The organism is Mesorhizobium sp. 128a (genome assembly GCF_053848025.1).
In genome coordinates this window covers 55,055-101,464 of the sequence record NZ_JBSPKY010000022.1, presented here as the reverse complement: position 1 = coordinate 101,464, position 46,410 = coordinate 55,055, and the positions used below count along the sequence as shown (strand labels likewise).

Below are 46,410 nucleotides of genomic sequence, written 5' to 3'. Positions count from 1 at the left end.
CATCGCGATTCCCTCCGAGCTTCCCACTCACAGAATCACAACCAGCCAATTACGCAACAGGCCCACAAGGGGAGAAAGGAAGTCCGGCTCCTCAAAACCGCTCCAGCTTCGCCCGCACCTTCTCCAGAAATGCTGCCCGGCTCTTCGGCGTCGAGGCGTCCATCAGGTAATGCGCCAGGAAGAAGGTCCGGCAACGCGTCGCGCAGAGCGCCCGCATGCCGCGCAAAAGCGTCTTGCGGCCGGGCTGGCCGACGACGACGCTCCACCAGGTCGGCGCGCCGCAGGTGGTGATGACGCCGACCTTGGTGACATGCCTCATCAGCGACTGGATCCGCCCCTTGCCCGCAGGCAGCTTGAAAGCGACGTCGGTTGCCCACACCCGGTCGAGCCAGCCCTTCAGCATCGCCGGCAGTCCGTACCACCAAGTCGGGTAGATGAAGAGGATCGCCTCAGCCCAGGCGAGATGATCGAAATGCGGTTTCAGCGCCGGATCGTCCGGCGCGCGGTCGTTGTAGGCGCGCCGCTCTGCAGTACCCATCACCGGGTCGAATTTTTCGGCGTAGAGGTCGAGCAGCCGCACCTCCCAGCCCCTTCGCGTCAGCACGTCGACGGCGGTATTTCTGATCGCGGCGCAAAAACTTTCGGGCACCGGATGGCAATAGACCACCAGCACGCGCATCAGAATTCATCCATCCCGGCCGCAACCTTGGCAATGAAAGCCCGGCGCGTTTCGTCAGTCGACAGGTTCATCGAATAATGCGCGAGGTAGGATACCGAGGCGCCCGGCTTGATCGTCGCGCGCAGCATGCGCTTGACCAGCCGGCGCGGTGGATCGCCCATCAGCATGGCGCGGAACCGGCTGCCGCCATAGGTGGTGATCGCTGCAAGCTTGCCAATGTTGTGCAAGGACGGCTGCGCCTTGCCGGCGACCAGCTTGAACGACACGCCGGGCAGGAAGACGCGGTCGAAAAAGCCTTTCAGGATGGCCGGAAAGCCATAATTCCAGACGGGATAGGACAGCACCAGCGCCTCGGCCCGCAGCAGCCGCTCGACATAGGGTGCGGCCGGATCCGCGGGGCTGCGTTGATTGTGATAATCCAGCCTCTCCCCGCGCGTCAGCCTGGGATCGAAATCCTCGGCATAGAGATCGCAGTTATCGACCGCATGGCCCGCCGCCGTCAGCCGCTCGACGATCGTCCGATGCAGGCCGGCATTGAAGCTGGTCTCCACCGGATGCGCATAGAGGACGAGGACTTTCATTACCCTGCCCTTTGCAGTCCCTTGAACAGGAACGTGCGGCCCGAGCGATAGTCATAGTCGGGATTTTCCCAGGCGATCATCTTGCCGGGGTTGAGCAGGCCCTGCGGATCGGTCTCGCGCTTGAAGGCCAGCTGGATTTCGTCGGTCTGCTTCATGCCGCCCTCTTCCAGCGTGTAGCGGTGCGGGTTGAAGATCCAGCAGCCATTGTCCTCATGGATGCGGATGATCTCGTCGAGCCGCTCTTCCGTAGTGTAGCGCACCAACGGCAGGCCGGCGGCGCCAATCGCGCCGTCGAAGCGGATGAATTCGAGATGCGCGGGCACCTCGTCGCCGAAGCGGTCGACCATCGCCTTGACGTGCGCGAGATGGTCCGGTGACGGATAGCGTGCCTGCAGATAGGTGATCGTCGGATCGACCCTGATGGCGCGCAGCGTCGTGTGGTTCCACGTCAGTTCATAGGCCGGCGGTAACCCCTTGAGGTCGGCCTCCTGGTCGGCGCGGAAGACGATCTCGCCCTTGCCGCTGCCGACGAAGGCCACAAAAGCGTCCATGGCGTGCGGCGCGATCATGCACACCACGATGCTCTGCTCGCGCCGGAAGAATTTCTGGTGCCGCTTGAAATAGTCGTAAGGGACGGGTGCGGCGATCGGCGTGATCAGCTTCGCCAGTATGCCGTCCTGAACGGCAAGGTCGTTGCCGAAGCCGGCCGCGTCCATGAAATCGTCGAAACCGACGATGACATCGATCCAGTCGTAAGAGGCCGTCAGCGGCATCTCGACCTCGGTGATGATGCCGTTGGTGCCATAAGCGTGCATGACCTTGAGCACCTCCTCGCCGGTAAGATCCATCACGCGCGGCTCGGCCTCCATCGTGACCGTGCGCAGCCTGATGACGTTGCCAAGATCGCGCAACCCGCCCCAGCGGATCGAGCCGACACCGCCGGAGCCGCCGGCGACGAAGCCGCCGATAGAGGCCGTGTTGTAGGTGGACGGCGACATGCGTAGTTCCTGTCTGGAATGCGCGCGCGTAGCGCGATCGATGTCGGCCAGAACCGCGCCCGGTCCGGTCACAACGCGCCCCGGCGCGATCGCCTTCACTTCGTTCATTTCTGCAAGGTTGAGCACCACGCCGCCCGATAGCGGCATCGCCTGGCCGTAATTTCCGGTACCGCTGCCGCGCGGCGTCACCGGAATGCCATGGCGGTGGCAGGCGGCAAGCACGCGGATCAGTTCGGCCTCGTTCTTAGGCGTCACGATCAGGTCGCCGGTAACATGGTCGAGCTGCTGTTTCAGCACCGGGCTGTACCAGTAGAAGTCGCGGCTCTTCTGCTGGACGATGGCCGGGTTGTCGTCGAGCTTTATCCCGTCGAGATCGCGTTTGAGCGCCGAAACATCCATTAGTCCACCATCAGTTCGTCGAGCTCGGCATAGTCGGGCAATTGCCGGTCGATCGCGCGGCCCGCGCGCACGACGATGCGATCCGATTCGGGCCGCGACAGCAATTCCGTCCAGCTCCGGCCCTTGAAGATGATGAAGTCTGCGCTGCCGCCAGCGGCCAGCGTGCCGACACCGTCGAGCCGCATCACCTTGGCTGGCGTCGCCGCCACCGCTTGCGGCCAGTCGCCGACCGGATGGTCGAAATGCAGAATGCGCGTCGCCATGCGGTAGACCTCCAGCATGTCGAGATCGCCATAGGCATAGAACGGGTCGCGGGTGTTGTCGGAAGCAATTGCAACCGGAATGCCCCTCGCCTTCATCTCGTGCAGCAGCGTCACGCCGCGCCAGCGTGGCGTGGTCTGGTCGGCACGCCGGTCCTGCAGATAGAGATTGCACATTGGCAGCGACACCACCGCCAGCCCGGCCTTGGCCACCTTGTCGAGTGTGTCCAGCACGTCGAGATCCGGCTGACGCGCCAGCGAGCAGCAATGTCCGACCAGGATATTGCCCTCAAAGCCGTTCCAGAGGGCAGCCTCGGCGATCTTCTTCAGCGAGATAGCCGCGACATCGTCGGTCTCGTCGGCATGGAAATCGAGATCGAGCCCGTGCTTGATCGCCTCGGCGAACACCTTGTCGAGAAGCTCCTCGAGGTCAGGCACCATATAGGTGACGACGCCGAGCACGCCCTTTGCCGCGGCCACGCGCTTGGCCAGCCTCTCGAACCATTTTGTGTCGCGCACGCCTTCAATGCCGAGCAGGCAGGCCGCCTGCAACTCGATGCGGCCGCGCCATTTGTCTCGCATCGTCTCGAACACCGGCCAGGAGATCTCCTCCTGCGGTGGCACGCTGTCGAGATGCGTGCGCAAGGCCCTGGTGCCGTGCGCATAGGCCGAGCGTAGCGAGAAATCCATGCGCCGCGCCACATCTTCGGCGTTCCAGCGCGCGGCGCGGTCGGCGCCGGTTGCATTGAGCGCGCCCATGAAGCTGCCGTCTGGATTGGGTTTTCTGGGCCAGATATGGCCCTTGTCGATATGGGTGTGGCAATCGACGAAACACGGCAGCACGATGCGACCGGCAAGGTCGATGGCGTCGGCAGCCGGCTTGGCTTTGCCGTGCGCGCCGATGCTGGAGAACTTGCCATCGGCGACAGAGATGTCGGCCAGCGTGAAACCATCGCTGTCGAAGGTGGCGGCAAGACCTGATGTCAGCGACCGGTGAAGGCGACCGTTGGCCAGGACGTACGAACCGTCCTGCGGAATGCTGATGGCTGACGTCACCCTACTGCTCCTGCTTCAGCGCGCTCTCGTGCCAGCGGCGCAGAATGAGATGCGACACCAGCGACAACACCAGGAAGATCAAGATGCCGGTGAGCGAGATCAGGATCAGCGCCGCAAACAGCCGCGGCGCGTTGAGGCGGTAGCCGGCCTCGATGATGCGTGACGCCAACCCCGACGATTGCCCCTGCGCGCCGGCGACAAACTCGGCCACGACAGCGCCGATCAGCGACAGGCCGCCGGCGATTTTCAGCCCGCCGAGGAAATACGGCATCGCCGCCGGCAGCCTGAGATAGCGCAATTGCTGCCAGCGCGTCGCGCCGTTGAGTTTGAACATGTCGCGCAGATTGCGGTCGACGGAATTGAGGCCGAGCGTGGTGTTGGACAGGATCGGGAAGAAGGCGACGATCCAGGCGCACAGCAGCAGCTTCACCGTCTGGTTGTTCACATAGATGTTGATCAGCGGGAAGATCGCGACGATCGGCGTCACTTGCAGCACGATGGCGAAGGGAAAGAACGACATCTCCACCCATTTCGATTGCGCAAACAGCACCGCCAGCCCGACACCGCCGATGACGGCAAGTACCAGGCTAAGGAAGGTGATCCTGAGCGTCACCAGCAGCGAGGAGAACAAGAGCCCGGCATCGTCATAAAGCGTCTGCAGCACCACGCCCGGGCGCGGCAGGATGTATTTTGGAATCTCGTTCCAGACGCACACCCGGTCCCATAGCCAGATCGCCAGGATCATGATCGCCAGCGGCAAGACCCATCGGCCGATCCGCTCCAGCCGCTCCTGGCGTACGCGACCGGCTTCCTCGGGGTCGAGCGTCAGCACGGGTTGCTCAATGGCCGTCATGATGCGGTCCGGCTGATGTGTTGATGGCGTTGACCAGAATGTCGGAGGCCTGGCGGCAGAGCGCGGCATAATCGGGCGAGGTGCGGAACACCTCGTCGCGTGGATAGGCAGCATCTATCGCCAACTCGGCATGGACGCGGCCCGGCCGTGCCGCCATGACGACGACACGGTTGGACAAGAACACGCTCTCGAAGACGCTGTGGGTGACGAAGACGACGGTGAAGCGTTCGTCCTGCCACAGCTCCAGCAGATCGTTGTTGAGCTTGAAGCGGGTGATCTCGTCGAGTGCGGCGAACGGCTCGTCCATCAGCAGGATGCGCGGCTTGGTCACCATGGCGCGCGCAATCGAGACGCGCATCTTCATGCCGCCGGAAAGTTCGCGCGGCACGGCGTTCTCGAAGCCGGTCAGGTGTACCCGCGCCAGCATCTCCGTCACCGCCGGCGCCGCCATGGCGCGCGAGATGCCTTTCAGCCTGAGCGGCAACCAGACATTGTCGAAGACATTGGCCCAGGGCAGCAGCGTCGGCTCCTGGAAGACGAAGCCGATGTTCGAGCGGTCGATGGAGCCACGCCAGTCGAGCACGCCTGAGGTCGGCGTCGACAGGCCGGCGATCAGACGCAAGGCCGTCGACTTGCCACAGCCGGACGGCCCGAGCAGGCTGAGAAAATCGCCTTCGCGGATTGTCAGATCCACGTCGCTCAGCGCCGTGACGCCGTTGGAGAAGACCTTGCCGACATGGCGCAGCGCCAGCAGCATCGGGCTTTCACCCGATGCCGTCATGGGCGTCTGCGCCATTTTCTCCAGTCTCACGATTACTTCTTCAGCTCGAGCCCGACGCCCTTGTTGACGAAGGCCAGCGTATAGGCCTTCTTGATGTCGATGCCGGGCTGCGCGACCTTGGCCTTGACCATCTTGTCATAGAAGCTCTGGATGCGTGCGTCGGTCATGGCGCCGATGCCGAGTTTTTCCGAATCGCCGGAATCGACCACGCCGAATTTCTTCAGCTGTTCGATCGAGAAGGCAATCTGCTCATCCGTCATGTCAGGATTGTCCTTCTTGATCATGTCGTTGGCAGCCTTGTTGTCGCCGTAGAGGTAATTGTACCAGCCCTTGGCCGAGCCATCGACGAAGCACTGGACGACCTCCGGCCGCTTGTCGATCGTGTCCTGCATGACCTCGACCGTGGTCGCATAGGTCTCCCAGCCGTAGTCGGCGAGCAGGAACTGGTTGGGCAGGAAGCCGCCGGCTTTCTGCACCGCGAACGGCTCCGAGGTAACATAGCCCTGCTGGATCGACTTCTTGTTGGCGATGAAGGGCGCCGGATTGAAGGTGTAGGGCACGCGCTTGGCGGCATCGAAGCCGAGCTCGGTCACCATCCACTGGAAGAAGGTCTGCGCGCCTTCGTCGCCCAGGATGTACTGGTCGGCGTTCTTCAGATCTTCCCACTTGTCCAGCCCCTGCCCCGGCTGGGACATGATGACCTGCGGGTCCTTCTGGAAATCGGCCGCGACGACGCGCATCGGAATGCCCTGCTGGACGGCGTCGAAGGCCGACAGAAGGTTGCCGCCCATATAGAAATCGAGCTTGCCGGCCAGCAGCAGCGGCCGACCGCTGACCTGCGGACCGCCCTGCGAAATCGTCACATCGAGACCGCATGCGGCATAGGTGCCGTCGGCGACAGCCTGATAGTAACCACCATGCTCGGGCTCGGCCAGCCAATTGGTGCCGAAGGTGACTTTCTCGTTCGCCGCCGCACCCAGCGTACTGGCTCCAAGCAGCGCGAGCGCGCCAGCCAAAATCTTCTGTCTTCCGTACATCGACACCACCCTTTGTTGGCTCCGGAGCGTCACGCGCCGGGCTCGACACCATTGGTTCAAGAAGCAAAACACATGCCACCGCCCGGACCGCCTGCTCTACGCGGCAGTCATTGCCAAGACCGGACGGGTCATGCTGTGCGGGAGGCATCGTGCCTATTTTTTGGACGCCTGTCCACAATCGCCCCTGTGCCATGCACCGCATCTTGAGGGACTTGCTTTCCAGCCTTAGGCTTGGCCGCAAACCGGAGATTGCCATGTTCAGATTCCTAACCCCGAAGTCGATAAAGCCGCCTTTCGCCCGCTACAGCCACGGCGTCGAAGTCCCGGCGGGCAAGCGGCTAGTGCTGTGCTCCGGTCAGGTCGCCATCACGGCGGATGACCAGATCCCGGAAGATGCCGGGGCGCAGGCCGAATTGTGCTTTCAGAACATAGCAGCGATCCTCGGCGAGGCCGGCCTGGGGCTAGGCGATATCGTGCGCATCAACGCCTATGTCACCGACCGCGCGCATCTGCGGCCCTATATGGATGCCCGCGACCGGCTATTCGCCAGCCCCGCGCCCGCCTCGACACTGATGATCGTGTCGGGCTTCGCGCGGCCGGAATTCAAGGTCGAGGTCGAGGTGATCGCCGCGGGGTGATCGACAGTCAATGATTGCCGCGCTAGGTCTGGTTCATCCGCTTGAAGAGGCATGACATGACCGTTGCAAACAGACGCGTGTGGTGGGGCGACTACCGGACCACCGAATATGCCGCGATCGATCCGGAGGCGACTGTTGCCGTTCTGCCGGTGGCGGCGATCGAGCAGCACGGCCCGCATCTTCCGGTTTCGACCGACACCTCGATCATGAACGGCATGCTGGAGACGGTCATTGCCCGCCTGCCAACCGATCTCGACATCCGCATCCTCCCGGTCCAGGCGGTCGGCAAGTCGAACGAGCATTTGCACGCGCCCGGCACGCTGACCCTGCCGGCGACGACCCTGGTCGATGCCTGGACCGAGCTTGGCCTGTCAGTCGCCCGCGCCGGGGTAAGAAAACTGATCGTCGTCAACTCGCATGGCGGCAATGAAGAGATCATGGGCATCGTCACGCGCGAGCTGCGCGTGCGTGAAAGGATGCTGGCGGTGAAGACCAGTTGGCAGCGCTTCGGCCGCCCTGCCGGCATGTACACCGAGCTCGAGGACCGTCACGGCATTCATGGCGGCGATGTCGAGACCTCGCTGATGCTGCATTTCCGCCCTGACCTCGTCGACATGGGCAAGGCCGATAATTTCGTCTCCAAGGTCGCCCGCGCGGAGACCGAATTTGCGCTGCTGCGCCACACCGGGACGCACGCCTTCGCCTGGATCGCCAGCGACCTCAACCCCAACGGCGTCGTCGGCGACGCCAGCATTGCCACGGCGGAAAAAGGCCGGCTGACCGCGGAGCATCAGGCCGACGGTTTCATCAGCCTGCTCAGGGATGTGCGCAAGGCCAAGCTTGCCGACTGGCTGGCGTAGAAGGCTTGGCGCTCAGCCGTCGATCTTGAGAACGAAAGGCGTGCCTTCAAAAGCATCGGCTCCGCGCCCGATCGCCTCGATCGCCTCGATCATGCGGCCATCGCGGCCAAGCAGAGTGTCCGCGACGGCGATCAGCCGCGGGTTGGGCGTCGCCGAGGGCGAAAGCTTCCGCAATGTCTGCGCCAGCTCCACCTCGTCGCGCTTCGGAGCGAGCGCCGCCGCAATGATGTAGGCCGAGGCGGTCGAGCGGCTGACGCCGGCATAGCAATGCACGACCATTGGCTTTGTGCGATCCCATTTGCGGGCGAAGTCGAGCAGATTGCGCACATGGTCTTCGCCCGGCATGGTCATGCCGTCCTGCGCCACCGCAATATCGTGCATGACCAGATGCAGGTGGTTCTCCCTGGCGATCGAGGCGGGCCGCGTCACCTCGGTGCCGGCAGCAAGCAGCGACAGCACGCGCTCGGCGCCGCTTCTGGCCACCGTATCCTCGAGCTTTGCCAGCGAACAGACATGGATCATCGCGCAATCTCCCTGGCGCCATCGTCGCGCCGTGCGTGCCACTCGGCAAGCGCCGATTCGAGCCGCCGCCATTCCTCATCGGACCCCGGCAGCCCGGCACGCAGTACCTGCGGCCGGTCGGCAAAATGCCGAAGCAGGATGCCGTGCTCACCGAGCGCCGAAAACAGCCCGACGGCGTCCGGCATTTGAAGATAGCGAAACAGCGTCGTGCCACCGGTGACAGCGACACCGAAGCGTGCAAACAGCGCATCGAGCCGCGAGGCATCCGCAGCCAGCCGCCGCCGCATGTCAGCCTGCCAGCCGCTGTCGGCAAGCGCGCGGATGCCATACTCCAGTGCTGGGCCGGCGACGGCCCACGGGCCGAATTGCGTCTCCAGCCTTTCGACCGTCAACACATCGGAAAGTGCGAATCCGAGCCGCAGGCCGGCAAGGCCGAAGAACTTGCCGAAGGAACGCAGCACGACGATGCCGCCCTGCCCGACGTCGCCGGCCAGGCTTTCCGCATCTGGGCCGACATCCATGAAAGCTTCATCGACCACCAGCAGCCCGCCCTTGGCGCGCAATTGCCCGGCCAGCGGCAGCAGACTTTCCCGCGGCACAACGCGCCCGTCCGGGTTGTTTGGATTGACGACGATGGCGAGGTTACCCGCAGCGAGCGCCTTGACATCGTCGACCTCCGCGACGGCATGGCCGGCGATCGCGGCGGCCCTGGCGTGCTCGGCATAGGTCGGCCCTAACACCAGCGCCCGGCCGGGGCTCACCAGCGAAGCGACGCGCGGCAGCAGAATCTGCGTGCCTGGGGCAACGGCCACATTCTCGGCCGAAGGCGCGCCATAGACGCCTGCCGCGATCCTGGTCAACTCACGCAGGCGGCCACCTTCCGGCAATCGTGAGAGAGCGGTGGCGGGCAGCTCGAAAAGCGGGTAGGAGTGCGGATTGATACCTGTCGAGAGATCGACGAAAGGCTGTGGCGCGTGGGGGAAGAGCGCGCTCGCCCGGCCAAGGGATCCACCATGATCCACCGCAGCAATCGCTCCATCAGAAAGCTTCATGTCGGTCCTGATCGCTTTCCTGTCGCTGGCCACCGAACGCATCCTGGGTTACCCGGACTGGTTGTTCCGTGCCGTTGGCCATCCCGTCACCTGGTTCGGCAGGCTGATATCCTTTCTCGACCTCAGGCTCAACCGCGCCACTGATTCCGACGCCTTGCGTCGCCGCCGCGGCGTACACGCGCTGCTGGTCATTGTGCTGGTGCCGGCGGTGATTGCCTTCATCGTACAAATCCTGCTCTGGGAGCTCTTTCCTGCCGGCATGATCGTCACGGCGATCCTGGCATCGTCGCTGCTGTCGCAGAAGAGCCTTACCGAACATGTCGAGGCCGTGGCCGATGCGCTGGACACAGGTGGACTGGCGCTCGGGCGCATTGCGGTTGCGCGCATCGTCGGCCGCGATCCCGAAAAGCTCGATCACGCCGGCGTCAGCCGCGCCGCGATCGAAAGCCTGGCCGAGAATTTTTCCGACGGCATCGTCGCCCCCGCCTTCTGGACCGGCGTTTGCGGGCTGGCCGGCGGCGTCGCCTACAAGGCCGCCAACACCGCCGATTCGATGATCGGCCACCGCACCCCGCGCCACGAGGCCTTCGGCCGGGCGGCAGCACTTTTCGACGACTGGATCAACCTGCCGGCCTCCCGGCTGACCGCGCTGCTCATCATTGGCGCCGCCTTTCTTGTCAGCGGCGCCGATCCTCGCAACGCATGGGAAGCGGTGCGGCGCGACGCCAAAAAGCATCGATCGCCCAATGCCGGCTGGCCGGAGGCGGCGATGGCCGGCGCGCTCGGCCTGGCGCTCGCCGGCCCGCGCAGCTATGGCGGCGTTGTCGTTGAGGATGCGTTCATGGGCGAAGGCGGCCGCCGCGAAGCCGAGAGCCTGGACATCAGGCGGGCACTGAAACTCTACCAGGTCGCCGATTATCTGCTGATTGGGTTGTTTGGGATCCTGTCGGCGGTCGTCATCTATCTGGATATCTTGGTCTCGCAGTAAATCGGCCGCCTGACTCACCAGGAGACACGGACTTCCTTGGCGTTTGGATCCACAGCCGCGCCATATCTTTTGATCGCGTAACCTCCGGCGGCCACAGCCGAGGATTTCAGCACAGGCTCAATCACAAGGAAAAGCTTCTCGGCGTCTGGCCCGTACAGATAGAGGGTGCATTTGCCCCCGCCAAACTCGTCACCGTCAAATTCGCCGACATGCGCATTCGAAACCGCTTGTTCCAACCGATCTTCCAGAACTTGGAGCGATTGCCTCTCGTCCGGCGCCCCGAACTGACCGCCACTCAGAAGAAGATAGACGATCACGGCTTGTTCCAACGGTCATCTCCCGAAGTTAGGCCCTCTAAAACTCAATCCCCTGCTGCGCTTTCACGCCCGCAGAAAAATGGTGCTTGGTCACACCCATCTCCGTCACAAGATCCGCCGCCTCGACCAGTGCCGGCTTGGCGTTGCGGCCGGTGACTACGACATGCAGGCCTTCGCGCCGCGCCTTCAACGCCGCCACCACCTTGTCGATGTCGAGATAGTCGTAGCGCAGCGCAATGTTCAGTTCGTCGAGCACGACGAGGCTGATAGAGGGATCGGCGATCAGCTCCAGCGCCTTGGCCCAGGCGGCTTCGGCAGCCGCGATGTCGCGCTTCAGATCCTGCGTTTCCCAGGTGAAACCCTCGCCCATCGTGTGCCAGACGACGCGGTCGCCGAAGGCGGCAAAGGCATCCTTTTCGCCGGTGTGCCATTTGCCCTTGATGAACTGGACGACGCCGACACGCTTGCCGTAGCCGAGCATGCGCAGCGCCAGCCCGAACGCCGCCGTGGTCTTGCCCTTGCCGGGTCCGGTGTTGACGATCAGCAGCCCCTTCTCGACCGTCTTTTCCGCAACCTCGGCATCCTGCACCGCCTTGCGCTTGGCCATCTTGGCGCGGTGGCGTTCTTCGTCTCTTGCGTCGATATCGGTCATTATTTCACCTTGAGCGGCAGCCCGGCCACCATCAATAGCACCGTATCGGCAATGGCCGCGACCTGCTGGTTGAGCCGGCCGGCAGCGTCGCGGAAACGGCGCGCGAGCGCGTTGTCGGGCACGATGCCTTGCCCGACTTCGTTGGAGACCACAAACCACGGCCCGCGCGGCCGCGCCAGCACATCGCCAAGCCGCCGGCATTCTGCATCAAGATCATGGTCGGAAAGCATATGGTTGGTCAGCCACAGCGTCAGGCAGTCGACGAGCACCGGCTGGTTGTCAGGCAAGACCTCGAGCGCGCCGGCAAGATCGAGCGGCGCATCAATGGTCGTCCAGCCTTCGCCGCGCCGCGACCGATGCTGCGCGATGCGCGCGCGCATCTCGTCGTCATAGGCTTCCGCGGTGGCGATATAGGCCCATGGTGGCGGCAGCGTCGTCGCCAGGGTTTCGGCATGCGCGCTCTTGCCGGAGCGCGCGCCGCCGATGATGAAGGTCAAACTGCGATCAGGCAAAGCTGTCGCGCAGGCTGGTCGCCGTGCCGGTGAAGCGTCCGCGCACCAAGCCGACAACCGCGCCGAGCACCAGCCAGAACACCAGATTGGTCACCGTCACCGCCACCACGAACTGATGGTGCAGGCCTTCGGGAATCGTTGTCTTGAAATCGTCGGGCTGCGGCGCGCCGACAATATGCGGGGCAACGATGAGCAGCACGGCCAGGACGGTTAGCGGCGCCGAGGTGCGGAAAGCGATCAGCGCAAGGCCTATCGCGGTCGCGATCACCGTTGCCCACCACCAGATCTGGCGCTGGAGCAGATCGGCAACCGGCATTGCCGGCAGTTCCGGCGGCAGGCCGAGGCCCGGCGCCAGCGTGAACACGGCAAAGCCGGCCAGGCCCCAGAACACGCCCTGACGCCAATTGCCGATGCCGCCGGCGAATTCGGAAACCGCCACCAGGACCAGCGCGAAACCGATGCCGGTAACGATGTTGGCCAGCACGCTGAACGCGAAGCGCTCGAAGCCATCGGCCGGCGCCCAGCCTTCGTCCTCCGCCGGCGCGGCCGCTTCAGCCGGTGCGGGTGCTGCGGTGCTCATGGCCTTGGTGCCCGCAGCGTTGGCGGCGGGCGCCGCAGCATGCTCATGGTCATGGCCGCCACCGGCCTGTTCGTAGACTTCCGCCTTCAAGATGAGCGGCACGGTGGCATAGGCCTGCATGCAGGCGAGAACGACGCCAGCCACGAGCCCGGCAATCGCCGCGACGAACACGACGTTGCGAAACAGGTTCATGATGTCAGATCCTCGTCAGTGGCAGGGAAACGCCATCGAATGGCGATAGTCGTGCGCGGCATTGTGGACCGCATCGATATGCGAGAAGCCGACAACGCCGATGACGAAAATGCCCAGAAACGCGCTAAGCACGAGCTGCATGAAGCGCGACTGCGAGGAGACGGAAGCGCCGAGGGAGACGGTAGCGGTATTCATATCTTGTCCTTTCGCCCTCCACCCGAGGGCATCGAAGTCAGTTCCCTGTCGCCGGCAGGTCTCCTGGCTCGCGGATCAGCGCCCTTCCCCACCTTCCCGAAGAAAAATCCTCAGTGGCTTGGAGAGGACTACCGCACACAGTTGCGGGGGCAGCCACGGCATCGGGCAACAAGACAGCCCTCACCGCATTCCCTCTTGGTCCCTAATGGAACCGACGACATGCGTGACTATAGGCTGAAACAGCCGCATCCGGCAAACCAAATTCCGCCGGCCAACAGCGCGAATGCGCCATGCAGCGTTACGGGTTCAAGGCGGAGATCCGCTCGGCAACCAGCCGCTGCAGCCGCCACAGATGGCGATCGTGAATGCCGCGCTCCTCCAGATTCTTCACCGTATTGTAGAGATAGTCGGCGCCTGACCCCCAGTGCCCGCAGGAAGTGGCCAGCCTGTCGACCACCTTCGCTTCGTCGAGCGGGCCGGAATAGGTCAGCCCGTTGCGGTTGATGACGAAAGCCAGGGCTCTGAGCGGACCGGCCTCGCTTGCAAGCTTCAGCATGCGCGGCCGGTAGCTTGTCGGCTTCAGCGTGACTTCGCGCCGGAACAGCCGGCCCAACTGCTCTCGCCGGTTGTCGTCGGCCAGCCGGAAGGCGACGCCTTTGCACTGTCCGCCACTGTCGAGCGCCATCATCAGGCCGGGGCTTTCCTTGGTGCCGCGCCAGCGCGTCATGTTCATGCAAAAGGAGCGGTGCCAGCCGCGTGCCAGCGCAACGCGGTCCTCGACATAATCGATTTCCGGTTTCCAGATCAGCGAGCCGTAGCCGAACAGCCACAGCGGTTCGCTGTCGGGGAGTTCGGCCTGCAATTCATCCAGCAGCGAATCGTAGTCGCTGTCATCGAGGTGCATCGCCTCCGGGTCAGGTCCGGCGTCGGCGATCTCGCGCCAGCAGCGCGCGACCAATTCCGGCGTAAGCGACATCTGTCGTGAGGCCACGTTCCGAATCCCCCATATCGCGACATGATTATGCGCCGCGCCTCAAATCGGCAATGTCAGCCGCAATTGACAAACGATTTACCGGGGTGTCGGCTGATGCATCACAGGAAGCCAGCCATGCAACCCAATCCGAGCCAGCGCGCCCCCTATAACGGCCTGACCAAGGCCGAACCGACGCTGCCGTCCTCGGCCTATTGGGACGCGGAAAGCTACCGGCGCGATCTCGACGCCATCTGGTACAAAAGCTGGCTGCTCGTCTGCCGCGAGGCCGACCTTGCCCAGCCCTTGGCTTTCAGGACCTTCCGCGTCGGCACGCAGGAGATCGTCGTGCTGCGCGACGACACCGGCGAACTGCGCGCCTTCCACAACACCTGCCGGCATCGCGGCTCGCAGCTTTGCCAGGAGAGCGAGGGCCGGCTGAAGGCGCGGCTCATCACCTGCCCCTACCACGCCTGGTCCTATTCGCTGCGCGGCGACCTCGTGCGCGTTCCCTCGAAATCGCTGCCCGAGGGTTTCGACAAGGCCGACCTTCCGCTCTATCGCGTGGCGCTGTCGGTCTGGCGCGGCTTTGTCTTCGTCAACCTGCAGGAGGATGCCTCCGGTTCGGCGCAGGCGTCCTTCGATCCGGCATCCGGCAACCTCGGCAACTGGCCATTGGAAACGCTGGTATCAGGCCATGTGCTGCGCAAGGTGATGAACTGCAACTGGAAGATCTTCTGGGAGAACTTCAACGAGTGCCTGCACTGCCCCGGGGTCCACAAGGACCTGTCGCGGCTGGTGCCGATCTACGGCCGCGGCCTGATGAGCCGGCACGACGACCCCGACTGGGTTCGCCATGCCGACAATGACGCGCCGGAGTTTTCCGGCGGCTTGCGCGCCGGCGCCGAGACCTGGTCGCGCGATGGACACGCCCATGGCCCGGTCTTGTCCGGCCTGACGCCGGCCGAGCGCGCGGCCGGCCAGACCTATGCCACCAATCTGCCCTCGATGTTCATCGTCGGCCATGTCGACTATGTCCGCACCGTGCGGCTGACACCGCTCGGCCCCGAGCAGACCGAACTCACCGCCGAATGGCTGTTCGCGCCGGAGGCACTGGCTGAGACCGACATCGACAATGTCGTCGCCTTCGGCACCCAGGTGCTGGAGGAGGATGCCGCGATCTGCGAGATCAACCAGAAAGGCCTGCGCTCGATGCGCCACCAGGCGGGCGTGCTGATGCCCGAGGAATACGATCTGCACCGCTTCCACAACTGGGTGCGCGAGCGGCACGCGGCGCTCTGATCCTCAGAGAGACTTCGGCAGATAGCGCCACGTTGCGAAGCCGCAGACCGCGCCAGCACGCTGGGCGGGCGAACACCGATCCGTTCCCGGCAAAAAACGAATTTCGGTCAAAGGCCTTCCGCCGCAGGCCTCAAGCGTCGGCTGATGCAGCATGCGCGATGCGCCCCGCAGGCAAGCGCGGGCGGCCTTCTTTTGTCCGGTGCAACCGTGATAGTCGTCTTCAAGGGCTGATTCAGATCGCGAGACCATGAGCATTCATACCGCACCCCCTGGAGATCGACCGAAGCGCATCGTCGCCATCGACATCGTGCGCGGCATCGCGCTGATCGCCATGGCCAGCTACCACTTCACCTGGGATCTCGAAAATTTCCACTACACCGATCCCGGCCTTACCGCCGTCGGCTGGTGGAAGATCTATGCGCGCTGCATCGCCTCGACCTTCCTGTTCCTGGTCGGCGTCAGCCTGTTCCTCGCCCATGGCAGGCAGATCCGCTGGAACGGCTTCTGGAAGCGGTTCGCCATGGTAGCCGTCGCGGCGGTGGCCATATCGGCGGTCACGTATTTCATCACGCCCGACAGCTTCATCTTCTTCGGCATCCTGCACGAGATCGCGCTGGCCAGCCTGCTCGGCCTTCTGTTCCTGCGGCTGCCGGCGCTGCTGACGCTGGTCGTGGCGGCGATGGTGATCGCAGCCCCCCTCTATCTCCGATCCGAAGCCTTCGATCATCCAGCACTTTGGTGGGTCGGCCTGTCGGCGATCAACCCGCGCTCCAACGATTATGTGCCGCTGTTTCCATGGTTCGGCGCGGTGCTTTTCGGCATCGCCGCGGCAAAACTCGCCTCCACCAGCGGCGTGCTGGCGCGGCTGGCGACGCTGACATCAGGAAGCTGGGCCAAGCCGCTCACCTTCATCGGCCGCCACAGCCTGGCTTTCTACTTGATCCACCAGCCGTTGCTGTTCGGCTGTGTCTGGCTGTTCTCGCAGATCGCGCCGGCGCCGGTCGAGACACGGGAAGTGGTGTTCCTGAAGGAATGCCAGGTATCCTGCGAACAGCAGCGCGACACGGAGTTCTGCGCCAGCTATTGTGTGTGCATGCTGGACACGCTGCAAGGCGAGGCAGCATTCGACCGGCTCTACAATGGCGACCAGACCCCGGAGTTCAAGGCGCATCTCGGTGAACTCGCCGGCATCTGCACCGCCAGGACGGAGGAGAGCCCGATGACGCAGGGAGGGCAACAATGACCGACAAGGCGCCAAAACCCGGGCCGCCGAAACGAGGACTGATTCCGTGGCCGCCGCTGATCTACTGCGCCGCCATCGCCATCAGTGTCGTGCTCGGCTTACTCTATCCCCTGCCCTGGATCGGCGACCTGCTGGGCGACCTTTTGTTCGCCGCCGGCTTTGTGGTGCTGTTTGCCGTCGCCGCACTGTGGTTCACCGCGATCCGCACCATGATGCGGGCCAGGACGACAATGAACCCCAATGGCGTGCCGGAGCATCTGGTGACGTCAGGCCCGTTCGGAGTCACCCGCAATCCGATGTATCTCGCCAACACGCTGCTGTTGATCGGCGCCGCCCTTGTCTCGGGGATTTTCTGGTTCCTGCCGCTGGCGCTGATCGCGGCCTTCGCCACCCAGAAGGTCGCGATCGAGAGCGAGGAAAAAGTGCTGGCGGCCAAATTCGGCAAGAAGTATCGCGATTACGCAAAGCGGGTCCGGCGCTGGATCTGAGAGCGGTACTTCGGCGAGTGACTGATACGCCCAACCCTTCGTCATCCACGGGCGGAGCAAGGAGCGAAGCGACGCAGCGCAGACCCGAAGATCCATGCCGTGACGCTAAATCATTGCAAACGTTGCGAAATTATGCGCCGCTGCACTCCACGGCCAAGGTCACAGAATGGATTCTAGGGTCTCCGCGACGGAGCTTCGCTCCTGCTTCGCCCTAGAATGACGAAGGTTCAGGTGTTAACCCCTAGCTCCACCAGCCGCTCCACGCACGACTCTTCCGCCTGGTCGAGTTCCGCCAGCGTTTCTTCAAGATCCCGCCGCTTCTGCCTGAGATCCTCGCGCTTTTCCTCGATGCGCCTGATCATCAGGTTGAGCTGGCCGACCTCGCCTGGCGGCTCCTTGTACATCTGGATGATTTCGCGGATTTCGTTGATCGAGAAACCGAGTCGCTTTCCACGCATGATCTGGCGGATCAGATGCCGGTCCGACGGGCGAAACAGCCTTGTGCGGCCGCGCCGGACCGGTTGCACCAGCCCCTCATCCTCGTAAAAGCGCAGCGTCCGCGTCGACACGTCGAATTCGCGCGTCAGTTCGGTGATCGAATAATATTCCCGCATTCTCGCTCCAAATGTCGGACATTGGAAAATGACCGGTCGCCGGCATTTCCAACGCATTCCGATCAACCCCGTTCCAAGCCGGACTCGGCGTGAAACCCCGACACGAACGTCGCACGGCATTTACGTAAAAGTCAATTGAGACCGCGCTACCCATTCTCTAGGGCACCGCGAACCACCAGGTGGCCAGTCCCAGAAAGGCAAAAAAGCCAACGACATCGGTGACCGTGGTGACAAAAACCGCCGACGCCACCGCCGGATCGATCTTGAAGCGGTCGAGCAGCAGCGGGATCAGGATGCCGGCAAGTGCGGCCACGAACATGTTGATGATCATCGCCGCAGCGATGATGCCGCCCAGATTGGGATCGCGGAACCAGGCCGCCGCGACGATGCCGATCAGCACGGCAAAGATGATGCCGTTGATCGAACCCACGCCCATTTCGCGGCGGATGATGCGTCCGGCATTGTAGATGTCGAGGTCCTTCGTCGCCAGCGCACGCACCGTGACGGTCATGGTCTGCGATCCCGCATTGCCGCCCATGCCGGCCACGATCGGCATCAGTACGGCCAGCGCCACAATGTGCTCGATGGTGCGATCGAACAGGCCGATCACCGATGCTGCGAGGAACGCGGTCAGCAGATTGACCAGCAACCAGGGAACGCGTGAGCGCGAAGTCGACAGGATGCTGTCGGACAGCTCTTCGTCGCCGACGCCGCCCATTCGCAACAGATCTTCCTCGGCCTCCTGCTGGATGACGTCGACGACGTCGTCAATGGTCAGCACGCCGACCAGCCGTTCGTTCTCGTCGACGACGGCGGCGGAGAGAAGATCGTACTGTTCGAAGTCCCGCGCCGCCTCTTCCTGGTCCATGGTAGCCGGGATGGCGTGACGCGTCTCATGCATCACCTCCTCGACCTTGACCGTGCGCTTGGTGCGCAGGATCTGGTCGAGGTCGATGGCCCCAAGCAGCTTGAAGCTCGGATCGATGACAAAGATCTGGCTGAAACGGTCGGGGAGGTTCTTGTCCTCGCGCATGTAGTCGATGGTCTGGCCGATGGTCCAGAACGGCGGCACGGCGACGAACTCGGTCTGCATGCGGCGACCGGCCGTCTCTTCGGGATAGTCGAGCGAGCGGCGCAGCCTGATCCGCTCGGTGAACGGCAGTTGCGACAGGATCTCGTCCTGGTCTTCCTTTTCGAGGTCTTCGAGAATGTAGACCGCGTCGTCGGAATCGAGGTCCTGAACGCCCTGGGCGATCTGTTCGTTGGGCAGGCTGTCGACGATGTCGCGGCGGATCGCCTCGTCGACTTCGGTCAGCGCCGAAAAGTCGAAATCGGTGCCGAGAAGCTCGACCAGGGCGCGGCGCTGTTCGGGGTGCAGCGCCTCGAGCAGATCGCCGAGTTCCGACTGGTGCAGGTCGTCGACTCCGCGCTTCAGCGTCAGCGTGTCGCGATCGGCGATGGCAGCGCCGATCTGCGCCAGGAACGACGACAGAACGACGCCGTCCTCGCCATAGATGTCGACGTGGGTATCGTCAGCGGCTTTGGCGCCGCTCGTCTGTTCGTGTTCGCCTTCCACCGGCGCCTCCCGCCATCAGGATTCCGGACAAGCTGCAATCTTAGGAATAGAGCATGAAGCGGCAGTACGATTCGATTTGCGAACCTATCGCCCTAACGCACGGAATATCAAACGAAATACACCCTATCCGGCCAATTGACGACACCGGGCAGCAAGATCGCTCCAGCCGCAGCAACTATGCCGTTTCCATCGAAAACCGATGCCCCGCCGGCTTCAGACGACGCGACAGCGCATGTCGCTGGGGAAAGAGCACCCCCGCACGGTTGGGGCAGAATTGTCATGATGCAGGTCCTGATATCAACCGGACCCGCCCAGGCCGCAACCAGAACAGCCGGAAGCCCTTGAAGACCAGGTCACAGACAGAAACCAAGGCAACCGCGGAACGGCGCGTGCGCGTGGTCGTGGCCGAACGCAATCCGCTCGTGATATCGGCGCTGCGCGAAATGCTGGACTGCGACGGACGCTTCGAGCTCCTGGCCTGTGTGCAAAGCGGCAGGCATTTCCTCGAGCTGGCAGCGGAAGGTGAATTCGACGTCGCCGTCATCGGCTGGAAGCTCGCCGACATGGACGGCGCCGATGTGTTGGCCGAGGTTCACAGCCGCAAGCTCGGCGTGCGCATCGCGGTGTTTTCCAACGACCACGACATCGGCATCCTGAAGCAGTGCGTGCGGCTCGGCGCCCAGGGCTACTGCTTCCAGTTCGACGACCCGTCGATCATCTTCGAAACGATCCTGGCGGTCGCGCATGGCCGCATCTGCATCCCCTATATCGACATCAACAAGGTCAACGACACGCCCTTGTCGCAGCTCACCGTGCGCGAGCGCGAGCTGCTGGCGGTGCTGTCCGACGGCTGGACCAATCTGCAGATCGCCACGCGGACGGGGATTTCCGAGAACACGGTAAAATACCACCTCAAGAATCTCTACGACAAACTCGACGTCCGCAACCGGGCCATGGCTGTCGCCCTCTATTCGAGGGAAAGGCGCACCTCGAAACAACCTTTCGGGTAGGACAAACACCGTGCCACCCGGGTAGGCCGATCGGGTAGGCTTTCCCCACCCGCAGGCAGTGAGATGTTACCCGGCAAGGTGTTGTCGCCTTTAGCCGTCGAAACGAAACTCCCCATCACCGCTTTGCTGGATCAGGAGGAGTTCGCACCATGGCCGGTTTCACCCATCTTTTCATTCCCGGACCGACCAACATTCCCGAGCAGGTCCGGCAGGCGATGAACCTGCCGATGGAGGATATGCGCGCCGCGTCCTTCCCCGATCTCACACTGCCGCTGTTCGAAGACATCAAAAAAGTTTTCAAGAACGAGACCGGCCGCGTCTTCATCTACCCCTCCTCCGGCACGGGCGCCTGGGAAGCGGCGATGACCAATGTGCTCAGCCCCGGCGACCGCGTGCTGATGTCGCGCTTCGGCCAGTTCTCGCATTTGTGGGTCGACATGGCCGAGCGCCTCGGCTTCGAGGTCGATGTCATCGACTGCGAATGGGGAACGGGCGTGCCGCTCGAGCTCTATGCCGAGCGGCTGAAGGCCGACAAGGCACACCGCATCAAGGCAATCTTCTGCACCCAGAACGAGACCGCGACCGGTGTGACCAGCGATGTCGCCGGCTGCCGGGCCGCGCTCGACGACGCCAACCACCCTGCCCTGCTCTTCGTCGACGGCGTTTCGTCGATCGGCTCGATCGATTTCCGCCAGGAGGAATGGGGCGTCGATTGCGCCGTCTCGGGCTCGCAGAAAGGTTTCATGCTGCCCGCCGGCCTCGGTTTCCTCTCCGTCAGCCAGAAAGCGCTCGCCGCATCGCGCACGGCGAAGCACCGTCGCTGCTACTTCTCCTTCGAGGACATGATCCGTACCAACGACACCGGCTATTTTCCCTATACGCCGGCTACACAGCTGCTGCGCGGCCTGCGCGCCTCGCTCGACCTGATCGCCGAGGAAGGGCTCGAAAACATTGTTTCCCGCCACCATCGTCTCGCCGAAGGCGTGCGCAAGGCGGTCGACGCCTGGGGCCTGAAGCTATGCGCCAAAGCGCCGAAATGGCACTCCGATACGGTCAGCGCCATTCTGGTACCGGAAGGCATCGACAGCGCCAACGTCGTCAAGCGTGCAGCCGGGGCCTACCAGACATCCCTCGGCGGCGGCCTGAACAAGGTGGCCGGCAAGGTCTTCCGCATCGGCCATCTCGGCTGGCTGAACGAGGTGATGGTGCTGGCCTCTCTGTCCGCGGCTGAACTTACGCTGCTCGATTGCGGCGTCCGGCTGGCGCCAGGCTCCGGTGTCGGTGCCGCCATCCAGCATTTCCGCGCCTCGGCCGCCGTGCCGGTCGCCGAAGCCGCCTGAGGGACAAGACGATGAGCCACACCATCAACCATTTGAAGAAACTGCGGCTGCAGCGCTCAGAACTTGCGGTTCCCGGCTCCAGCCCGGAGATGATCGACAAGGCGGCCAACAGCGCCGCCGACTTCATCTTCCTCGACATCGAGGATGCGGTCGCCCCGCCCGACAAGGAGCGCGCCCGCAAGAATATCATCCAGGCGCTCAACGACATCGACTGGCGCGCCAAGGGCAAGACCGTCTCGGTGCGCATCAACGGCCTCGACACCCATTACATGTACCGTGACGTGGTCGACGTCATGGAACAGGCCGGCGACAGGCTGGACACCATTCTGGTGCCGAAGGTCGGCGTGCCGGCCGATCTCTACATGGTCGAGGCCATGGTCAACCAGATCGAGATGGCGAAGGGCTACAAGACCCGCGTCGGCCTCGAGGCACTGATCGAGACGGCGCTCGGCATGGCCAATGTCGAGGCGATTGCCGCCACGCCCGGCCGGCTGGAAGCGATGCATTTCGGCGTCGCCGATTATGCCGCAAGCTGCAAGGCCCGCACCGTCAACATTGGCGGCCTCAATCCCGATTATCCCGGCGACCAGTGGCATTTCGCGCTGTCGCGCATGACCGTCGCCTGCCGCGCCTATGGCCTGCGCGCCATTGACGGGCCGTTCGGCGACTTCTCCGATCCGGAAGGCTACATCGCCGGCGCCAGGCGCGCCGCGGCGCTGGGCATCGAAGGCAAATGGGCGATCCACCCATCGCAGATCGCGCTCGCCAACGACGTCTTCTCGCCGCCGGAAAAGGAAGTCACCCGCGCCAGGCGCATCCTTGAGGTGCTGAAGGAGGCCGAGGCCGCCGGCAAGGGAGCGGCAGCGCTCGACGGCAAGATGATCGACGCCGCGTCGGAGCGCATGGCGCGCAACGTGCTGGTGGTGAACGAAGCGATCGAACGCGCGGGCCAGGCCCGCGTCGCCGCGCACTAATACCGGGAGGACAAGATGGACATCCACGAATACCAGGCCAAGGAACTGCTGGCGCGCCACGGCGTGCACGTGCCGCGCGGCGGACTGGCCTACAGCCCCGAGCAGGCGACCTACAGGGCGCGCGAAATCGGCGGCGGCAAATGGGTGCTGAAGGCGCAGGTGCATTCCGGCGCCCGCGGCAAGGCCGGCGGCATCAAGCTCTGCGTCAACGATGACGAGATTTCCAACGCCGCCGAAGCGATGCTCGGCCGCAAGCTGGTGACCAACCAGACGGGACCGCGCGGCAAGCTGATTTCGCGCCTCTATCTCGAGGAAGCCGTCGATATCGCGCAGGAGCTCTATCTCGGCTTCGTCCTCGACCGGAAGGAGGAGCGCGTCATGATCGTCGCTTCGGCAGCGGGCGGCATGGAAATCGAGGAGATCGCCGAGACTGCGCCGGATTCGATCATCCGCGCGGCGGTCGATCCCGGCGTCGGTATGCAGCGTTTCCAGGCGCGCGAGATCGCCTTCGGGCTCGGGCTGGAAGACAATCTGATCGGCAAAGCGACCGAAACCATCTTCAGCTGCTACCAGGTGTTTCGCGACTATGACGCCTCGATGCTGGAGATCAACCCGCTGGTGGTGACCCGCGACGGCAATCTGATCGCGCTCGACGCCAAAATGTCGTTCGACGAGAACGCGCTGTTCCGGCGGCCGGAAATCTCGGAACTGCGCGACAAGAGCCAGGAAGACCCGCGCGAAACCTTCGCCAGCGACCGTGGCCTCTCCTATGTCGGCCTCGACGGCAACATAGGCTGCATCATCAATGGCGCGGGCTTGGCCATGGCGACCATGGACATGATCAAGATCGCCGGCGGCGAGCCGGCCAACTTCCTCGACATTGGCGGCGGCGCCTCGCCCGAGCGTGTGGCGAAATCCTTCCGCGCCGTGCTCGGCGACAAGAATGTCGAGACCATCCTGGTCAACATCTTTGCCGGCATCAACCGCTGCGACTGGGTCGCCGAGGGCGTCATCAAGGCGATCCGCGAGGTCGGCGTCACCGTGCCGCTGGTTGTGCGGCTCTCCGGCACCAAGGCCGAGGAAGGACGCAAGATCCTGGCCGATTCCGGCGAAGCGGTGATCGTTGCGGACACGCTGGCCGAAGCCGCCGAAAAGGCCGTCGCCGCATGGCGCGCGGCCACCAAGAAAAAAGCAGCCTGAGGGAGGGAGAACACATGGCAATCCTGCTCAACCGCAGCACCCGCGTCATCGTCCAGGGGTTCACCGGCAAGATCGGCAGTTTTCATGCCGAGGACATGAAGCGCTACGGCACCAAGCTGGTCGGCGGCGTCACCCCCGGCAAGGGCGGCCAGAAGCATCTCGGCCTGCCCGTCTTCAACACGGTCAAGGGCGCGGTGCGCGAGACCCGCGCCGAGGCCAGCATCGTCTTCGTGCCGCCGCCCTTTGCCGCCGATTCGATCATGGAAGCGGCGGATGCCGGCATCAAGCTCTGCGTCTGCATCACCGACGGCATCCCTTCGCAGGACATGATGCAGGTCAAACGCTACATGCGCCGCTACCGCTACGAAGACCGCATGCGGCTGATCGGCCCGAACTGCGCCGGCGTCATTACGCCGGGACAGGCGCTGATGGGCATCATGCCGGGCTCGATCTATCTGCCCGGCCGCGTCGGCATTGTCGGCCGCTCCGGCACGTTGGGCTACGAAGCCGCGTCGCAGATGAAGGCGCTCGGCATCGGCGTTTCGACCAGCGTCGGCATCGGCGGCGATCCGATCAACGGCTCTTCGTTCAAAGATATGCTGAAGCTGTTCGAGCAGGATGACGAGACCGACGCCGTGGTGATGATCGGCGAGATCGGCGGTCCACAGGAAGCCGAAGCCGCGATCTGGGCGCGCGACAATATGAGGAAGCCGCTGATCGCGTACATCGCCGGCCTCTCCGCTCCGAAAGGCCGCCGCATGGGCCACGCCGGCGCCATCATCTCGGCCTTCGGCGAGTCGGCGCAGGAGAAGGTCGAAATCCTCAAAGACGCGGGCGTCGTCATCGTGCCGACGCCGTCGTCCTTCGGCGAGGTGGTGGCCGATACGCTGTCGCGGATGAAGAAAGCGGCGTGAGGCCATCGCCTGAATAACCCGGAACGTGGGGGTTGGCGCCATCGCCAACCCCGTCGATTGGCAGGATGTCAGATGAAACCCCGTTTGATTGTCACCCGCAAATGGCCGGCCGCCGTCGAAGCGATCCTCGCCGAGCGCTTTGACACGACGTTCAACGTCAGCGACACGCCCTTGAGCCCGGCAGCGATTGGATCGGCTTTCGCTGACTATGATGCGATCCTGGCAACGGTCAGCGACCGCTTGCCAGACGAAGTGTTTCCAGAATCCTCCGCTCGCACCCGGATCATCGCCAATTTCGGCGTTGGCTTCAGTCATATCGATGTCGCGGCCGCCCGCGAACGCGACATCGTGGTGACCAACACGCCGGGCGTGCTGACCGATTGCACCGCCGACCTGGCGCTCAGCCTGATATTGGCTGTCGCGCGCCGGACCGGTGAAGGCGAGCGCCAGCTACGCGCCGGAGAATGGCGCGGCTGGTCGCCAACCCACATGGCCGGCGCGAAAGTGTCGGGCAAGACGCTCGGCATTGTCGGCATGGGCCGCATCGGCAAGGCGACAGCCAGGCGCGCGCATTTCGGCTTCGGCATGAAGATCGTGTTCTTCAATCGCTCGCCGGTCGACGATGAGGAGACTCGCGCAATGGGCGCCGTGCAGATGCAAACCCTGGAAGGGCTGCTCACGGCATCCGACTTCGTCTCCTTGCACTGTCCGGGCGGCGCGGAAAACCGCCACCTCATCGATGCCCGCAGCCTGCGGCTGATGAAGCCCGGCGCGTTCCTGATCAACACGGCGCGCGGCGACGTTGTCGATCAGGACGCCCTGATCGGTGCGCTGGAAAGGCGCGAAATCGCCGGCGCGGGCCTCGATGTTTTTGACGGCGAACCCGCCGTCCCAGAAGCACTGAAGCGGTTGGAGAACGTGGTCCTGTTGCCGCATCTGGGCTCCGCGACCGAGGAAACGCGGGTGGCGATGGGCATGAAGGTGGTGGAGAACCTGACCGCCTTCTTCGAGGGCCGCCCGGTGCCAGATCGGGTCGCCTGACCACAGGCCAACCTCGGCCCGAGGAGGAAAGCGGTTGGAACAGAGCAAACCCATAAAGTTTCGCGAGGACGAGCGCAGCCTTTTGTTGCGGCTGCTGCTTCAGGTCGCAAGCGCGCGCGAGCCCGAGATCGCCGCCGTTCTGAGCGGGCGCAGGTCGCTTGTCTCGCTGGCCCCGGAACAGCGCATCCCGGCCCTTCAGGCGAGCGGCGTATGGTTCCAGTTGCTGGCGATATCAGATGAGTTGCTTGCCATGCGCACGCGCCGCGAACTCGAACAAGGTGCCGGCGCCGACGAAGTGCCCGGATCCTTCGCCAGCGTGATCGCGCAGATGGCGGCGAACGGCCACTCGGCGCAGGAAGTCCAGGCGACGGTCGACGGGCTCTGCGTCGGCCCGACCATGACAGCGCACCCGACGGAAGCCAAACGCGTTACCGTTCTCGAAATCCACCGCCGCATCTATCGCAAGCTGACCGAGCTCGACCAGCCGCGCTGGGCGCCACGCGAACGCGATCTTCTGGTCGCCGATCTGGAAAGCGAGATCGAGCTTCTGTGGATGACGGGCGAATTGCGGCTGGAGCGCCCGACGGTCGAACGCGAAATCGCCTGGGGCCTGCATTTCTTTCGCGAAGTCATTTTCGAGGCGACGCCACAGCTCTACGGCAAGCTTCAGGACGCCTTCCAGCGTCACTATCCCGGAGAGCAGGTCAGAATTCCTTCCTTCATGCGCTATGCTTCGTGGATCGGCGGCGATCGCGATGGCAATCCGAACGTGACCGCCGCCATGACCGCCCATGCCTTGGCCGAATACCGCAACACCGCCATTGGCTGGTACCTGACGCAAATGCAACGGCTGGTGACGGCGCTCAGCGTCAGTTCGAACGTCGTCGACCTGCCGGAAAACTTCACGCCGCTGCTGCAAAAGGCGCTCGACAAAAGCGGCTGGGCGCATGAAATCACCGCCCGCAACCCTGACGAACCGCTGCGCCAGTTCGCTTCGGCCTTGCTGGCTCGGTTGGAGGCCACGCGAGATGGCGGTGTGGCAACGTACCCCTCTGCAGCGGCGTTCGGTGCCGATCTCAGCGGGCTGTCTTCCGTCCTCGAGGCGATTGGAGGCCGAGCTGTGGCCAGGCGTTTCGTCCAGCCGCTGCTCCAGCAAGTCGGAAGCTTCGGCTTTCGTACGGTCTCGCTCGATGTCAGGGAGAACTCCACGGTCGTCAACCGCGTGCTGGCCGAGCTGTTTGCGCTGACCGCCGATCCCGTCGCGGCCGGCACGCCGCAATGGTCGGCGCGCATACGCTCAGCCCTCAGCCAAAGCGAGCAATTGGAGATCGACGCCGGCCGCCTCTCGCCTGAAGCACAAGAACTGCTTTCGACATTCGCGGTCATCGCCACCTCCGGCGCGGACACCGACGCCGTCGGCTGTTTCGTTCTCTCGATGACCCGCTCGGTCGACGATCTGCTGGCGGTCTATCTGTTGGCGCAATATTGCGGACTGTCGACCGGCAGCGGCGGCACGATCAGGCTGCGGATCGTGCCCTTGTTCGAGACCATCGCCGACCTGCAGGCCGCCCCTGCCATCCTCAATGGACTGCTCGACACATCGCTGGTGCGGCGCACGGTGCGGGATTTCGGTGCGCGCCAGGAAATCATGCTCGGCTACTCCGATTCCAACAAGGACGGCGGTTTCCTGGCCTCCAACTGGGAACTGGCAAAGGCGCAGAAGCGCCTCGCGGCCGTCGGGCGCAAGCAAAAGGTCCGGATCAGCTTCTTCCACGGCCGTGGCGGCTCCGTCAGCCGTGGCGGCGCGCCGACCGGCCGGGCGATCGCGGCGCAGCCGGCTGGCACAGTCGCCGGAGCCATGCGGGTGACGGAACAAGGCGAGGTCGTGTCGTCGAAATTCGCCAATCGCGGCACCGGCCTCAACCAGCTCGAGATCCTCGCCGCCGGCGTGCTGGCCCACAGTGTCGGTCCACCCAGCGACATCGAGACAAAGCAAGCGCCTGAGTTCGAGGAAGCGCTGGAAGCGCTGGCCGGCATGTCGCAGGCCTCCTATGCCAGGCTGATGGCGGAGCCAGGCTTCCTGGATTATTTCAACCAGGCGAGCCCGGTGGCGGAGCTGGGGTTGCTGAAAATGGGCTCACGGCCGGAGCGCCGTTTCGGCGCCGGCGGCATTGCCGATCTGCGCGCCATCCCCTGGGTGTTCGCCTGGAGCCAGAACCGCCATCTGCTGACCGGTTGGTATGGTATCGGCAGCGCGCTGAGTTCCTTCGTCGCGGTGCGCGGCGATGCAGGGCGAGACCTCCTGGCGCGCATGTTCGAACACTCGCGCTTCTTCCGTCTGATCGTCGACGAGGCGGAGAAGACGCTCTACCAGTCCGACATGGAGATCGCGCGGCTCTACGCCGGCCTGGTGTCCGACAGCGATGCCGCGGCAAGAATCCACACGCGCATCGCCGCCGAGTACGAATTGACGCGACGCCTGATCCGCGACCTTACCGGGGGCGATCTTTCCGTGCGCTTTCCCATGTTCAAGCGGCGCTTCGACAGCCTGCAGGGACCGATGGACGACATCCACCGGCTGCAAGTGGATCTGCTGCGTGAAGTCAGGGCGAATACCGGCGCGGCGGATCAAAAGCGGGCTACCGACGCCCTGCTCGTCTCGATCAATTGCATCTCGTCTGGCCTTGGGTGGACGGGATAGGCTCGGTTTTCGCAGAGCGACCAACGTCACCTGGCGTCATCGTCCGAAGCTGATCGACCACGGCGCGGACGAAGAAGGCGGCGTGATTTTCAACGCCTCCGTCGTCAGTTTCAGACGGCAGGCAGCCTGAACGACTGTGCTCTGGATCCCTCACATACGCCCGCGCGCACCCTCTGGGTCATAGGGAGAGTCGGCGATCACCCTTGCCGGGCGCCGCTCACCGAGGATTGACACCTCCAGCGCCGTGCCGGGCGTGCCAAGCTCCGGCGGCAGCAGCGCCAATGCTATGTCATGGCCGAACGTGTAGGAGTAGCCCGCCGACGTGACGCGGCCGACAAGGCTGCCGTCGCGATAGACGCCCTCATAGGCAAAGGCGCTTGCCCCATCGGTATCGATGGACAGCGTGACGATCCGGCGTGGCAGGCCCTGCTTCTGCTTCGCGACCAGGGCGGCGCGGCCGATGAAGTCGCCCTTGTCGAGCCTGACGAAGCGGTCGAGACCGCTCTCCCAGGCCGACAGTTCGAGGTTCATGTCGCGGTACATGGCGCGGAAAGACTTGTCGAGACGCAGCGATTCCAGCGCCTGCAGACCGACCAGCCTGAGCCCATGCGCCTCACCTGATGCCAGAAGCGCGTCCAGCAAATGCCGTTGATAGCAGAGCGGATGATAGAGTTCCCAGCCGAGTTCACCCGAATAGTTGACGCGCATCAGCCGCACGTCGCTGGCCAGGCCGACGGTCGCCGACTGCACGCTGAACCAGGGGAAAGCCTCGTTCGACAGATCGATCTCCGTCAGCGGCTGCAGAACGTCGCGCGCCTTGGGACCGACCACGGTGAAGCTGCCGCGATCGTTGGTGACGTTGCGCAGTTGTACGCTGCCGTCCTTCGGCAGCAGCCGGTTGAGGTCGTCGTAGTTCCAACGCTCGGCGCGCGGCGTTGAGACGAGGTAGAACAGGTCGCCTTGCAATCGCGCCACGACATATTCGGCCTGCACGCCACCTGCCGGCGTGAGATGGTGGGCGAGCGCGATGCGGCCGAGGCGCGGCAAGCGATTGGCGAGGATCCCGTCGAGCCAGCGCTCGGCACCCGGGCCGCTGACCTCGAATTTCGTCATCGGCGTCATTTCGACCAGACCGACGGCTTGCCGGACCGCCTGGACTTCTTCGCCGACATAGGTCCCCTTGGCGGTCCAGCGCCAGCTGTACGAATTGCGGGCCTCGACGCCCGAAGGTGCGAACCAGCTTGGCATTTCCCAGCCGTTCAGCACATCCCACACAGCGCCGAGCTGGCTCAGGAGGTCGTAGGACGGAGCTGTTTTCTGCGGTCGTGCCGCCGGCATGTCCTGACCCGGATAATGCTGTGTTGCGTGGGTGCCCCAGGCTTCCCGGACCTTCTCCCGGGCCCAGTTCTTGTTGGCATGGTCGCCAAAGCGCCTCGGATCCAGTTCCGCCGTATCGATGCTGTTGCCGCCTTCGACAATCCGCTCCGAAAGATAGTGGCCGATCGATCCGCCCCACAGGATGCCGCCCGGCACGCCTTCGGCCAGCCAGACATTCTCAAGCCCACAGGCCGGCCCCATCAGCGGCAGCTCGTCGGCCGTCATCTGGAACGGTCCGCGGACGTTTCTCTTGATGCCGGCGCGTCCGAGCGCGGGCACGAGTTCCGTCGCCCGCTCCCAGTTCCAGGAAACGGCATCGAAATCCTCATCGAGCAGGTCGGCGCCGAACCATTCGGGCACGCCGTTTTCGGCGAACAGCTTGAGCTGTTCGGTGCGCTCGTAGGGGCCGAACAGCAGCCCGTCCCCCTCTTCACGCAGATAGCCCTCGTAACCCTCGTCCCTCAGGATCGGCATTTCCGGAAGGCGCTGCCGCTTGCGCTCCACGACTTCGGGCACCGCGTCGGTGATCCAATACTGATGCACGATCGGAATTGCCGGAATGTGGAGGCCCAGCATGGCGCCTGTCTGGCGTGCATAATTGCCAGTGGCAAGGATTACGTGTTCGCAGACCATGTCGCCACGGGAGGTTCTGACCTTCCACTCGCCACCCGGCATCCGCTCGAATCCCGTCACTTCGGTGCCGAGGTGGATCTTTGCGCCGAGGTCTCGTGCACCCTTGGCCATGGCCTGGGTCACGTCGGCGGGTGCGATGTGACCGTCATCGGGGTGATAGAGCGCGCCGAGCATGCCGCTGTTGTTGAGCAGCGGCCAGATTTCTCGCGCCTCGGCGGGCGCTACGATCCGCGCCCGTATGCCCTGAACCTCGGCGACATCGATATAGCTGCGGTATTCGTCGAGCCTGTCGCGCGTGTTGGCGATGCGCAGCTGGCCGCATTTGTGCCAGCCGACCTTCTGGCCGGTTTCGGCTTCGAGGCCCTCATAGATCTCAATGGATTTGGCGATCATCCGCCCGACGTTGAGACTGCGGGCATAGGAGGGTATCAGCCCCGCCGCATGCCATGTCGAACCGGCAGTGAGCTGCGTCCGCTCGAGCAGCGCGATATCGCTCCAGCCGCGCTTCGCCAAGCCATAAAGAACACCTGCACCGACACAGCCGCCACCGACGACCACCGCACGAAAATTACCCAACATGCCCGATGCCCCTGGATGAAATTGTCATGGGCACTATAGGTAAGCGCGACACCGTCGGTCACGCCATTTGCGACGCCGAGGTGCCGGTTGGTATGCTTCCTTCGGAGGCGGTCGCCGACACGCTGGCGCGGGACCAAGAAGGCCGCCTGAACAGCGGCCTTCAAGTTCGACCGCGCCTCAAGCGGCACAGACGTCACGCAGCCTGGACTCAGGCAGCCTTGTCGGTCGCCGGCTTCGCGACCTTGGTGCGAGTAGCGCTGCGGCGGCCATCGACGCTGACCGGAACGTCGCCGTCGACCGTGGCGCGACGGACCACCCGGTGCTGATCGCCATAGTCGTTGACTGCGTAGTGCTGCGTGGCCCGGTTGTCCCAGATCGCCACATCGCCGGCTTTCCAGCGCCACCGGACGGTGTTCTCCGGTGCGGTGACATAGGACTGGAACACCTCGTAGAGCCGCGCTGAATCGCTCTTGGAAAGACCGATGAGCCGTTGCACGAAATTGCCGAGCAACAGCGTGCGCTCGCCTGTTTCGGGATGGACGCGGACAACGGGATGCTCGGTCTCGTAGATCGTCGAGGTGAAGACCTCCTCGAAGTGCTTCTTTTCCGCGGCGCTCGCCCGCGGCCGGACTGCGGCGTAGTCGTAGACGTTGCTGTGAACCGCCCAGAGATTGTCCGCGAGCAGCTTCAACGGCTCGGGCAGGTCCTGGTAGGCCGCGGCGGTGTTCGACCAGATGGTGTCGCCACCGGCCGGCGGTATGACGACGCCGCGGAGAACGGAGAATTTCGGATAGGCGTCGACGAAGGTGACATCGGTATGCCACTGATCGGCACGACCGCCGCCCCGGCTTGAATCGAGCTCGAGAATGGACGCCGTTCCCTTGACGGGACCCTGGGTCGGATGCGGCACGAGGTCGCCGAGCCGATGCGCGAAGCGCTCCTGCTCGGCATCGTCGAGATGCGCCTGATCGCGGAAGAAGACAACCTTGTGCTGCAACAGGATCTGGTTGATCGCCGCTACCGTCTGCTGCGGCAGGTCGCCGGAAAGCCGTATGTTCCTGATCTCTGCGCCCACACGTCCGGTAAGCGGGACAATATCGTCTTGCGGGATGATCTGATCTACGGAGACAAGCTTGGTCATGGAAACCTCTATCCTCTGAAACCGCGGGCTGCTGGCAACGCTCCGCCGTTTGCCGGCCGCATAGCGATCGGCGGAGCACCCCCGAAAAACGGAGTTGTCTTGCTTGGTACAAAGCGCCGATCGCCACTTTGGAGGTGAAGACGTCAGAACTTGGCGAACAGCGCTGGGGTCTTATTCAAGCTTAATTCTACAAATTCGATAGAAAAAGAGTTTTAAAGTTCGACGGCTTGAGGAAAAATGACTTCTGCCCGAGCTCGTACTCACTTCGCGGGAGAGCTGCTGGTCGCAAGACACAGCAGGACGTCGAGACATGATCGCTGTCTGGCTCTGGATGGCGGCGATACCGACGGATCGAGAGTGAATTTTGGTGCGGTCGAGAAGACGCGAACAAAACTTTAAATGTTATAAATCATATAGTTAGCGGTCATATTTTGAATTTTTGTAGTGCAATTGGTAGTGCATTTTGCCGCCGGTTCGGTAGATATGAATACGCTCCACGAACCCCTTGTCGAGGATCGCCGACTGAGAAGCCCGGGATCTGCCGTAGAGTCCTCACGGATTTGCCGACCTTCCTTCGAGATTGGTAGGCCCGGAAGGTGTAGGAACTTACAAGAAAAACAATGGCTTAGCGGATGGATAGCTACCTTATATCCTTCGTATGATCTCGTATGGTCTGGCGACCCGGTAGCAAGGATACTGATTATCCCCACAATTCCACGCTTCATGGCAGCTAAATGCGGACGGTTCGCATTGGAAGTGTGTTGGTTGCGGGTACGCGCTGCTCGATCTTCTCACGGGTGATAGTGCGGCTATTGTCGCAGATGGCCCGGCGCTGGTGGTTGAGGCAGGCATAGCGGTCTCGTGTGAACAGGCCATAGCGCCCGACGCAGCTGCCGCAGATGAGCAGGCCGGAGAGGTGGGAGAGCGGCCGCGTACATCCGATGGTACAATGAAAAGCGCATCAGATTATCCCTGGGCTCACGAAGTCCAGTCGAATATCGAAGAAGCCTCGGCCTAACCGTATAAATAGTCCAACTTTTTATCCGCATCCCCCCGGGTCAGCTCTCAGCGGAAATCAACACCCTCGTACCGTTGCCACTCAAATCCGTAGCCGTCGAGTTCGCGTCCGTCCACCGCCTTGAGTACCACGGGCGGCAGCACCTCGTGGCGCTTGCTGTCCACCATGCTTGCCTTGAGTTCCCCAGGTTCGAATGTGTGCTTCTCACCCCACTGCCAGAGAGCGACAATGATCACATGCAGATCCCTGCCTTTTTCGGTCAGCACATATTCCTGATAAGCGCTGCCATCCGAAGCTGGGACCATCTCAAGGATTCGTTCGCCCACCAGCTTCTTGAGGCGGGCAGCAAGAATGTTCTTTGCTAGACCCAGTCTTTTCTGGAAGTCGCTGAATCGACGCGTGCCATAGAATGCGTTGCGAACGATCAGTAGAGACCACCAGTCTCCGATTTCGCCCACAGAGCGCGCTATGGCGCATGCGCTCTTCTCGAAACTCGTGCGCTTTCCCTTCAAGATTTCAGTTCCCTTCAACACGAGGGCGACGGCCGACCCTACGAACTTACCGACCGTACCATGAAAAAAATTAGTTGCAAAATTAAACCAATCGCGTACAGCTAATCAAGTTGCAAAATTAAACCACATTGTCGGAGTGCAATCATGGCGAAAGACAAGGATGCCCTACCCCTGAAATGGGACGTGTTTATCCGCAGGCGCGCTAGCGCAACCCAAGGCGTTCCGTCCGGCAAGGACGACCTCAAATGGGTATCGAACGCGGTCACACTCATCTACGGTGACAGCGATGCGGTTCTCGTTGACACGTTGCTCAGCGACCAGCAGAACAGCGAACTCGCGGACTGGATAGAGGCGCGTCACAAGACCCTGCGCTGGATCTACGTCACCCATGCCCATCCTGATCATTTTTTTGGGCTTGCACTGCTTCTGAAACGGTTTCCAACCGCCCGCGCGATCGCCCTGCCGCAAGTCGTCGCCCTGATGCGCAAGATCATTACGCCCGAATTCATTGCCGAGAACTGGGAGAAGCGATTTCCAGGCCAGATCCCTGAAACGCTTGTCGCCGCCGAAGAAGTCGGCTCCGACGGGTTCGAGCTGGAAGGCGACAAGCTCGTTCCTATCGAGGTCGGCCACACGGACACCGATCACACGACCAGTTTGTTCGTGCCATCGATAGGTCTCGTCGTGACGGGAGATGCTGCCTACAACGGCACACATCCGTATCTTGGCGAGTCCGATCATGCTGGACGCCTGGAGTGGATTGCCGCCATCGACAAAATCTCCGCGCTCCAACCGCGCCATGTCGTTGTCGGTCATGGTCCGCTCGATCCAGACCATGCAGCGGCGCATCTCGTCGCCACCCGGAAGTACGTCGAGACCTTCGATCGGCTCGATAGCCAGACGGCCACCGCGCAGGAGCTGTATGATCACATGATCGAGCTTTACCCCGACCGGATCAACCCCGGATCCCTGTGGGGTGCCGCCCACGCAGCCAAGGCTTTTCTCGCGCGGAAGTCCGCCTGAGGGCTCCAATCACCATTTATCCCGACACAGAAGGAAATTCGACATGAAAGCAGTCCAGTATCAGGCTTACGGCGACTACCATCAGAACCGGGTGGTGGACCTGCCGAAGCCCCAGGCGGCCGAAGGCGAGGTTCTCGTCGACATGAAAGCGTTCGGCATCAACCCTCTCGACAACACATTCCGGTCCGGCCACTTCTACGCAGCAACTGCCGAAAACCTGCCGCGGATCGGTGGCCAGACGGGTGTGGGCATCGTCGTCGAATCCAAATCCGCGAACTTCGCAGTCGGTGACCGGGTGTTCGTGACCGGACGTGGCTTCGGCCTCGTCGCTGACGGCACCTGGCGGGAATATGTCGCCGCTCCCGCAGCCGGACTGGCTAAGGTACCGGACCATGTTGACGACGCGCACGCCGCTGCCTTCCTGGCGGGCGCAGGATACCTGACTGCCCATCTGGTACTCACCGAATTCACGCAATTCAAGCAAGGCCAGACCATCCTTGCTCCGGGCGTCGGAGGCGCAGTTGGCATGGAAGCGGTGCAGCTCGCAAAGGTCTTTGGAGCTTCGAAGGCCATTTCCACGGCCAGTACGACGGCCAAGGCCGAGCAGGCCAAGGCCGCAGGATACGAACACGTTATCGATCTTTCCAGGGAGAGCATGAAGGACGGCGTGATGCGCATTACTGACGGCAAGGGCGTGGACGTCGTTATCGACGGCGTAAGCGGCAAGCTTACAAAGGACTCGGTCGGGTCACTCGCACAGGGCGGACTGCTCGCCGTTGTCGGCTATGCCGGAGGCCGCGAGGCGGAAGTCGACGTGACCGACATCATCTGGAAGGCCGCGACGATCCGAGGCTTTACGATGAGACTGTTCACTCCGGAAAAGCTGGGCGCGGCCCAGGCGAAACTCCGGGAATATCTGGCCGAAAAAAAGCTCCAGCCCACCGTCGCCAAGACGTTCCCGCTCAACCAGGCGCCGGATGCTCTCCGCTATCTGATCGAGGGACGCCCCTTTGGGCGTGTCGTGATGACGGCTTAAGGCAGTAGCTAGGGGTCAGCGAAGCCGGTTGTTGATTTGCGCTGAGAGCTGACCCGTTCCCCGAGGCGACCTTCCAGTCCGGCTCGACCCTGCTCCAGGTCATCATTGTCAGAAACGGCTTGCCGCATAATTGCCCATGATGCAACATGCAGTGCAATTTTGACCGAATTGCCAATAAAAAAGGCGGCCTAGCCGCCTATTCTACTTTAAAATCAGCTACTTACTGAATCATGGCAATGGTGCGGTCGAGAAGACTCGAACTTCCACGGGTTGCCCCACAGCGACCTCAACGCTGCGCGTCTACCAATTCCGCCACGACCGCCCGTGGTAGGAGCCGGAACGAACCGGCTCGCGGCGTGTAGCAAATCGTTTCCGGCGAAACAAGGGCGCGGCGTGCAATAATCGCCGGGAATTGGCATAACGGCGGGGAAGGCCGAAATGCGCTGATATCTGGACGTTTCAGCCTGATACCGCCATATGAAGGGCAGATGCATTCCGCCCCAGGGCGCAAGGCGGTTTCGGAAGCCGGCATGCATTGCGCGAAAAAACGAAAAGCCATGACAGAACGCAGCCAGATCGCCACGTCCTTCCTGCCCTTGCCCGGTTCAGCACCCGTCGAATGGCGCATCGAGCCCGGTTTGACCGGCTACACCGATGCGCTTGCCCTGATGGAAGCGCGCGCCGAGGCGATCCGCACCGGTGCGGCCGCCGAAATGGTCTGGCTGGTCGAGCACCCGCCGCTTTACACCGCCGGCACCAGCGCCCGCATCGAGGACCTGATTGATCCCGACCGTTTCCCGGTATTCGCCGCCGGGCGCGGCGGCGAATACACCTATCACGGACCGGGCCAGCGGGTCGCCTATGTGATGCTCGATTTGAAGCGCCGGCGCGAGGATGTGCGCGCCTTCGTCGCCGCGCTCGAGCAATGGATCATCGGCACGCTCTCCGCCTTCAACGTGCGCGGCGAACGCCGCGAGGACCGCGTCGGCGTCTGGGTGGTGCGACCCGATCGCCCTTCCCTGCCCGACGGCTCGCCGGCCGAAGACAAGATCGCGGCCATCGGCATCCGGCTGCGGCGCTGGGTGAGCTTTCACGGCATCGCCGTCAATGTCGAACCGGATCTCAGCCATTTCAGCGGCATCGTGCCCTGCGGCGTGCCGGACCACGGCGTGACCAGCCTTGTCGATCTCGGCCTGCCCGTGACCATGACTGATTTCGACCTGGCGCTGAAGTCAGCTTTCGAGGATGTCTTTGGCGCGGCCGAGGGCGTTTCCACCGAACCGGCGCGCAAAGCCGGCTGATGCCTCGGCTCGATCAAACGCTCAAAGCAACCGCGCCGAGGCCCACAACAACCCGTAACCGTGGATGGCGAAGACGGCCAGCAGCGCGCCGGCCATGGCGAAACGGTCGAAGGTGCGGATCGGCTTCAGCTCGTGGCGCGGCTTTACCCCGCTTCCCACTGTCAACAGGCTGAGAATCGCAAAGACAGCGCCCGCCACCAGCAGAAAGCTTTGGGAAAAACCGGCCAGCCAGCCGAGCGCCAGCAAGGCAGAGAGCAGGGAAAACGAGGCCAGTGCCAGCATGATCGGACCCGGACAGATCTGGCGCAGCACCTGGCCGCCATCGAATTTCCAAACCGGCACCAGATTGGCGATGTTGAACAGCGCGGCAAAGCCTGCGAGCGTCGCCAGAAGGGCTGCGGCCAGCCGATACCCCTCGCCGGACGCGAAGCCGCTGGCGACGATCAGCAGCGGCACCAGGAAAGCGGAAAAGCCGGCGCCCATCAGCGCCACGAAGGCGACCTCGAAGCGGCTGTCATAGGGCCGGCCGCCAATGGCGATGCCGCCGAGCAGCGGGATGAAGATCATCCGCGCCCTGCGGTGCCCGGTCAGCCGGAAGGCTGCCATATGGCCGAGTTCGTGCAGGGCGACCACCGAGGTCAGGATCGCGGCCAGCGCAAAGCCACCGCGATTGAGCCCGAAGAACGGCCACAGGATGAAGGCCGAAAGAATGGCAAAGCCGACCTGGCTCAGCGGATGCTCGAACCAGCCACCCTTGCGATACTGTCCGGTCCTCGCCCAATGTTGCAGCTTGCCAAGCTCGCGTCGCATGGCGAAGTAGCGGAACACCAGGAAGGCGACGCCGCGATATCGGTCGGTCTGGCTGAGCGTCACGCGCGTGGCAGCAGCTTCCGAAACAAGTTCGGTGGTCTCATAAAAATCCTTCCAGAACGAAGCATCGAGGGCGGTATCCTCGATAACGCGCATCGAAAAACGACTGCCTTCGACGACGTCTTCGAAGCGCGACCTGCGCTCGATCGGCTGGCCGTCACGGCCTTCCCAGGACAACATGATGCGGGCCGTGCCCTGCCCGTCCAACAGCTGCGCCGAGAGTATCTCGCCGGACCAGCCAGCATCGCTGCCGAGCGGCCACAGCGCCTGCCAGAGGCGCTGCCGGTCCATGGCCACCACGCGGCTGAGTCTCACCGTGCGCAAGCCGAGCGGCGCGGTCAGCAAAAAGAAAATCAGTCCGAGATTACCGGCCACGAGAAGGACCGTCACGATCGGCGACACTTGGGCGTTTGCTCCCTGTCTTTGGCAGGGCACCCTAGCGTCATGGCGGCAAGAAAGGCTTAACGGCGCAACGCCCTCCTGCCCGCCCTAAGACACTGCGGCGGACCGCAGATCCATCACATGGCGCCGATCCAGACCGCCATGGAAACGAGAAACGCACTCATGCACACCAACGAAACGACGTCCTGAACAAGATCGCTCATAACTCTCTCCTGTTGTTGCTATGTTCGTATTTTGTTCTAATTTTGTTCGAATGTCAACGATCTCCTTAAGCGCACCGAATGGATTTCGGGCGGCGCGTTTGGGCAGGGTTAAGGAAAGGTTTATGGGGTATTCGAGGGCTGTTCTTCCGCCTTGGCACCGACCCAGGGCATGTCGAGACTCAGGTCAGGCCGAGTCGAGAATGGTGGATACCGAGAACCGGAGCGGAGCGTACTTTTGGGTACGTGAGCACCGGAAGCGCAGGAAGCCGCCTTTCGCAGGCCGGCCTCACCTGAGTATCGACGTGCCCTACAGCGGGACGACCTTACCCTCTTGCAGCGTCACCCGGCGATCCATCCGAGAGGCCAGCTCGTGATTGTGGGTTGCGATCAGCGCAGCCAGACCGGACTGCTTGACCAGCGCGCCCAGCGCCTCGAACACATAGGAGGCGGTGACCGGGTCGAGATTGCCGGTCGGCTCGTCGGCCAAGAGCAGCAAGGGCGCGTTGGCGACCGCACGCGCGATGGCGACGCGCTGCTGCTCGCCGCCGGACAGTTCCGACGGTCGGTGCGAGGCGCGCTTGCCGATCTGCATGTAATCGAGCAGTTGCGCCGCGCGCTCCGCCGCTTCCTTGCGCGACAGCCCCTTGATCAGCTGCGGCATCATGATGTTTTCGAGCGCCGAAAACTCCGGCAGCAGATGATGGAACTGATAGACGAAGCCGACATCGTTGCGGCGGATCGCTGTGCGCTCGTCGTCGGAGAGCCGCCCGCAGGCGCGGCCGGCCAAAATGACGTCGCCGGCGTCGGGGCGCTCGAGCAGGCCCGCAGTGTGCAAGAGCGTCGACTTGCCGGTGCCCGACGGCGCCACCAGCGCCACCATCTCGCCGCGCTTCAGCGAGAAATCGGCGCCGTTCAAAATGGTGAGCTTGCGCGGCCCCTGGACATAGTGCCGCTCGACGCTCTTCAGCTCGATAATGATCTCGGACTTCATTCGTATCTCAAGGCCTCGACCGGATCGAGACGGGCGGCCCGCCACGCCGGAAACACGGTTGCCAGGAAAGACAGGCCGAGCGCCATCAGGATGACATAGGTGGTCTCGCGCGGGTCCATCTTTGCCGGCAACTGGCTGAGGAAATAGAGCTCCGGATTGAACAGCACTTTGCCGGTCATCCAGGAAAAGAACTGGCGGATGGATTCGATGTTGGTGCAGATCAGCACCCCGAGCAGCACGCCGGCGAGCGTGCCGGTGACGCCGATCGCCGCCCCCGTCATCAGGAAGATGCGCAGGATGGCGCTGCGCGATGCGCCCATCGTGCGCAGGATGGCGATGTCGTGGCCCTTGTCCTTCACCAGCATGATCAGGCCGGAGATGATGTTGAGCGCCGCCACCAGCACGATCAGCGTCAGGATCATGAACATGACGTTGCGCTCGACCTGCAGTGCTGAAAAGAACGTCTCGTTGCGCTGGCGCCAGTCGACCATGTCGATCGGCCGCTGCGCCGCCGCGTCGACCAGCGGTTTCAGCGCATCGACATTATCGGGATTGTCGACATAGATCTCGATCGTCTGCGCCCTGCCATCCATGTTGAAATAGAGCTGCGCTTCCGAAAACGGCATGTAGACGATGGAGCTGTCATACTCCGACATGCCGACCTCGAAGATCGCCGCCACCTTGTAGCCCTTCAGGCGCGGTGTCGTGCCCATCGGCGTCACATCGCCTTCCGGCGAGATCAGCGTGATGGTGTCGCCGAGCACGAGGCCGAGATTCTCCGCCATGCGCTTGCCGATGGCGACGCCCTCGCCGGAATCGAAGCCGTCAAGGGTGCCTTGTTTGACGTTTTGGGCGACGATGGCGATCTTGCCGAGGTCTTCAGCACGTATGCCGCGCACCAGCGCGCCCATGCCGCCGCCGACGTTGCCTTGCGCCAGCACCTGGCCGTCGATCAGCGGAATGGCGTATTTGACGCCGGCCACGCCGTTGATGCGGGCGGCAACCTGCGCATAGTCCTCAAGCGGCGAATCCAGCGGCTGGACGATCAGATGGCCGTTGACGCCGAGGATGCGGGTCAGAAGCTCAGCCCTGAACCCGTTCATCACCGCCATGACGACGATCAGCGTGGCGACGCCGAGCATGATGCCAAGGAAGGAGATCGAGGCGATGACCGAGATCACCGTTTCCTTGCGGCGCGACCGCAGATAGCGCCAGGCGACCATGCGTTCGAACATGGAGAACGGCCCGGCGACCGGAGACTTGGCGACCGGCGACTTGCCGACCGGAGATTTGGCGACCGGAGATTTCGCTGCCGCGGCTTCGCTCATGCGGTTGCACCGAAGCGTTTCCTGGCCTCCGCGACCGCCAGCGTCTCGCGCTCGCCGGTCCTGCGGTTCTTGATCTCGATCTCGCCGGCAGCAACGCCGCGCGGGCCGACGATCACCTGCCAGGGCAGACCGATCAGATCGGCGGTGGCGAACTTGCCGCCCGGCCGCTGGTCGGTGTCGTCATAGAGCACGTCCTTGCCGGCGCCGGTGAAGGCGGCATAGAGCTCGCCGCAGACCCGGTCGCAGTCGGCATCGCCCACCTTCATGTTGATCAGGCCGATGTCGAACGGCGCCACCGCGTCCGGCCAGATAATGCCGTTATCGTCATGGCTGGCCTCGATGATCGCCGCCACCAGGCGCGACGGCCCGATCCCGTAGGAGCCGCCGGAGACGAAATGATCCTTGCCGTCGGGCCCGGTCACCTTGGCGCCCATGGGCTTGGAATATTTGTCGCCGAAATGGAAGATGTGGCCGACCTCGATGCCGCGCGCCGAGACCCGTTCGGCTTCGCCGAGCTTGTCCCAGGCCGCCTCGTCATGCATCTCGTCGGTGGCGGCGTAGGGCGTCGTCCAGGTCTTGACGATGTCGGCGATCTCGCCGTCATTGGCAAAGTCGGTGTTTTCACCGGGCACCTGGAGCGACAGATACTCGCGGTCGCAATAGACCTGGCTCTCGCCGGTGTCGGCCAGGATGATGAATTCATGGCTGAGATCGCCGCCAATCGGCCCCGTGTCGGCCCGCATCGGGATCGCCTGCAGCCCCATGCGCGTGAACGTCCTGAGATAGGAGACGAACATCCTGTTGTAAGCTGCCTTGGCGCCCTCGAAATCGAGGTCGAAGGAATAGGCGTCCTTCATCAGGAACTCGCGTGAACGCATGACACCGAAGCGCGGCCGCACCTCGTCGCGGAACTTCCACTGGATATGGTAGAGGTTGAGCGGCAGGTCCTTGTAGGACTTGACGTAGGCGCGCACGATCTCGGTGACCACTTCCTCATTGGTCGGACCGTAGAGCATGTCGCGGTCCTGTCGGTCCTTGATGCGCAGCATCTCCTTGCCATAGTCGTCATAGCGGCCACTTTCGCGCCACAGATCGGCCGACTGGATGGTCGGCATCAGGATTTCCAGCGCGCCGGCGCGGTTCTGCTCCTCGCGGATGATGCGGCAGACCTTGTCCAGAACCAGCTTGCCCAGCGGCAGCCAGGAAAAGCTGCCCTGACCCTGCTGGCGGATCATGCCGGCACGCAGCATCAGCCGGTGCGAGACGATCTCGGCCTCACGCGGATTTTCTTTCAGGATGGGCAGGAAAAACTGCGACAAACGCATGGACAGGTCCGTGAGAGAGGAGGCTGCACCGGAATCGGCGCGGCTGGCTTGCTTGCCCCGGCTTCATAGCTATTTCGTGACGGAATGGAAACCCGACCGGCCGCACCGGCCCGAAATCGCAAAATCGATTCTTCTTCCAAAGACCTTCGAACCGAAAACGGTAATGCTTTTGATGCAAGGTGCCGGGCATGGCTGCAAAGTGCTGACACACGCTTTGCGCGTCTGAGCGACACAGCACACCTGGCCACATTCATTGGGCAGCGCCGGTGTTGTTCGTTTCGCAAGCAAAGCCTGCCGTACTATTGTGCAGTGCAGCACAGGATTGCCCGTTTGCGGGCAAAATTCTGCGTGACAATTTCATCGGGGTTAGGCTAGTGTGCCCCGATAACCGAGAGGGTAGAGAAAAATCTGCTCTCCTACGCGGTCAAAGTCTTGGGAGGATGCGATCTAGGCGCGGTACCCGCTGCCGCCGGAAACCGGAAAACAGATCGGAACGCGTTTAAATTGCAAGGCCTTGTGCCTTGCATTTTTTTTGTTCAATCAGCTGGTTAGATCGACCTGTTGCCAAATCACGTGAGCCTGCCTCAGGCCGATGCCAGGTCGTGATTCTATTGCGGCTGGGCCATACCTGGGCACGAATGGCGCCTCGCAAGCCGGCGAGACAAAACTGGAGTTTGGTGCTCCGAAAACAGGCACAAACACCCTATGCGATCTTTCGGCGGGAAACGTTTTAGTTAGCCGGTGCCTGGCTGGCTTCGGGGATGATGTGCGGGACTTCGTCGAGGCTGTAACCCAGCCCATGCGTCAGGCCGTAGAAAATGCCCATGACGACAGCCGTGACGATGGTGGTACGGATCACGGCGCGCAGCATATGCGGCCCGCGCGGGGCGCTGGCAACCGTGCCCAGCGTCACGTCGTGATCGTCATCCTGCGTATGCACGCTGAACGGCAGCACGATGAACAGCATCAGCCACCATGTGATGAAGAACAGCGCGGCAAACGAAATCCAGCTCATGCCTGCTCCAGTTCGACCAGCGTGCCGAAGAAATCCTTGGGATGCAGGAACAACACCGGCTTGCCGTGGGCGCCGGTTTTGGGATTGCCGTCGCCCAGCACGCGGGCGCCGCTCGCCTTGAGATGATCGCGCGCGGCAAGGATATCGTCGACCTCATAGCAGACATGATGCATGCCGCCCGAGGGGTTTTTCTCCAGGAAAGCCGCGATCGGCGAGCCTTCGCCCAGCGGCTCCAACAGTTCGATCTTGGTGTTGCCGACATCGACGAACACCACCGTCACGCCGTGCTCCGGCAGCGCCTGCGGCGCGGTCACCCGGGCGCCCAGCGTATCGCGATAGGCGGCGATCGCCGCAGCCAGATCCGGCACGGCAAGCGCGACATGGTTCAGGCGTCCCAGCATGAAACCTCCAGCTTCCATTCTGGCGTCTTACGGCAAATCGGCCGACATCAATAGCCTTTGCGGAGGCGCGCAAGGTCGCACTTGGGTGAACCGCCGGCCTGTTCCAATCGGTGTCGGCGAAGTACAAACGGCAATGTCCGATGCCCGCCTCCGCGTTTTCAGCTTCGATCTTGGCTCGTTCAAGGTCGCCGCCCTGCTCGACGCCGTCGATCTCCGCGACAATCTCGCGGCTGCCTTCGCCCCTGGACAATCGCCGGACGCGGTGCGGGAACTCGCCATGTCGAACTTCATCGATCCCAACCGATACGAGCATTGCTTCATCCCGACGCTGATCGACACCGGTGCAGAGAAGATCCTGTTCGATACCGGTTTCGGCGACGCCGACAGTTCGCTGCTGCAATGCCTGCAAGACCTCGGGCTCGAACCCGCCGACATCGATTTGGTGGTCATCACGCATGGCCACCCCGACCACATCGGTGGCCTTATGAACAAGGGCGAAGCCGTCTTCAGCCGGGCGCGCTATGTCTTCGGCGCGGCCGAATTCGTCTTCTGGACCGAAGCCGATGCTGTGCGCGAAGCCAGGCTGAGCAACCGCGACCTGTTCCGGCGCGTCTGCATCGGCCTTGCCGACCGGGCGCAATTCGTAGCGCCGGGAGACGAGGTCGTGCCCGGCATCACCGCGATCGAAGCCGCCGGCCATTCCCCAGGGTTGCTGGCGTTTCACGTCGAGAGCGATGGGCAGCAATTGCTCATCTGGTCGGACGCCTTCCTGCACTCTGTCGTTTCGATCCAGCGGCCTGAGTGGCAGGCCGATCTCGACGACGAGAAGGAGCAGGCCGTCGAGACCCGCAAGCGCTTGCTGAAAATGGCCGCCGAACACCGGCTGCTTGTCGCCGGCTATCATATGCCGTTTCCGGGTCTCGGGCACATCGAGCAGGTCGACGGGACCTTTCGCTGGCTTCCCGCCACCAGCTGAACCAGCGCTTGGCTTCGCCTATCTCGTGACGAACACCGTCACCAGCGGCTTCTTGCCCCAGGCTTCGTTGGCGGCGCCGCGCACCGCGCGCCGCACCGCTTCCTGCACCAGATCGAGGTCCTTGCGCCGCTGGCGGGGGATAGAGTCCACCGCACCGACAGCCGCGTCGAGCATCAGATCTTCCATGTTCTCGCCACGCGCATCCGCCTCGGCGACGCCGATGGCCACCAGGTCGGGATCGCCGGCGAGCTCATATTTGTCGTCGAGCACGACATTGACCGCGACATGGCCTGCGAACGACAGCTTGCGCCGGTCGCGAATACCCATCGCCTGGTCGGTGCCGATCAGCCTGCCATCCTTGTAGATGCGGCCAAACGGCACCTGGTCGATGATCGTGGCCGGGCCGGGCGCCAGCCGCAGCATGTCGCCGTCGCGCACCTGCGCCACCTGGCCGATGCCGGAGGTCGACATCAGCGCCCCCTGCGCCACCAGATGTGCGGCTTCGCCATGCACGGGAACGCCGATTTGCGGGCGCACCCATTCATACATCTTGCGCAATTCGCTGCGGCGGGGATGGCCGGAGACGTGCACCAGCGCGTCACCGTCCTCGATGATCTTGATACCGAGATCGATGAGCCGGTTCTTGATCTCGAGGATCGCCTTCTCGTTGCCGGGAATGGTGCGTGAGGAAAACACCACCGTATCGCCGGCCGTCAGCGACACCGACTTCATCTCGTCGCGCGACAGTTTGGCCAGCGCCGCCAGCGGCTCGCCCTGGCTGCCGGTGCAGATGATGACCAGGTTCTCGCGCGGGATGAAACCGAAATCCTCTTCGGCGATGAACTCCGGCAGCCCGTCCATGTAGCCGAGTTCGTCGGCGACATCGATGACCCGCTTCAGCGAGCGGCCGAGCACCAGGCATTGGCGGCCGGCATCGCGCGCCGCCTTGGCGATCGAGACGATGCGCCCGACATTGGAAGAGAAGGTGGTGACCGCGACACGACCGACGGCGCTCTGGATGACACCCCTCAGGCCCTCGCCAACCGCCACTTCCGACGGCGATTCGCCTTCGCGCAGCGCATTGGTCGAATCGCAGACCAGCGCCAGCACGCCCTTGTCGCCGTAGGCGCGGAAACGCGCCTCGTCGGTTTTGGGGCCGATCGTCGGCTCCGGATCGATCTTCCAGTCGCCGGTATGGATGACCGTACCGGCCGGCGAGGTGATGGCCAGCGACATCGGCTCGGGGATGGAGTGCGCCACCGGAATGGCCTCGATCTCGAACGGCCCGACGGTGAACTTTTCGCCTGCCCGGTAGATCGTCACCGGGATTTTCGGCGCGCCCTGCTCGCCCTGTCGCTTTGCGTCCAGCAGGCCGGCGCTGAACGGCGTCATCCACACCGGCGCCTTCAGCTTCGGCCAGGTGTCGAGCAGCGCGCCGTAATGGTCTTCATGCGCGTGGGTGATGATGATGCCGCGCAGGCCGGCGAGGTTCTCCTCGATGAAGCGTGTGTCAGGCAGGATCAGGTCGACGCCCGGATGCGCCGCGTCGGGAAAGGTCACGCCGACATCGACGACGATCCATTCGCGCGCACTGGGCGGCCCGTAGCCGTAAAGGGCGAAGTTCATGCCGATCTCGCCGACGCCGCCGAGCGGCACGAAGACGAGTTCGGCGTTTTGCGCTTTCGCCATCAATCTTTCCCTTCCTGGCCACTAGAGCATGATGCCGAAAAGTGTGAGCGGTTTTCGGATAACAT

At 63.2% G+C, this 46,410-nt stretch carries 45 protein-coding genes, 1 tRNA gene, 1 pseudogene and 1 riboswitch; of the genes and pseudogenes, 18 read left to right on the top strand and 29 right to left on the bottom strand.

The window, feature by feature from the left end; all coding sequences use genetic code 11:
• Window positions 1-91 precede the first annotated feature (91 nt).
• The 7 genes from ACWTU9_RS28355 to ACWTU9_RS28325 are packed head-to-tail and all read right to left on the bottom strand — an operon-like array spanning window position 92 to window position 6,644.
• Window positions 92-679: an NAD(P)H-dependent oxidoreductase gene (locus ACWTU9_RS28355; RefSeq protein ID WP_455861201.1), complete on the bottom strand. Its 588-nt coding sequence runs from the start codon at window positions 677-679 to the stop codon at window positions 92-94.
• On the bottom strand, window positions 679-1,260 hold the full coding sequence (locus ACWTU9_RS28350) for an NAD(P)H-dependent oxidoreductase (RefSeq protein ID WP_455861200.1): 582 nt from the start codon (window positions 1,258-1,260) through the stop codon (window positions 679-681). The genes ACWTU9_RS28355 and ACWTU9_RS28350 overlap by 1 nt, the downstream gene beginning before the upstream one ends.
• Window positions 1,260-2,657: an FAD-binding oxidoreductase gene (locus ACWTU9_RS28345; protein ID WP_455861199.1), complete on the bottom strand. Its 1,398-nt coding sequence runs from the start codon at window positions 2,655-2,657 to the stop codon at window positions 1,260-1,262. Before ACWTU9_RS28345 ends, ACWTU9_RS28350 begins: the two co-directional genes overlap by 1 nt.
• On the bottom strand, window positions 2,657-3,973 hold the full coding sequence (locus ACWTU9_RS28340) for a cytosine deaminase (protein ID WP_455861198.1): 1,317 nt from the start codon (window positions 3,971-3,973) through the stop codon (window positions 2,657-2,659). Before ACWTU9_RS28340 ends, ACWTU9_RS28345 begins: the two co-directional genes overlap by 1 nt.
• 1 nt (window position 3,974) lies before the next feature.
• Window positions 3,975-4,826, bottom strand: coding sequence for an ABC transporter permease (locus ACWTU9_RS28335; protein ID WP_455861197.1), 852 nt, complete (start codon window positions 4,824-4,826; stop codon window positions 3,975-3,977).
• Window positions 4,813-5,622, bottom strand: a complete 810-nt coding sequence (locus tag ACWTU9_RS28330) for an ABC transporter ATP-binding protein (RefSeq protein ID WP_455861196.1) — start codon at window positions 5,620-5,622, stop codon at window positions 4,813-4,815. Before ACWTU9_RS28330 ends, ACWTU9_RS28335 begins: the two co-directional genes overlap by 14 nt.
• Before the next feature lie 17 nt (window positions 5,623-5,639).
• Window positions 5,640-6,644, bottom strand: coding sequence for an ABC transporter substrate-binding protein (locus ACWTU9_RS28325; RefSeq protein WP_454577528.1), 1,005 nt, complete (start codon window positions 6,642-6,644; stop codon window positions 5,640-5,642).
• A 254-nt stretch (window positions 6,645-6,898) separates the two neighbouring features.
• On the opposite strand from ACWTU9_RS28325, the gene ACWTU9_RS28320 reads away from it, so the two are divergent.
• Window positions 6,899-7,282, top strand: a complete 384-nt coding sequence (locus ACWTU9_RS28320; RefSeq protein ID WP_455861195.1) for a RidA family protein — start codon at window positions 6,899-6,901, stop codon at window positions 7,280-7,282.
• A 56-nt stretch (window positions 7,283-7,338) separates the two neighbouring features.
• A complete protein-coding gene (locus ACWTU9_RS28315) occupies window positions 7,339-8,142 on the top strand; it encodes a creatininase family protein (protein ID WP_455861194.1) in 804 nt (267 codons plus the stop codon).
• 12 nt (window positions 8,143-8,154) lie between these two features.
• On the opposite strand, the gene ACWTU9_RS28310 is transcribed toward ACWTU9_RS28315, so the two are convergent.
• Entirely contained in the window at window positions 8,155-8,664 is a 510-nt protein-coding gene (locus ACWTU9_RS28310) for a tyrosine phosphatase family protein (RefSeq protein ID WP_455861193.1), read from the bottom strand.
• Window positions 8,661-9,716, bottom strand: a complete 1,056-nt coding sequence (gene cobD, locus ACWTU9_RS28305) for a threonine-phosphate decarboxylase CobD (protein ID WP_455861204.1) — start codon at window positions 9,714-9,716, stop codon at window positions 8,661-8,663. Before cobD ends, ACWTU9_RS28310 begins: the two co-directional genes overlap by 4 nt.
• Between cobD and cbiB the strand changes: the two genes are divergently transcribed.
• Window positions 9,715-10,704: an adenosylcobinamide-phosphate synthase CbiB gene (gene cbiB, locus ACWTU9_RS28300; RefSeq protein WP_455861192.1), complete on the top strand. Its 990-nt coding sequence runs from the start codon at window positions 9,715-9,717 to the stop codon at window positions 10,702-10,704. The genes cobD and cbiB overlap by 2 nt on opposite strands.
• A 14-nt stretch (window positions 10,705-10,718) precedes the next feature.
• Here the strand turns inward: cbiB and ACWTU9_RS28295 are convergent, their stop codons facing one another.
• The 6 genes from ACWTU9_RS28295 to ACWTU9_RS28270 form a co-directional block, all read right to left on the bottom strand.
• The gene (locus tag ACWTU9_RS28295) at window positions 10,719-11,033 is read right to left on the bottom strand and encodes a hypothetical protein (RefSeq protein WP_455861191.1); all 315 of its coding nucleotides are present in this window, start codon (window positions 11,031-11,033) and stop codon (window positions 10,719-10,721) included.
• Window positions 11,034-11,058: 25 nt separating this feature from the next.
• Window positions 11,059-11,673, bottom strand: a complete 615-nt coding sequence (cobO, locus tag ACWTU9_RS28290; RefSeq protein WP_455861190.1) for a cob(I)yrinic acid a,c-diamide adenosyltransferase — start codon at window positions 11,671-11,673, stop codon at window positions 11,059-11,061.
• Window positions 11,673-12,185, bottom strand: coding sequence for a bifunctional adenosylcobinamide kinase/adenosylcobinamide-phosphate guanylyltransferase (cobU, locus tag ACWTU9_RS28285; protein ID WP_455861189.1), 513 nt, complete (start codon window positions 12,183-12,185; stop codon window positions 11,673-11,675). The genes cobO and cobU overlap by 1 nt, the downstream gene beginning before the upstream one ends.
• The gene (locus tag ACWTU9_RS28280; RefSeq protein WP_455861188.1) at window positions 12,178-12,957 is read right to left on the bottom strand and encodes a CbtA family protein; all 780 of its coding nucleotides are present in this window, start codon (window positions 12,955-12,957) and stop codon (window positions 12,178-12,180) included. The genes cobU and ACWTU9_RS28280 overlap by 8 nt, the downstream gene beginning before the upstream one ends.
• Before the next feature lie 15 nt (window positions 12,958-12,972).
• On the bottom strand, window positions 12,973-13,152 hold the full coding sequence (locus ACWTU9_RS28275; protein ID WP_455861187.1) for a CbtB domain-containing protein: 180 nt from the start codon (window positions 13,150-13,152) through the stop codon (window positions 12,973-12,975).
• A gap of 36 nt (window positions 13,153-13,188) precedes the next feature.
• Window positions 13,189-13,383, bottom strand: a riboswitch (cobalamin riboswitch).
• A 67-nt stretch (window positions 13,384-13,450) separates the two neighbouring features.
• Window positions 13,451-14,143, bottom strand: a complete 693-nt coding sequence (locus tag ACWTU9_RS28270) for a gamma-glutamylcyclotransferase (protein ID WP_455861186.1) — start codon at window positions 14,141-14,143, stop codon at window positions 13,451-13,453.
• A gap of 117 nt (window positions 14,144-14,260) precedes the next feature.
• On the opposite strand from ACWTU9_RS28270, the gene ACWTU9_RS28265 reads away from it, so the two are divergent.
• The 3 genes from ACWTU9_RS28265 to ACWTU9_RS28255 all read left to right on the top strand — a co-directional run bounded on the left by ACWTU9_RS28265 (window position 14,261) and on the right by ACWTU9_RS28255 (window position 17,155).
• Window positions 14,261-15,424 (top strand): aromatic ring-hydroxylating oxygenase subunit alpha, encoded by a 1,164-nt coding sequence (locus tag ACWTU9_RS28265; RefSeq protein ID WP_455861185.1) that lies wholly within the window; start codon window positions 14,261-14,263, stop codon window positions 15,422-15,424.
• 247 nt (window positions 15,425-15,671) lie between these two features.
• On the top strand, window positions 15,672-16,667 hold the full coding sequence (locus ACWTU9_RS28260; RefSeq protein WP_455861184.1) for a DUF1624 domain-containing protein: 996 nt from the start codon (window positions 15,672-15,674) through the stop codon (window positions 16,665-16,667).
• Window positions 16,664-17,155, top strand: coding sequence for a methyltransferase family protein (locus ACWTU9_RS28255; RefSeq protein WP_455861183.1), 492 nt, complete (start codon window positions 16,664-16,666; stop codon window positions 17,153-17,155). Before ACWTU9_RS28260 ends, ACWTU9_RS28255 begins: the two co-directional genes overlap by 4 nt.
• Window positions 17,156-17,382: 227 nt before the next feature.
• On the opposite strand, the gene ACWTU9_RS28250 is transcribed toward ACWTU9_RS28255, so the two are convergent.
• Together ACWTU9_RS28250 and mgtE are read right to left on the bottom strand one after the other, a co-directional pair.
• A complete protein-coding gene (locus ACWTU9_RS28250; protein WP_095494799.1) occupies window positions 17,383-17,769 on the bottom strand; it encodes a MerR family transcriptional regulator in 387 nt (128 codons plus the stop codon).
• 157 nt (window positions 17,770-17,926) lie between these two features.
• Window positions 17,927-19,345 (bottom strand): magnesium transporter, encoded by a 1,419-nt coding sequence (mgtE, locus tag ACWTU9_RS28245; protein ID WP_455861182.1) that lies wholly within the window; start codon window positions 19,343-19,345, stop codon window positions 17,927-17,929.
• A gap of 389 nt (window positions 19,346-19,734) precedes the next feature.
• On the opposite strand from mgtE, the gene ACWTU9_RS28240 reads away from it, so the two are divergent.
• The 7 genes from ACWTU9_RS28240 (at window position 19,735) to ACWTU9_RS28210 (ending at window position 28,525) form a co-directional block, all read left to right on the top strand.
• Complete coding sequence (locus tag ACWTU9_RS28240) at window positions 19,735-20,355, top strand: LuxR C-terminal-related transcriptional regulator (RefSeq protein WP_455861181.1); 621 nt, start codon at window positions 19,735-19,737, stop codon at window positions 20,353-20,355.
• A 149-nt stretch (window positions 20,356-20,504) separates the two neighbouring features.
• Window positions 20,505-21,695, top strand: a complete 1,191-nt coding sequence (locus ACWTU9_RS28235) for an aminotransferase class V-fold PLP-dependent enzyme (RefSeq protein WP_455861180.1) — start codon at window positions 20,505-20,507, stop codon at window positions 21,693-21,695.
• An 11-nt stretch (window positions 21,696-21,706) separates the two neighbouring features.
• On the top strand, window positions 21,707-22,669 hold the full coding sequence (locus tag ACWTU9_RS28230) for an HpcH/HpaI aldolase/citrate lyase family protein (protein WP_455861179.1): 963 nt from the start codon (window positions 21,707-21,709) through the stop codon (window positions 22,667-22,669).
• A 15-nt stretch (window positions 22,670-22,684) separates the two neighbouring features.
• Window positions 22,685-23,869, top strand: a complete 1,185-nt coding sequence (locus ACWTU9_RS28225; protein ID WP_454577545.1) for a malate--CoA ligase subunit beta — start codon at window positions 22,685-22,687, stop codon at window positions 23,867-23,869.
• 14 nt (window positions 23,870-23,883) lie between these two features.
• Window positions 23,884-24,783: a succinate--CoA ligase subunit alpha gene (sucD, locus tag ACWTU9_RS28220; RefSeq protein WP_454577546.1), complete on the top strand. Its 900-nt coding sequence runs from the start codon at window positions 23,884-23,886 to the stop codon at window positions 24,781-24,783.
• Between the two features lie 72 nt (window positions 24,784-24,855).
• A complete protein-coding gene (locus tag ACWTU9_RS28215) occupies window positions 24,856-25,824 on the top strand; it encodes a 2-hydroxyacid dehydrogenase (protein WP_455861178.1) in 969 nt (322 codons plus the stop codon).
• A 34-nt stretch (window positions 25,825-25,858) separates the two neighbouring features.
• Window positions 25,859-28,525 (top strand): phosphoenolpyruvate carboxylase, encoded by a 2,667-nt coding sequence (locus ACWTU9_RS28210; RefSeq protein WP_455861177.1) that lies wholly within the window; start codon window positions 25,859-25,861, stop codon window positions 28,523-28,525.
• 150 nt (window positions 28,526-28,675) lie between these two features.
• Here ACWTU9_RS28210 and ACWTU9_RS28205 read toward each other — a convergent pair whose 3' ends face one another.
• The 3 genes from ACWTU9_RS28205 to ACWTU9_RS28195 form a co-directional block, all read right to left on the bottom strand.
• Entirely contained in the window at window positions 28,676-31,114 is a 2,439-nt protein-coding gene (locus ACWTU9_RS28205; protein ID WP_455861176.1) for a GcvT family protein, read from the bottom strand.
• Between the two features lie 208 nt (window positions 31,115-31,322).
• Entirely contained in the window at window positions 31,323-32,255 is a 933-nt protein-coding gene (locus ACWTU9_RS28200) for a TauD/TfdA dioxygenase family protein (protein WP_455861175.1), read from the bottom strand.
• A 730-nt stretch (window positions 32,256-32,985) separates the two neighbouring features.
• The gene (locus ACWTU9_RS28195; RefSeq protein ID WP_455861203.1) at window positions 32,986-33,162 is read right to left on the bottom strand and encodes a hypothetical protein; all 177 of its coding nucleotides are present in this window, start codon (window positions 33,160-33,162) and stop codon (window positions 32,986-32,988) included.
• A gap of 23 nt (window positions 33,163-33,185) precedes the next feature.
• Here ACWTU9_RS28195 and ACWTU9_RS28190 point away from each other — a divergent pair.
• Window positions 33,186-33,281, top strand: a pseudogene (locus ACWTU9_RS28190) (IS3 family transposase); the annotation flags it as partial.
• A gap of 39 nt (window positions 33,282-33,320) precedes the next feature.
• Here the strand turns inward: ACWTU9_RS28190 and ACWTU9_RS28185 are convergent.
• Window positions 33,321-33,785 (bottom strand): winged helix-turn-helix transcriptional regulator, encoded by a 465-nt coding sequence (locus ACWTU9_RS28185; protein ID WP_455861174.1) that lies wholly within the window; start codon window positions 33,783-33,785, stop codon window positions 33,321-33,323.
• 144 nt (window positions 33,786-33,929) lie between these two features.
• Between ACWTU9_RS28185 and ACWTU9_RS28180 the strand changes: the two genes are divergently transcribed.
• Window positions 33,930-34,808 carry an MBL fold metallo-hydrolase gene (locus tag ACWTU9_RS28180; RefSeq protein WP_455861173.1) on the top strand — a complete coding sequence of 293 codons (879 nt, stop codon included), beginning with the start codon at window positions 33,930-33,932 and terminating at the stop codon, window positions 34,806-34,808.
• Window positions 34,809-34,851: 43 nt separating this feature from the next.
• A complete protein-coding gene (locus ACWTU9_RS28175; RefSeq protein WP_455861172.1) occupies window positions 34,852-35,844 on the top strand; it encodes a quinone oxidoreductase family protein in 993 nt (330 codons plus the stop codon).
• Between the two features lie 237 nt (window positions 35,845-36,081).
• On the opposite strand, the gene ACWTU9_RS28170 is transcribed toward ACWTU9_RS28175, so the two are convergent.
• A tRNA-Leu gene (locus tag ACWTU9_RS28170) sits at window positions 36,082-36,166 on the bottom strand.
• 235 nt (window positions 36,167-36,401) lie between these two features.
• Here ACWTU9_RS28170 and lipB point away from each other — a divergent pair.
• The gene (lipB, locus tag ACWTU9_RS28165) at window positions 36,402-37,145 is read left to right on the top strand and encodes a lipoyl(octanoyl) transferase LipB (RefSeq protein ID WP_455861171.1); all 744 of its coding nucleotides are present in this window, start codon (window positions 36,402-36,404) and stop codon (window positions 37,143-37,145) included.
• A gap of 21 nt (window positions 37,146-37,166) precedes the next feature.
• Here the strand turns inward: lipB and ACWTU9_RS28160 are convergent, their stop codons facing one another.
• The 6 genes from ACWTU9_RS28160 to mce all read right to left on the bottom strand — a co-directional run bounded on the left by ACWTU9_RS28160 (window position 37,167) and on the right by mce (window position 43,680).
• A complete protein-coding gene (locus ACWTU9_RS28160) occupies window positions 37,167-38,417 on the bottom strand; it encodes a site-2 protease family protein (protein ID WP_455861170.1) in 1,251 nt (416 codons plus the stop codon).
• Window positions 38,418-38,927: 510 nt separating this feature from the next.
• Window positions 38,928-39,611 carry an ABC transporter ATP-binding protein gene (locus ACWTU9_RS28155; RefSeq protein ID WP_454587900.1) on the bottom strand — a complete coding sequence of 228 codons (684 nt, stop codon included), beginning with the start codon at window positions 39,609-39,611 and terminating at the stop codon, window positions 38,928-38,930.
• A complete protein-coding gene (locus ACWTU9_RS28150) occupies window positions 39,608-40,939 on the bottom strand; it encodes a lipoprotein-releasing ABC transporter permease subunit (protein ID WP_455861169.1) in 1,332 nt (443 codons plus the stop codon). Before ACWTU9_RS28150 ends, ACWTU9_RS28155 begins: the two co-directional genes overlap by 4 nt.
• Window positions 40,936-42,264, bottom strand: a complete 1,329-nt coding sequence (gene proS, locus ACWTU9_RS28145; RefSeq protein WP_455861168.1) for a proline--tRNA ligase — start codon at window positions 42,262-42,264, stop codon at window positions 40,936-40,938. Before proS ends, ACWTU9_RS28150 begins: the two co-directional genes overlap by 4 nt.
• A gap of 730 nt (window positions 42,265-42,994) precedes the next feature.
• Window positions 42,995-43,279, bottom strand: coding sequence for a DUF1467 family protein (locus ACWTU9_RS28140; RefSeq protein WP_454577556.1), 285 nt, complete (start codon window positions 43,277-43,279; stop codon window positions 42,995-42,997).
• Window positions 43,276-43,680 carry a methylmalonyl-CoA epimerase gene (gene mce / locus ACWTU9_RS28135; protein WP_112618677.1) on the bottom strand — a complete coding sequence of 135 codons (405 nt, stop codon included), beginning with the start codon at window positions 43,678-43,680 and terminating at the stop codon, window positions 43,276-43,278. Before mce ends, ACWTU9_RS28140 begins: the two co-directional genes overlap by 4 nt.
• 133 nt (window positions 43,681-43,813) lie before the next feature.
• Between mce and ACWTU9_RS28130 the strand changes: the two genes are divergently transcribed.
• The gene (locus ACWTU9_RS28130; protein ID WP_455861167.1) at window positions 43,814-44,656 is read left to right on the top strand and encodes an MBL fold metallo-hydrolase; all 843 of its coding nucleotides are present in this window, start codon (window positions 43,814-43,816) and stop codon (window positions 44,654-44,656) included.
• A gap of 18 nt (window positions 44,657-44,674) precedes the next feature.
• Here the strand turns inward: ACWTU9_RS28130 and ACWTU9_RS28125 are convergent, their stop codons facing one another.
• The gene (locus ACWTU9_RS28125) at window positions 44,675-46,345 is read right to left on the bottom strand and encodes a ribonuclease J (RefSeq protein WP_455861166.1); all 1,671 of its coding nucleotides are present in this window, start codon (window positions 46,343-46,345) and stop codon (window positions 44,675-44,677) included.
• Window positions 46,346-46,410 lie beyond the last annotated feature (65 nt).

Coding starts and splice junctions, on each gene's coding strand:
- ACWTU9_RS28335 (WP_455861197.1), bottom strand. CDS start 4,826: ATGACGGCCATTGAGCAACCCGTGCTGACGCTCGACCCCGAGGAAGCC.
- ACWTU9_RS28155 (WP_454587900.1), bottom strand. CDS start 39,611: ATGAAGTCCGAGATCATTATCGAGCTGAAGAGCGTCGAGCGGCACTAT.
- mce (WP_112618677.1), bottom strand. CDS start 43,680: ATGCTGGGACGCCTGAACCATGTCGCGCTTGCCGTGCCGGATCTGGCT.
- ACWTU9_RS28205 (WP_455861176.1), bottom strand. CDS start 31,114: ATGTTGGGTAATTTTCGTGCGGTGGTCGTCGGTGGCGGCTGTGTCGGT.
- ACWTU9_RS28180 (WP_455861173.1), top strand. CDS start 33,930: ATGGCGAAAGACAAGGATGCCCTACCCCTGAAATGGGACGTGTTTATC.
- cobO (WP_455861190.1), bottom strand. CDS start 11,673: ATGACCGATATCGACGCAAGAGACGAAGAACGCCACCGCGCCAAGATG.
- ACWTU9_RS28310 (WP_455861193.1), bottom strand. CDS start 8,664: ATGATCCATGTCTGTTCGCTGGCAAAGCTCGAGGATACGGTGGCCAGA.
- ACWTU9_RS28330 (WP_455861196.1), bottom strand. CDS start 5,622: ATGGCGCAGACGCCCATGACGGCATCGGGTGAAAGCCCGATGCTGCTG.
- cobD (WP_455861204.1), bottom strand. CDS start 9,716: ATGAAGCTTTCTGATGGAGCGATTGCTGCGGTGGATCATGGTGGATCC.
- ACWTU9_RS28265 (WP_455861185.1), top strand. CDS start 14,261: ATGCAACCCAATCCGAGCCAGCGCGCCCCCTATAACGGCCTGACCAAG.
- ACWTU9_RS28325 (WP_454577528.1), bottom strand. CDS start 6,644: ATGTACGGAAGACAGAAGATTTTGGCTGGCGCGCTCGCGCTGCTTGGA.
- ACWTU9_RS28345 (WP_455861199.1), bottom strand. CDS start 2,657: ATGGATGTTTCGGCGCTCAAACGCGATCTCGACGGGATAAAGCTCGAC.
- proS (WP_455861168.1), bottom strand. CDS start 42,264: ATGCGTTTGTCGCAGTTTTTCCTGCCCATCCTGAAAGAAAATCCGCGT.
- ACWTU9_RS28320 (WP_455861195.1), top strand. CDS start 6,899: ATGTTCAGATTCCTAACCCCGAAGTCGATAAAGCCGCCTTTCGCCCGC.
- ACWTU9_RS28140 (WP_454577556.1), bottom strand. CDS start 43,279: ATGAGCTGGATTTCGTTTGCCGCGCTGTTCTTCATCACATGGTGGCTG.
- ACWTU9_RS28275 (WP_455861187.1), bottom strand. CDS start 13,152: ATGAATACCGCTACCGTCTCCCTCGGCGCTTCCGTCTCCTCGCAGTCG.
- ACWTU9_RS28235 (WP_455861180.1), top strand. CDS start 20,505: ATGGCCGGTTTCACCCATCTTTTCATTCCCGGACCGACCAACATTCCC.
- ACWTU9_RS28175 (WP_455861172.1), top strand. CDS start 34,852: ATGAAAGCAGTCCAGTATCAGGCTTACGGCGACTACCATCAGAACCGG.
- sucD (WP_454577546.1), top strand. CDS start 23,884: ATGGCAATCCTGCTCAACCGCAGCACCCGCGTCATCGTCCAGGGGTTC.
- ACWTU9_RS28230 (WP_455861179.1), top strand. CDS start 21,707: ATGAGCCACACCATCAACCATTTGAAGAAACTGCGGCTGCAGCGCTCA.
- ACWTU9_RS28200 (WP_455861175.1), bottom strand. CDS start 32,255: ATGACCAAGCTTGTCTCCGTAGATCAGATCATCCCGCAAGACGATATT.
- ACWTU9_RS28315 (WP_455861194.1), top strand. CDS start 7,339: ATGACCGTTGCAAACAGACGCGTGTGGTGGGGCGACTACCGGACCACC.
- ACWTU9_RS28125 (WP_455861166.1), bottom strand. CDS start 46,345: ATGGCGAAAGCGCAAAACGCCGAACTCGTCTTCGTGCCGCTCGGCGGC.
- ACWTU9_RS28255 (WP_455861183.1), top strand. CDS start 16,664: ATGACCGACAAGGCGCCAAAACCCGGGCCGCCGAAACGAGGACTGATT.
- ACWTU9_RS28215 (WP_455861178.1), top strand. CDS start 24,856: ATGAAACCCCGTTTGATTGTCACCCGCAAATGGCCGGCCGCCGTCGAA.
- ACWTU9_RS28150 (WP_455861169.1), bottom strand. CDS start 40,939: ATGAGCGAAGCCGCGGCAGCGAAATCTCCGGTCGCCAAATCTCCGGTC.
- ACWTU9_RS28355 (WP_455861201.1), bottom strand. CDS start 679: ATGCGCGTGCTGGTGGTCTATTGCCATCCGGTGCCCGAAAGTTTTTGC.
- ACWTU9_RS28260 (WP_455861184.1), top strand. CDS start 15,672: ATGAGCATTCATACCGCACCCCCTGGAGATCGACCGAAGCGCATCGTC.
- ACWTU9_RS28350 (WP_455861200.1), bottom strand. CDS start 1,260: ATGAAAGTCCTCGTCCTCTATGCGCATCCGGTGGAGACCAGCTTCAAT.
- ACWTU9_RS28225 (WP_454577545.1), top strand. CDS start 22,685: ATGGACATCCACGAATACCAGGCCAAGGAACTGCTGGCGCGCCACGGC.
- ACWTU9_RS28280 (WP_455861188.1), bottom strand. CDS start 12,957: ATGAACCTGTTTCGCAACGTCGTGTTCGTCGCGGCGATTGCCGGGCTC.
- lipB (WP_455861171.1), top strand. CDS start 36,402: ATGACAGAACGCAGCCAGATCGCCACGTCCTTCCTGCCCTTGCCCGGT.
- ACWTU9_RS28250 (WP_095494799.1), bottom strand. CDS start 17,769: ATGCGGGAATATTATTCGATCACCGAACTGACGCGCGAATTCGACGTG.
- cbiB (WP_455861192.1), top strand. CDS start 9,715: ATGTCGGTCCTGATCGCTTTCCTGTCGCTGGCCACCGAACGCATCCTG.
- ACWTU9_RS28130 (WP_455861167.1), top strand. CDS start 43,814: ATGTCCGATGCCCGCCTCCGCGTTTTCAGCTTCGATCTTGGCTCGTTC.